The organism is Rhizobium favelukesii, assembly GCF_000577275.2.
Taxonomy (GTDB): Bacteria; Pseudomonadota; Alphaproteobacteria; order Rhizobiales; family Rhizobiaceae; genus Rhizobium; species Rhizobium favelukesii.
Map to the genome: position 1 here is coordinate 1740188 of NZ_HG916852.1, position 55411 is coordinate 1795598.

Here is a 55411-nt window from a genome sequence, read left to right on the forward strand (position 1 = left end):
TGGATGGTCCAGAAGTACGCGGTAAAGTATCTCAAGGATCCGAAGGGCATCTTCCCGCCACCGCAAGGCTACTACTGGGTCGGCCAGAAAGGCTTCTCCGAAGAGAACCCGCATGCTCGTGAGGTCATGGCAAGCGTCTACGTTCCGATCGCCGACATCACCGCCATCAATGGCGAGGTGAAGGATGGCAAGACTATGGACCAGGCCGTCCAGGGCTGGGTCGGCGCCCATGCCGACCTGATCAAGCGCTGGGAAAACATCAAGAAGAACTGATCGCTTCGGCCGTCCGATGCTGTCGGGCGGCCACCTTCAAGCCCAACAAGAGAAGCCAGCACCAATTGGCTCGAGGGGATCGCTATGAAAACCGCAAATGCCGATACCAATGAAGTCCTGATTGACTGCCAATCGCTCTGGAAGGTCTTCGGAGACAAGTCCGCCGCCGCGATGAAATCCATCAACGCGCGGGGACTTGGGAAGAAACAAGTGCTGAAGGAGTACAACTGCGTCGTCGGCGTGGCGAACGCCAGCCTGCAGGTCCGGCGCGGCGAGATATTCTGCATCATGGGCCTGTCGGGTAGCGGAAAGTCGACGCTTATCCGCCTTCTCAACAAGCTGATTACACCGAGTTCCGGAAAGGTGCTCGTAAAGGGCAGGGACATTGCGGCGCTGTCGCCGGTCGAGCTCAGGCAAATGCGCGCCATGAACATCGGCATGGTGTTTCAAAGCGTTGCCTTGCTTCCGCATCGCACCGTGCTCGAGAACGCTGCCTTCGGACTGGAGGTTCAGGGCATCTCCAAGCTTGAGCGAAACAAAACCGCCAAGGCAGCTCTGGAAACGGTAGGCTTGGCGGACTGGGTCGACCGGTACCCGAACGAATTGTCGGGCGGCATGCAGCAACGCGTCGGTCTCGCTCGTGCCCTTGCGTCCGATCCGGAAATCATCCTGATGGACGAGCCGTTCAGTGCGCTCGATCCGCTCATACGCCGCCAGCTTCAGGACGAGTTCCGGCAGCTCACGAAGTCGCTGGGCAAGTCCGCCGTCTTCATCACGCACGATCTCGACGAGGCGATCCGGATCGGCGATCGCATCGCCATCATGAAGGATGGCGCCATCATCCAGACGGGCACGGCCGAGGAGATCATTCTCAATCCGGCGGACGACTATGTCGCCGAGTTCGTGGCGGGCATATCGCGGCTCCATCTGATCAAGGCCCATTCCGTAATGCATAGCGTCACCGAGTTTCAACGCAGTGAGCCCAACTCCGATATCTCTTCGCTGGTGCGCACCACGCCCGACGCTGACATTGACGAACTGATCACCCTCACCATGCAGTCGGACCGCGACGCGATCGCCGTCGTCGACAACGACCAGGTCGTCGGCGTGGTCACGCCCCGCGGCCTCCTCATGGGCGTCAAGGGAACTTCCAACAACGATCGTGCGGCCGCCTGACCGCTGAACGGGAGCTGAGTGACATGGACATTTCAAGCTTCACCGACACCTTCGACGAATGGACCGACGCAGCGCTTGAATGGGTAGGCGACAACGGCGAATCCCTTTTCGACTATGTCAGATGGGTTCTCGAGGGGCTTTACGATGGAATTCTCTGGCTTCTTGAACTCCCGCCGTTCTATGTCGTTGCGATCGTCGTGGCACTGCTTGGATGGCGAGTCGTCAATGCTTGGTTCGCTATCTTGAGCGGCGTCGCACTGATGCTCTGCTTCTCGATGGGCCTCTGGTCAGAGACGATGAGCACCCTCGCGCTTGTCCTAACGGCGACGGTGCTGGCGCTGGCGATCGGTATCCCGATCGGGATCGCGGCAGGTTTCTTCACGGCGCTGGATCGCTTCATGGAACCGGGCCTCGATCTGATCCAGACGCTTCCGCCTTACATCTACCTTCTACCGGCGATCGCCTTGCTCGGATATGGCCCCGCAACTGCCTTGATTGCCACCGTCGTGGTTGCAATGCCGCCGGCGATCCGGTTGACGTCGCTTGGCATTCGCATGACGCCGAAGGCGTTCATCGAATTGGGAGAAGCGAGCGGTATCACGCCAGGCCAGATGTTCTTCAAGATCCGCCTGCCGTTTGCCCTTCCCAGCATCATGGCTGGCATCAACCAGAGCCTGATGATGGCGTTCGGAATGGTTGTCATTGCCGGGATTGTTGGATCAGGCGGTCTTGGAGAGACGATCTATGGCGCGATCCGGACGCTCGACATCGCGACGTCTATCAACGGGGCGATCGCAATCGTCGTCCTGACAATGGTGCTCGACCGCATAACGCAGAGCGCGGCCCGGCTTGGAACAGGGAGGCAGTCATGAATCCTTCGATCTTGCAGTTTTCGCCAGGTGCTCTTCTTGCTCCGGCGGTTGATTGGTTGAACACGAACCTGCATCCACTGTTCTCTGCGATCAGCTATGTAGTGGAGGCCGTCCTGTCGGCGATCGAGGCCGCGCTACTTTCAGTGCCGCCCTATGCCCTTATTGCGATCGTCGTCCTTGCGGCCTTCTTTGCGGTGAATCTTCGAGCGGCAATCCTCGCGGGCCTCTGCCTGGGATTTTGCCTGATCGTCGGGTTGTGGACGGCGTCGATGCAGACGATTGCGCTCGTGACCGTTGGCGTTTTGATCTCCGTCCTGATCGCGTTTCCCATCGGTGTCCTCTGCTCGCGCCACAAGACGCTTGAAGCCGTTGTGCGACCAGTCCTCGACGTTATGCAGACTGTGCCGCCGTGGGTCTACCTGATCCCCGCGGTGATGATCTTCAGCCTCGGGCGCGTCCCGGCGATCATCGCCACGATCGTCTACGGCATTCCCCCGATGCTGCGACTGACAACATTGGCGTTCAACCAGGTGCCGCGCGAGTTCATCGAGCTTGGCAACGCGATCGGCGCCCATCCTCGTTCGGTGCTTTGGAAGATAGAAATCCCGCTGGCCAAGCAAACGCTGATGGTCGGCCTCAATCAATGCATTCTGCTTTCGCTGGCCATGGTCGTTCTGGCAGGTCTGGTAGGGGCGGGTGGACTTGGTGCCGAGGTGACACGTGGTCTGACCCGTATGGAAATGGGCTTGGGCTTGCGCGCGGGGCTCGCAATCGTCGCAGTCGCGCTCCTGCTCGACCGGCTGAGCCGCGGTCTTCTCAATCGCGACGGGGCGCTTCGGACGGCCTGACTTGAGGAGACGTATATGAGAAACAGCTTTTTCTGCATCGACGCGCGCACCTGTGGAAACCCGGTGCGTCTCGTTGCCGGCGGGGCGCCGTTGCTACCGCATGCTCCCATGGGCGAGAGGCGCGAATTTTTTGTCCGCGACCACGACTGGGTCCGAAGGGCCTTGATGTTCGAGCCCAGAGGACATGACATCATGTCGGGAGCAATCATCTACCCTGCCTATCGGGATGACTGCGACTTCGCAGTCCTCTTCGTCGAGGTGAGCGGCTGCCTTCCGATGTGCGGTGCTGGAACGATCGGCGTCGTGACGGCCGCGATCGAGGAGGGCCTGGTGAAGCCCCGCACATCGGGGCGTGTTCCCATCGAAACCCCCGCAGGACGAGTCGATGTGAGCGGGTATGTGGACTCGGTGCGCCTCTATAATGTGCCCAGTTACCTGTACGAAGCGGATGTCGACGTGGATGTGCCTGGAATGGGGCGCGGAGGCAACTACTACGTCGTCGTGGAGCCTCAGGAGAACTGGAGCGGCCTCGACGGTATGACCGCGGCCGAGATTGTCGGCTTCAGCGGGAGGCTCCGGGACGCGCTCGCGGACATCTGCGACCCGGTTCATCCCGACGACGAAAGGATTGGCGGCGTCCATCACGCCATTTGGTGTGATCAACCCGTCAATGGGCGCTCCGATGGACGTTGCGCGGTGTTCTATGGAGACAAGGCGATCGACCGGTCGCCTAGTGGAACCGGCACCTCGGCACGTATGGCCCAACTTCATGGAAAGGGGCGGCTTGCGGTCGGCGCAAGCTACCGGCATGAAAGCCTGATTGGCACGGTCTTCGAAGGTAGGGTCGAAGCGGATGCCGACGTAGGTTCCGATAATGGAATCCTTCCGAGCATTGGCGGCTGGGCGCGAGTCATCGGCCACAACGCGATCTTCGTCGATGACCGGGATCCGCTTGCCCACGGCTTCCAGATCCAAGTGAATATCACGCTCCACCAGACAGGAGACCATCAAGATGAGACCTGAGGATTTTCGATCCGGAGAGGCTGCTGCGACCCCTAAGCAGCTCAGAGTCGGATTCGTCCTGGCACGGTCGTTCACTCTTTCGGCCTTTGCGCTGTTCGTTGACACCCTGCGTCTCGCAAGCGACGAGTTCGATCGATCCGGGCGTGTGCTCGCCGACTGGCAGGTACTCGGCAGCACGCGCCACCTCATCGCATCGAGTTGCGGCGTCCAGGTGGCGCCAACTTCTGACTTCGTTGATCCATCCCGGTTCGACTACATCGTGGTTGTCGGTGGTTTGCTGACGGTTGAACGGCCGGTGGACCTGGAGACGGTCGTGTTCTTGAAACGTGCTTCGTCACAGGGCGTGCCGTTGATCGGAATTTGCACTGGAACCTTTATTCTTGCCGACGCCGGATTGATGGCAAGCCACCAGACCTGCGTGAGCTGGCTTCACGCAAAGGCCTACAAGGAGCGATTTCCCGGCCTTCCGGTGCGATCGGACCGGTTGTTCAATCTCGATCGGCGGCGTGGATCCTGCGCGGGCGGAAGCAGCGCGGCGGACATGGCAGCGCTGCTCGTGCGGCGCTACATCAGCCGGGAGGCCGAGCGTAATGCATTGGAAGTCCTGCAGATTGAAAAGGCTCGGTCGCCCGGAGACGTGCAGCCCCGCAGGCCGCTCCACGAGAATTACGACGACGACCGCGTAAGAGCCGTCATGATCACCATGGAACAAAACATGGAAGACGGCATATCCATACCGGCTCTTGCATCGTCCGTTGGGCTCTCACGGCGGCAGCTCGAACGGGTTTTCTTGGAGAAGGCCGGGATGTCACCGGCTCAAGCCTATAAACGTGTGCGAATGGAGAGAGCGAAAGTCTTGCTTGCCCGCTCGAAGCTTCCGATGATCGAGATCGCCCTCGATGTCGGCTTCGAGAACGCCTCCCACTTCGCGCGCGCCTTCAAGCGGATCTTCGGGGCGACACCCTCGCAGGTGCGCGCGACCTCGGCGCGAGCTCATTAGACATGCGATCGGTAGGAGTGATCAGAGAGCTCTGGCGCTATCCAGTCAGCTCACTAACCGGCGAAATGGTCGACGCAGTCAAGGTGTCCGGTGACGGAATGGACGGCGACCGGCGATATGCACTCGTCGACGTTTCGACGGGCGTCGTTGCCCATCCCGAGCGCGACAAGCGTTGGCAAAAGTCCGTTTATGTGAAGTCACGGACGGCGACGGACGGCACCGTCGAGATACAAGTGCCCGGTCATCAATGGCTCCCCGTCGATGAACCACAGCTCGCGGGCGGCCTAACGGCGTTCTTCGAGTTCGACGTGGCCGTGAGGCCTTATGAGCGCTCTGCGCACGAGAGCGCCGAGACGATCTTCGCGGTCGATAGGTACGAGGTGTCTCCTCTTCACCTGCTGACGAGCGCGTCGGTCGACCATCTGCAGTCGCTTCATCCGGCCGGTAGTCCCGACCGGCGGAGATTTCGCCCGAACATCTTTATGGAAGCGAAGGCCGGTATCAGCGGCTTTGCTGAACTAAGCTGGATCGGCGCGCCGATCCAGCTTGGCGAAATAACCGGAAAAGTGATCGCGCCGACGAAGCGATGCGGGTTCACCATCATTGCTCAGGAAGGACTGGAGAGCGATCCGGAAATCCTTCGAAGTGTGATGAAGTTCGGCAATCGAAACATGGGTGTCTACTGCCGCCCGAGCCAAGAGGGGTTGCTCCGGGTAGGAGATGTCGTGTCGCTCTCAGCGTGACGTCGTCGCAACTGGTTCGATGCCGGCTTCCTTCAAGGCTGCAAGCAGCGCCACAGGCACCTCGATCTCGCCAAGTTGATCGTCGTCGACGTCTTGTCTGGGAACGGTGACACCGGGCAGACCCCGGCGATATTGGGAACCCTTCTATCTCGACCGTGATCAACTGTGCGATTGCCTATGCCGACGCTTAACCGCAAAGCATCGAGGCGAGATCAATCAGGGAGACCACGGAGCGGTGGTCAAGCTTCTTCGTGCCGCGCTTGGCAACGAGCTGCCGAACCGTCAGGAAGCGAATCTCAAGGCGCTTCTGGAGCAGAAGGACGAGCTGCAATACGAATCGCGGGACGATGCCGAGCGTGCTCTCGAGCGGCTGGAGGAGTTCGTCGCCTGGGCTGAAACTCAGCTTCTGAAATAATGTCCGCTGCCCATCGAATAGCGGAAATCTACCAATTAGAGAGGTTGCGGTCAGCTCTCCGAGGGCGACGCAAACCGGAATCGGGTTTGCAGGTTGGGTGAGCGCTCTGCGGGACGCGAGACGCACGGATGCGTCCATATTCCCTGCTTCGATGGACCACAGCATTTACTTCGGTTCTCCCATCTGGCTCTACAGCCCCGCTCCTCCAATTTGGGAATTCATCAAAAGCAACGATCTTTCAGGGAAGAAAGTTGTCCTGTTCAATTTGATGAACAGCAAGTTCGACCAGAAATATATAGACGAACCTGCGGAATTGGTGAGGCAGAAGGGCGGTTCGTCGATCGTGAAGAACTCGCTATCAGACATTGAGCTGCGGTATCGATCGGCTCTGGGACGTGGAGATTAGTGCGGCTACCAGACACAAAAGCTGCCTGAACCATCGCAGCAGGAGGGAAAAGTTGTATCCGGCTGCGGCCAGAACGGCATTGACGGCATCCCCCTGTTCGCCAGCGAGATAATTGCGGTCCATTCTGTGTTCGCTCTTGAGGTGTCCAATGACGGGTTCGACCGCCGATCGTCGTCGCATCTGGCGCTTGATGGCGGGCGTGAGGCGGCGCTTCTGGCCGCTGGTGAAGACCCTCAGCTTGTGACTTTCGGGAGCATTGTGGCCGCGGTATCCAGCGTCGGCCAGAATGCGGGTGACCTCGTTGCCGATCATCTTTTCCATATCCGGAACGACGGTCGCGAGCGTGTGGCCGTCGTACGGATTGCCGGGCAGCGCCGCCGCGTGCAGGGCGAACTGCCCGCCCTTTGAACGGTTCAGTGTTGTGGCCACGGACACCTTCACGCCGAACTCGTAAGGCTTGTGCGCCTTGCCTTTGCCAATGCACTCGACCTCGTCGGCGTGCAGGCTATAGATCTTGCGGCCACGCTGACGTTGCCGCTGCTCGATGACCGTTTTTGCCTGATAGAGCGACCATTTGAAGATCGCGTCGAGTTGTTCGTCACCGGCGATCTGACGCTCGATGTCGCGAACGATCCGGCCGAGATAGGTCTTCAACTTGCGCAGTGCCTTGCCGGCCCGTTTGAATTGCTTCGCATGAGCGTAGCGTTGGTATTGGATCAGGGCGAATTTACCGACCCGAAGATAGGTCTGGCGCAGATCCAGCCCCATTTTCTTCGCCAGCCGCACCAACCGTTCGCGCGCCCGGTGAATAAGCTTGGCATCCGTCGGGAACATGACGTTCTTCGGTTGAACGGTCGTGTCCACGATCACCTGCCGCGTATCCTGCGGCTTCATCGCGCCTGTCTTGACAGCCACGGCCAGGCTCTCTTGCAAGAGCGCGGCGATCCGCTCCTCGCCCATGCGCTGCCGCCAGCGCGTCATCGAGGAGCGGTCGAACGATAGGTCGTGCCGAAAGAACTCCTCGCCGCACAGGTACTGGAAATAGGGGTTCTCCACCCAGCGCTCGCACAGGGCCTCGTCCGACAGGCTGAACGTGTGCTTAAGAATGGCCAGCCCCGCCATCAGCCGCGTCGGCAATGGCGGCATGCCCGCTCCGTCCGAATACACCGTCCCAAAGCGGGCTTCCAACACAGGCCAGTCGATCGCCTGCGCCAGGCGCACCAGTTCGTGCTTCATGTTGATGATCTGGTCCAGCCGGGATCGGAACAAATCCTGTTCACCCGTTTCGCGCCGTTCGCGTGGTTTACCCATTCCTGGCTCTCCGATTCATCGCGATAACCCAGTGAATCACGCTTCGCCAACCAGGGAAACCTCAAACTGATTTTGCAAGGAAACAGCCTGTTCGGCGGCCGTTTCCTGCAATTAGAAAATCTGCAGACCCCTCGATTCTTAGATCAAATCAACGGCTTGCGAGTTCTTCACGGCCGACCGGTTCGCTCGAAGGCCACGATCCGCTCTACGAACTGGTTCTTGTACTTGCCTAGCCTCAACCATCTCCGGATGATCACTATTTGTTCCTGAATGACTTTCCGGGCGTTTTTCACGCCCGGAATTCTTTCGAATAGCTGTTGGCCAGTTTTGGCTTCGAAAATGGCCGGTTTTAGAGGTGTTTGGCCAGACCTAAGTTGGGTTTCTCAGAAAGACGCCGCCACAAGTCAGACGAGCAATCAAGAGCAGCCGCTTGTGCTTCCGCACGTGTCGCACTTCTCGCACGTTCCATTCCGCACCATCGTGAAGTTCTGGCACTCGGAGCACATGTTGCCGGTGTAACCCTGCATGATCGAGCGGGCGCGGCGTTCAGCCTCGACCTTCTTGGCTTCCGTCTTGGCCGAAGCGGCGTCGGCGGCAGCCTTGTCGGAGAAGAGGGCGGTTGCCTGCTGCTGGGTTTCGGTGGCGACCTCTTCGATCACTTCCTCGGCGATCTCTTCGGCCAATTCCCGAGCGCGCTCCTCGTAGTCGCGCTTGAAGGCGACGATTTCGGAGGTGGAGATGCCAACGGTCGGCTCGATCTTGCGGGCGGCTGCACCCGCAAAGGACGTGACCGTGGCACCGGAGGAGGCGCGCGCAGGAGCTGCGGTGGCGGAGCCCTTCGGCTCGCCAGATGTCTGACGCTCGTTGCCGGAGACGAGCGTCGGCTTGTAGCCGCGGGTCCAGCCCGTCGAAACGAGATTGGTCTTACCTTCCTGGATGCCCTTGCCGAGCGCCGTGTTCGAGAAGTCGGATGTGTCGACATGCGCCAGATCGTGACGGCCGAGGTAGGAAACGGCGAGTTCGCGGAACACGTAGTCGAGGATCGACGTGGCGTTCTTGATCGCATCGTTGCCGATGACCACGCCTGCCGGTTCGAATTTGGTGAAGGTGAATGCCTCCACATATTCTTCGAGCGGCACGCCGTACTGCAGGCCAAGCGAGATGGCGATGGCGAAGTTGTTCATCATTGCGCGGAAGGCGGCACCTTCCTTGTGCATGTCGATGAATATCTCGCCGATGCGGCCGTCGCCGAATTCGCCGGTGCGCAGATACACCTTGTGTCCGCCGACGGCAGCCTTCTGGGTATAGCCCTGGCGGCGGTTCGGCAGCTTTTCACGCTCGCGGGTAACGCGCTCGACCACACGCTCGATGATCTTCTCGGTGATGGTGACGGCCTGGGCTGCGACCGGCTGCTGCAGCAGATCCTCCATCGCATCGTCGTCGTTCTCATCTTCGATCAGCGAAGCGTTCAGCGGCTGCGACAGCTTGGACCCGTCGCGATAGAGCGCGTTTGCCTTGAGGCCGAGCTTCCAGGAGAGCATGTAGGCGCTCTTGCAATCGTCGACCGTCGCGTCGTTCGGCATGTTGATCGTCTTGGAGATCGCACCCGAGATGAAAGGTTGCGCGGCAGCCATCATGCGGATGTGACTGTCGACCGAGAGATAACGCTTGCCGATCTTGCCGCACGGATTGGCGCAGTCGAACACGGCGAGGTGCTCGTTCTTGAGGAACGGTGCGCCTTCGAGCGTCATCGCACCGCAAACGTGGATGTTCGCAGCCTCGATGTCCTTCTTCGAGAAGCCGAGGTGGTCGAGCAGGTTGAAGCTCACGTCGGCGAGCTGCTCGTCCGAAACCTTCAGGATGGCCTTCAGGAAATCTGTGCCGAGCGTCCACTGGTTGAAGACGAACTTGATGTCGAAGGCCGACTTCAGCGCGGCGTTGACGGCATCGACCTTCTCGTCGGTGAAGCCCTTGGCCTTCAGCGTCGAGGGGTTGATGGCTGGCGCCTGGTTCAGGTTGCCGTGGCCGACAGCGTAAGCTTCGATCTCGGCGATCTGGCTCTCCGAGTAACCGAGAGTGCGCAGCGCTTCCGGAACGGCGCGGTTGATGATCTTGAAGTAGCCGCCGCCGGCGAGCTTCTTGAACTTCACGAGCGCGAAGTCGGGCTCGATGCCGGTCGTGTCGCAATCCATGACAAGGCCGATCGTGCCAGTCGGCGCAATGACAGTTGCCTGGGCGTTGCGGTAACCGTGCTTTTCGCCGAGTTCAAGCGCCTTGTCCCAGGCGCTCTTGGCATGCGCAGCGAGATCCTGGTCCGGGTTTTCCGGATGGATGAGCGCAACCGGGTTGATCGACAAGCCCTCATAGCCTGATGCCTCGCCGTAAGCGGCGCGGCGATGGTTGCGGATGACGCGCAGCATGTTCTCGCGGTTCGGCTTGAACATCGGGAACGGGCCGAGCTCGGAGGCGATTTCCGCCGAGGTGGCATAGGAAATGCCGGTCATGATCGCCGTCAGCGAGCCTGCGATGGCGCGGGCTTCGTCGCTGTCATAGGGGATGCCCGAGGACATCAGCAGGCCGCCGATGTTGGCGTAGCCGAGGCCGATCGTGCGGTACTCGTAGGAGAGTTCGGCAATGCGGCGCGACGGGAACTGCGCCATCATCACGGAGATTTCGAGCACGACACTCCAGAGACGCACGGCATGCTCGTAGTCTGATATGTTGATGCGCTTGGTGGCCGCATCCTTGAACTGCATGAGGTTAAGCGAGGCAAGGTTGCATGCCGTATCGTCCAGGAACATGTATTCCGAGCACGGGTTGGATGCGCGGATCGGGCCGGCAGCCGGGCTGGTGTGCCAGTCGTTCATCGTCGTGTTGAAGTGCAGGCCCGGGTCAGCCGATGCCCAGGCGGCGTAGGAGATCGACTCCCAGAGATCGCGGGCCTTCAGCGTCTTCATGACCTTGCCGTCCTTGCGGGCGGTCAGGTTCCAGTCGCCATCGTCTTCGACTGCGCGCAGGAAATCGTCCTTGATCGAGACCGAGTTGTTGGAGTTCTGGCCGGATACGGTGAGGTAGGCTTCCGAATCCCAGTCGGTGTCGTAGGTCTTGAACTCGAGGTCCTTGTAGCCCTGGCGAGCGAACTGGATGACGCGGCCGATGTAATTCTCAGGAACCTGGTCCTTCTTGGCAGCGCGGATTTCGCGCTTCAGGGCAGGGTTCTTGTTTGGCTCGAAGCAATCGCCGTCATCGCCGCCGTCGCAGTTGACGCAGGCCTTCATGATCGCCTTGAGATGCTTGGCGACGACCTTGGAACCGGTGACGAGGGCAGCAACCTTCTGCTCTTCCTTCACCTTCCAGTTGATATATTCCTCAATATCCGGATGGTCGATGTCGACCACGACCATCTTGGCCGCACGGCGCGTCGTGCCGCCCGACTTGATGGCGCCCGCTGCACGGTCGCCGATCTTCAGGAAGCTCATCAGGCCGGAGGAACGACCGCCGCCGGAAAGTTTTTCGCCTTCGCCGCGCAGATAGGAGAAGTTGGAGCCGGTACCGGAGCCGTACTTGAACAGACGGGCTTCGCGAACCCAAAGGTCCATGATGCCGCCTTCATTGACGAGATCGTCTTCAACGGACTGAATGAAGCAGGCATGTGGCTGCGGGTGCTCATAAGCGGACTTCGACTTCGTCAGCTTGGCGGTGAACGGATCGACATAGAAGTGGCCTTGGCCGGGGCCGTCGATGCCGTAGGCCCAATGCATGCCGGTGTTGAACCACTGCGGCGAGTTCGGGGCGACGCGCTGCGTGGCGAGCATGTAGGCAAGCTCATCCCGGAAAGCAGAGGCATCTTCCTCGGACGAGAAATAGCCGCCCTTCCAGCCCCAGTAGGTCCAGGTACCGGCAAGGCGGTCGAAGACCTGGCGGGCGTCTGTTTCGGAACCGTATTGCTGATCCTTCGGAACGTCCTTCAGAGCCGCTTCATCGGCAACCGAACGCCACAGGAAGGAAGGAACGTCGTTTTCCTCGACCTTCTTGAGCTTGGCGGGAACGCCAGCCTTGCGGAAATACTTCTGCGCCAGGATGTCGGCAGCCACTTGGGAGAACTGCGCCGGAACATCGATATTCTCGAGGCGGAAAACGATCGAACCGTCCGGGTTCTTGATCTCGCTCGTCGCCTTGCGGAATTCGATATCCGCGTAAGCGCTCTGTCCTGCCTTCGTGAAACGGCGTTCTATGCGCATTTGCCTAACCTCTAGCTTGCGCGCCCCGTCCCCGTTTGACCAAGGCGCAAGTTTCCACCTCCGGCGGCGCCGTGAGGAGCGCAGCCAGTTCTCATTTCCGTATCGTCACAGGAGTGTCATCGGAGATGTCTTTCCTGTATCTTGTGGTGATGGTGGCTGCAAACACTAAATATAGTATTAACAGCTTATTATCGCCAGCCCCCGATGTCACTTTTTGGAAGATAAAAATCGCGCACAAAGCCCCTCTTGGCGGTCGACCTTCATGGACGCAACACCCTGATTCTACGCTCGATTTTTGAAGAGAACCGGCCTCGTTAATTCCGGTCCAACTGCCGCAGCAACATCGGGACCCATTAAGTTGGAAACGCGCGATTCCGTCAAGGGGTTGTTTTTAACGAACCGTTCACCACAAGATGTTGTGGATCGGGCTGTGGAGAACGGGGAAAAGAAAGTCGTATAAGGAATTCAATAGGTTGCACCCGCTTATCCCCAGAGAGCGAAAAAAATCTAAGAAAAGTTGCGACCGTGTTGATTTGGTTGCAGCATTTGGCGCGCAAATGGGCATGGCGATTCGTTGAGGCCAATTTCGATCACAATGCGTCGATCGCGATCGTCACCGTTGCGACACCTATCGGCTTTCCGTTTTCATCCTTGATGACGAAACTAGCCTGCGTTTCCAGTACTTGTGTCTGCTCATCGCGCTCGGCACGGTCGATGAATATCTCGTCGGACTGTCTCGCGAATGTTATCAGGAACTTGTCTTCGTCGCCTTGCCAATAGTCGGTGGTCATCGTGCCCTGGCCGACGTTGAGCCCGTGACGATCGGTTACGAAAAATTCGATGATGGCGCCCTGCGAATCATCCTGCTTGGATTTGAGGTATCGCGACACCGGCTTGGCGAGCAGATGTCTGACCATCTGCCAGCCGCCGGCCTGGATTTCGGAGCGGTAGGTATTGTCCAGCACCTGGATGTCCATGTCGCTGACATTGCCGAACTTGGTGTTCTGCTCCTCGATCGCCTTGCGCACGATCGCGGCATTCACCATCGGCTTGACGACTGTCTCGACGTATTCCCGTACGACGGACACATAGGCCGGTTCCGCCGAAGCGGCCAAAGGCGAGAGACAGAGGCTCAGCCCGAAAGCCACCACCGTCCCGACGTAGCCCCAACGCATCATATTCGTTCCAACGTCGCGCCCTGCGACTATGCCTCTAACGCCAGTCCGCAACGCAACGCCGTTGCCGCGTTGGACTGTGCTTAGAAGAATAAGGTCTGCGTGCGCAGCGCGATAGCGGAATCCGATGTGTTAGTTAAACAAAGATTTGTGCAAATTGAGGTTGCAACCGGTCCGTCGGGTTGCGCGGCGAGGCGCTCTCAGCCGCGGCCAGCCTTGGAGATCGGTTCCTGATAGGTGAACCCCATATCCCAGGGGAAGTAAATCCAGGTGTCCTGACTGACTTCCGTGACAAACGTATCGATCGTCGGCACGCCCTGCGGCTTCGCATAGACACACGCGAAGTGTGCCTTGGGCAGGATCGTGCGAACTTCCGAAGCTGTCTTGCCGGTATCGGTCAGGTCGTCGATGACTAGGACGGATACGCCTTCGTCAGCGGTCAGTTCCGGCGCGATGCCCTTAAGGAGTACCATTTCCCCCTGGTTCACATAGTCGTGGTAGGAGGCGACGCAAACCGTTTCGATCAGCCGGATGTTGAGTTCGCGCGAGATGATTGCCGCCGGCACGAGACCGCCGCGCGTAATGCAGACGATCGCCTTGAAATCGCGCTTGAGGCCGGCGAGACGCCAGGCGAGTGCGCGCGCGTCTCTGTGGAACTGATCCCAGGAAACGGGAAAGGCTTTATCGGGAAGGGACATGGTTTGCTCCGCGGCATGAATGATGAGACGCCGTTTGCCGGCGGCCGGACGAGGCATTCCGCGATCGGCCAAACGCAAATCGCGCAGCCGAGACTGCGCGATAGGAGGACCGAAGCCGGAGCTCGTCATCGGTCGCCGCAATTAACGGATTCCGGAGGCAAAACGCAAGCCCCTCGTGATTCTTATCGCGACAGCAGGGTCAATGCCGTCATCGACTGCAGCAGGCTCTTTGTGGTGCCACCGAAGATCATCTGCCAGAGGCGGGAATGGGTGTAAGCGCCCATGACGAGCAGGTCGATGCTGCTGTCGGAGAGACGGTTTTCGATCACGGCTGACGCCGACTTGTCAGCGCTTTGCGCCGTTGCCAGGGTCACCTTTACACCGTGACGCGCCAGAGTGGCTGCAATCTCCGCGCCGGCCACAGCCGCAGATTGGACCGCGTTGTCGACGGGATCGACCGAGAAAACCTCGACTTCGTCGGCGGCCTGCAGGATCGGCAAGGCATCAAACGCGGCGCGCGCCGCCTCCTTCGAGCCGTTCCAGGCAATGAGGACGCGCTTGATCGGCTTCGGCTGGCGCAGCACAAAGGGGATCATCAAGACCGGACGACCACTTTCAAAGAGGAAGTTGTCGACGTCCACGTGACTGTCCGATGGCTTGGAGGGATCCGCCTGTGAGGCGATCAGCAGGTCAGCGCTACGGGCGCTTTCGATCAGCGGCGCCGTGCCATAACCGGTGGAGGAAGCGAAACGGCGCCATTCAAAGGAGACGCCTTCCACCTCGGCCTTCCTGCGGAAGATGCGCTCGATTTCGATAGTCTCGGAATGCGCCATGTCCTGCAGCGCCTGGACGGCGACCGGATCCGGTATCTCCATCGGCGCGACAAGGGGCACGACAGCGACGGTTTCCGCATGAAGGCCGATAACATGGGCATTGGTCTGTGCGGCAATGGCGAAAGCAAAATCGGCCACGGCGGTGGCGTTGTCGACGGTATCGAGAATGGCAAGTATGGTTTTGTAAGACATAATCACTTCTCCTTACGCAGATGAAATCAGCTTGCCTGGAACGAGAATGCGTCGGGAAGGACGTCGGTTCCTTGATGCAGATCAATGAGCAGACGGCATCGCCTCGTGCTACGCCTCCGCCGAACGGTTTTCAGCAATCTCCTTTGTCTGGCGGATGGTCTCGATCATGGCGCGAACGTCAACTCCTACGGCGTCGACCGCGTCCTCGGAACGGCCCCGCACGACGATTTCGGTGGAGAACGCCTGCCCGATATAGCGGGGATACGAGCCGATGCTCGTCTCGGAATGGGCTTTCTGGATGGCGGCAAGCGGCGTGCCGATGTCGCCTTCGCCATAGGGGCAGGAGATACCGAGCGAGAGCATGCGCATGCCGGTGCGCAATGTCGGGACAACCGCATCGACCATGGCCTGGAAGACCTGCGGGACACCCGCCATGACGTGAACATTGCCGATGACGAAACCCGGCGCGGTCGAGACGGGGTTGGGGATATGGCGTGCACCGCTTGGCATCCGAGCCATCCTCTTTCTGGCGTCGGTGAATTCGAGACCGCGGCGCGCATACATCTCGCCGAGCAGGGTCATTGCGTCAGCATCGTATTCGCAAGGCAGCCCGAACGCCGCAGACACGGCATCGGCCGTAATGTCGTCATGGGTCGGCCCGATGCCTCCCGACGTGAAGATGTAATCGTATTTTGCGCGCAGTGCATTCAGGGCCTCGACGATCGCATCCTCCTCATCGCCGACGATGCGGACCTCTTTGAGATCGATGCCGCAAAGCGTCAGAATATCGGCCAAGTGGCCGATATTCTTGTCTTTGGTGCGGCCGGATAAGAGTTCGTCGCCAATGGCAAGCATGGCGCTGGTGACAATTGTCTCATTGGTCATTGGAAATTTCCGAACATTTGGGTCCCAACATAGGTAGCGCCCTTCGCCGGTCTTGCAAATCGTATCGCTGCCGCTAGCCCACGCAAATGGTTCAAGTATTTTTTCGTCTATGGCCATTGAACAGTGCGTTCTGCCGCGTGGGGCTATGTTCGTTGCGGCGCGCTGCTAAGTTTCCAACCGTTTACGAAATTCAAACGCAAATTCCTTGATGGAGATAAATAAATGGCGAAGGTACTCGTGCTCTACTATTCGGCCTACGGCCACATCGAAACCATGGCATATGCCGTCGCCGAAGGCGCAAAGTCGACTGGCGCCGAGGTTGTTGTCAAGCGCGTTCCGGAACTGGTTCCGGACGAGGTTGCCAAGGCGTCCTACTACAAGATGGACCAGGCTGCGCCGATTGCCACTGTCGATGAACTTGCTGATTATGACGCAATCATCGTTGGTGCCGGTACACGTTTTGGAACGGTTGCCTCGCAGATGCGCAATTTCTGGGATCAGACGGGCGGCCTCTGGTTCGCAGGCAAGCTCGTTGGCAAGGTCGGTTCGGCTTTCACATCCTCGGCGACGCAGCATGGCGGTCAGGAGACCACCATCCTCGGCTTCATCCCCACCTTCCTGCACCAGGGGATGATCGTTGCCGGCCTCCCCTATGCTTTCCAGGGCCAAATGGGCGTTGATGAAATCAAGGGCGGTTCGCCCTATGGTGCATCCACCATCACGGACGGCGACGGATCCCGCCAGCCCTCTGCAATCGAGTTGGAGGCAGCCAAATACCAGGGCGCTCACGTCGCCAAGATCGCTGCCAAGCTGGGCTGATCGGCTCCCTTCACCGGCAGGGGCGGCCATTGGGTCGCGCCTGCTTACAGTGTGCAGAGAAAGTCGCCGACTGTGCGTCAGCCGTAGAGGTCGTGCAGCTTCACTGCGTAGAAAAGAAGCGGTATTCCGAGAACCGCAATCGCGATCATTAATGCCGTTCCCGCCCTGAACAATTTGAGACGTCGCGTCCTCGTGCCATCCCAATCGTAAACCATCGCCTTACTCCCACAAGACAAGCTTACAACTATGCGCAGCCCCAACCGCGGTCCTTCTGGCGCGCGCATACAAGCACATTCGCAAGCGATGATAAAGGGTCGTGGCCGGCTGCCGTGGATGCTGGTGCAGTCTGGCCCGATGGTGCGGACGACGGGGTCGAACCCGTACAGCCTGAGGCCGAGGGATTTTAAGTCTACCGAGGGGAGTTGGTGCGGACGACGGGGCTCGAACCCGTAAGTCATTGAAGACGAGAGATTTTAAGTCTCTTGTGTATACCAGTTCCACCACGTCCGCTTTCCTACATTCGGTGGTGAAACAGTCGGTTTCCTACTTGGTCTCCGACACGCTTTCCTACACGCCTCCTACTCAGTGGCGTTTGTAGGAGAGCCGTTGATTAGCATCAGTTTTGACGCTGCGCCACCCTCCAGAGCCCTCAAATTATCCATGAGGTGATCCGTGGCGAGGTGGGCGTAACCGAGCGTCGTTTGGTAGGATCGATGGCCCATCTCATGACGCGCGTGAGGTCGATGCCCTTGATGACCTGGCAAGAGGCGCATGTGTGACGAGCCGTGTAGACGACCGTGTCTTCAAGCGCGGAGAGGTGCGACCGGATGCTGCGCCAGATGTCGACCATGGCCACTCGGTGATGTCAGCCCACGGGCCTTCAAGGTTCTCCTTGCGCTGCCGCTCGACGGCTTCCCATGCGCGGTTGCCAGCGGGAGCGTCCGGTCGTACATCATCTCGATCATGCCCATAAGGCAACAAAAAGGGGCGCCTTAACGACGCTCCAATAGGTGAAAGGCCAGGGTGATTTACGGGCCTATTCCTTGCCCGTTCCCCGCTGCAGTATTGCCATAACCGAGGTAGTACGCGACCGCGACCGCCACCCCGGCTGTTAAGAGATATAGAACGTCAAGCCAGTTGACGCCTTGGAGAGTGGATTGCCAGAGCCCGCGCTTTGCCTCGCTCGCGTCTTTTGTCGTGCGCGTCATCCGGCGTTAGGTGCTTTGGTCGCTTCAAGGTTTACAGGTGCAGCCGGTCCGACTGGTCTTGAGAGACCGTCGACCGGATTGTGAACGCCATAACCGAAGTAGAGAGCGCTAAAGGCCAAGAGGATAACCACTGCATAGGCCATAACCCCTTGTGTTCGGTCACTATTGAAAAGGCCCTTCATTCAACAACCCCACTGATTTGCTCCCATTACAGGGATAAGCATTAGGGAATGACGATGGAAGCCCTACACGTTCCTTCTATGGTGCATCGCAACGAGAATAGAAGGCGTGTGCCCTATGGGTCACATTATGGGCGTTAAGTAACTAATCAGTCGCCGGGTCATTTTGTGAACATTATATCAGCTAGTGGTTTGATCGAGACAAAAGAGTCCGATTTAGGATTCCAATTTTTGCGCGCATATGCGACGATCTGGCATGCGCACAGGTATCACATTTGAGGTTTCCGCTGACGACCGGGTTCGTCTCAACGCAATCGTTTCGGCGGGCAGTTCGCCGCAAAAGCATGTGTGGCGGGCGAAGTTTATTTTGATGAGCGACGCGGGTCTCGGAACCGTCGCGATCATGGAGGCGACGGGCAAGTCGAAGACCTGCGTCTGGCGTTGGCAGGAGCGCTTTATGACGGAAGGCGTAGACGGCCTTTTGCGCGACAAGAGCCGGCCGCCCGGCACTGCGCCGCTTGAGCTTGACCTTGTCGACCGGGTTGTGGCCCTGACGCAGGAGCCGCCCACGCAGGAAGCCACACACTGGACTGTTCGTGCGATGGCAAAGGCTGTGGGGATTGCGGCATCCTCAGTCGTCAAGATCTGGCACGAGCATGGTCTCGCACCGCATCGGTGGCGCAGCTTCAAACTATCGAACGACAAGGCTTTCGCCGAGAAGCTTCACGATGTGGTCGGTCTCTACGTCTCGCCGCCGGCCCATGCGATTGTCCTTTCCGTCGATGAGAAAAGTCAGATCCAGGCGCTGGATAGGACGCAGCCGGGTCTTCCCATGAAGAAGGGTCGTGCCGGCACGATGACCCATGATTACAAGCGCCACGGCACCACGACACTTTTCGCTGCCCTGAATGTTCTCGACGGCTCCGTCATCGGCCGCAACATGCAGCGCCACCGGCATCAGGAGTTCATCCGCTTCCTCAACACGATTGAGGCTCAGTTGCCGAAGGACAAGGCGGTTCACGTCATCCTGGACAACTACGCCACACACAAACAGCCCAAAGTCCGGGCCTGGTTGGCGCGGCACCCACGCTGGACCTTCCACTTCGTTCCGACATCCTGTTCCTGGTTGAACGCCGTCGAGGGGTTCTTCGCTAAGCTCACCCGGCGACGACTGAAAAACGGTGTCTTCCATTCCGTTGTTGATCTTCAGGCAGCCATCAACCGCTTTATCAAAGAGCACAACGAACAGCCCAAGCCGTTCATCTGGAAGGCAGACCCTGACGACATCATCGCAGCCGTCAGACGAGGGCACCAAGTGTTGGAATCAATCGACTAGAGGGCTCCAATAGGTATCCCTTAGCTGTCCCTATGGTGCGCGTTTAGTTGTCCCTAGCGTCGGACCTATCGCCGGATAGACCAAAAGACACTGATTGAGAGTAAGCGCGATTTTCGATGCGTATTGACGCCTGTTCCACACCGAACGGCGGATAGCATCGGTCGCGGTATCCGGCTCTATTCGGTCGTGGAGGTCTTGGAGAAGTTGAACGGGAGCAGGTCGCCGATGTCGGCATTCTCTTCGCGCTGTGGCAACTCGGTGAGTACGTGGCGCAGCCAGATCAGAGGGTCGACGCCACAGGCGCGGCATGTCAGCATCAGACTGTAAATCACAGCACTGGCCTTGGCTCCGTCAGCAGTGTCGCTGAACAGCCACGATTTTCTTCCGGTCGCAAAAACCCTGATGTCGCGTTCCAGGATGTTGTTATCGATCGGCATCCTGCCGTCGCTGGTGTAGCGCGTCAGATAATCCCATTGGTTCAGGGTGTAGGACACAGCATCGCCGAGCTTGGTATCCGGCACGACCTTCGGCGCGATGTTATCGAGCCACGTCTTGAGGGCGTTCAGGACAGGCAAACTGTGCTGTTGCCGGAAGCGGCGAATGCAGGCGGCCTGCGTTTCACCGGCGTCGGGCTTTATCTCTCGCGCCTGCCTCTCGATCCGGTAGAGCTGCTCGAAGAACCTGAGCGCTTGCTCCGGCGGGCCGCCGCCATTCTTTCTTGCCTTGAGGGCTTCGACGAAGCGCCGCCTGGAGTGAGCCATGCATCCGACATGGGTTGCGCCATGCAATGTGCGCCAGGCTGTGTAGCCATCGCTCACCAATATGCCGCGGTAGTCACCAAGGAAGGTCTGCGGGTGGATCTGGCCGCGCCCGGGCTGATAATCGAGCAGTACGATTGGCTGGTCACTGTCCTCGCCGCTGCGATAGGCCCACATGTACGATGTGCTGGTGGCCTCCTTGTCCTTTTCCTTGAGGACTTGAACCGTCGTCTCATCGCCATGAATGAGAGGCTGCGATCGCAACCGCAGTTTCAGCGCATCATAGATGCGGTGCAGATGCTTCTCGCTTGAGCCGATGACCCAGTGAGCGAGAGCGCCGCGGCTGATCGGAACACCAGCACGCTCGAATGTCTGAGCCACGCGGTAAAGCGGTGTGCCGTCGACGTATTTGTGGACGAGCGCGAAGGCTAACGTCGAGGCGGTAGCGATGCTGCCCGGCAGGGGCTGCGTCGGCATCGGTGCGATCACGACGGGTGTGTTGATCCCGGTGCGGTCGCAATGGCGGCAAGCGTACTTGAACCGCACATTCTGTAGGACCTTTGCCTTGACCTCGATATGGAGCTGCTCGGTAACAGCCTCGCCCATGCGATGCATCTGACCCTGGCAGCAGGGACAAGACTTCTGATCGTCGGGGAGGTCATATTCGACGCGCTCGCGTGGCAGGTCTTCTGGCAGAGGTCTGCGTCCACGCTTCTTTCCCGTTTGACCTTCTACCGCTGGCAGGCCGGTGTCCGGAAGCTCGACAACATCGCCTGCTTCGCTGCCATCCTCGACCGCAGCCTCTTCGGCCTCGTTGAAGAGACGATCAATGTGCTTTTCACTGCGGGGGGCAAAGCGATGGAGTTTTGCCAGTGCAAGCTCTTCTTCCAGCTTGACGACCCGCTGCGAGAGCGCTTCCTTCTCGGCTTTGAGCGCAGCGATTTCGGCAGCATTGGCTGCCAATTGCGCCATCAGTTCTGCAATGCTCGGTTCGCCGGTGCGAGTCATCAGATTCTTGAATCTGAACCGCCCAGCCGCGTCAACTGCTCAATTCGACATCCGTCAGCCGGCAATCTGATATTGCCGCACCGGATGGCGCACCATTGCGTCGATATCGATGCCATCGAGGATCCAGTGAAGCTGTTCTGTCGTCAGCATGACCACCGGCACCTCGCAACGGGGCCATCTGAACCTGTCCTCGGTCAACCGCTTCAGGACCATCACAAAACCGGAACGATCAAAAAACAGCAGCTTCATTCGGTCACGCCGGCGATTGCAGAAGGCAAAAACCGCAGGCGCAAACGGATCCAGCGCCATCGTCTCCTGGACCAGGACCGCCAGGCTGTTGATGCCCGCGCGGAAGTCGATCGGTTCGCGATGCAGGTAAACCTTGAGATCACCGCCCAGTCTGAACATGACCCAGCGCTCCTATGATTGCTTCCAGCACTTCCACACCGGCGCACTCGACGGTCAGGCTGACCCCGTTCGGCAGGAGTGCGCTCACCTTGGATGCGGGAAGGCACTGGCTCAATGGCTTGGTCTTCTTCAGATCGCCAGCAGAACCCGAGTGCATATCCGGAGCAATCTGAACCGGAACGAACGCCGAGGCCAAAGGCAATTGACGCTCCGCTCTGGACTTCTTCATCCACTTCCGGACGAGATTCGCATTGACGCCGTGCTCCAGCGCCAGCCGCGAGACCGAAACGCCGGGTTCTAAGCACGCCGCGACAAGCTGATCTCTCGACGCAGGGTCATATCGACGGCGGCCGTCGCGACCAACAAGCCGTACCTGCAGTTTAGGAGCATCTTCATCCATGATTTGGTGTCCACCTATTTTTTGGTGGACGCTTCATGCCTCACAGCACTCCGCTACAGAAGGCGCACAGAAATTAGCGCTTATGATTGAGAGGGACATGAATGAACATTCCCGCCCTTCATTTCCCATTGGAGCGCCTTTAGCGCCCCTACCCGTGGCCCCGTGCAGCGCCCACATCGGTCAGATAGAGAACTCCATGGAGCATCTTAACGACAGCCCACGAGGTTTCGTCCTTACAACGACCGGAGGGGTCCACGTACATGGCCGTGCCTTCGTAGTCGAGGAAGTCCTTGTCGTGGAAGATCGGGCGATGCCAGCCAGCGGTCACCCGCAAGGCCAACCAATCGGCAGCTTCTCGATGACCTGATCGGGACCGGAGCCCCGGACGATTTCACGAGGAGCCTTCTTCGGGTTCAGGCCCATCACGATCAGATCGCTGAGCTTGAGCGGGAACCTGTCTTTGTCCGACAGGCTGGTGTCCAGCATGAACTGGAGCGAGAAGCGATCGATCGGATCAACCTTGAGCCGCGCAGCGATCTTGTCATGGATTGCTTCATGGCTGGCCTTCGTCCACAGGCGGATGGTCTTGAGGGCGTCCCAGTCGTTCTCCCCGAGCAAGGTCCCGTAGTCCATCCAAGCGTTGTGCATGGGATGTCGCGGTCGCCGCATACGCGACCGGCAGGCCATGCAGGGTGCAGCCTTCCCGTATCAGACCTTCACGCTTGAGTTTGGTCAGGTAATCGTTTCGCCAGGTGAGGACCGCGCACGTCTGTCCTCGCGTAACTGCAGATGTCTGTTAAATTGCTCTGTCGATTACCAATTATGGGCAGTTTACCGCCATATATTGAAATGCTGCTGCATGTACTCGATGCACCGGCGATTGGCCTCAGCACGGTTCGCACCCTCGATGGTGGCGAGGTATAGTGAGGCGACATCGTGTGCAGCGGTCGTCCGTGGTTCTTCCAGCCCGGCAGGAAGCCAGATCGGGATACCTTTCAGCGCGAGCATGCCGGACAACCAAACATCGTCGACTGCCCATATGACATCAGGAATGTCATATGCGATATCATCGAAAAACTCGGGACGCACGACGGCACCACCGAGCCCCTGAAGTACGTCCACATAGCCGCCTTCCGCAACCAAGCTTGGCATCGGTTTCGGCCGATCCAAACGCAACACTATGGAAGCGAACTTATGTCGTATTCGGCGGACGCGGAGCGAAAGATCTATTTTCCGCCTACGCATTGCTTTCGGCACAAAGGCGGAAGGTCTCGCGATATTGGTTGGCACGTCCTTGCCGATCAAGGCTACGCACTCCGCCGGTCGCTCATCCTGTGCCGCGAACAACTGAGCGGCCCAATTAGGCGAGAACACCTTGTCGTCGTCACAAAATAGGATCTGCGCTTTTTTCCCACGCAGATCGCGCGCAGCAAACAGCACCTTAGACGCAGGCCCCATATCTTCTTCGGGCCGAACTATCGTGATCCCGGCGGGTACAGATGGAAGAGACCCGTCGTAGTCGGGAAATCGTCGATATCGTTTGGGAACGTAGAGCCGGATTTCATCCACTGCACCGTTCTGCTTTATGAGGCTGTTAAGCGTCGGCGCAAGCTTAGCGAAACGCGGAGGGATCGTGGAGAGCGAGATGATGCGCAATGTCGTGGGCTCGGCGGAACTATAAAGCATTGACGGGAGGTTGTGCGGCACTGTGCCATTCCGAGTTGAGTTAAGTCAACCAAGACCGAACCAATGAGCGTGAATGGGCGGCAGGCATGCAGCCCACTCCATCTACGACTGCGGCCATTCAGTCAAGAGCAGGCGGCTGTGTCATATCTGCGAGATGCTCGCTGCAGATTTTGCGAACCGGACTTTATTCAGCACGCAGCCTACCAAAACTCCCACGGATGCACCAAGGATTTTGACGAGCGCGTCGTGCAGGCGCGCGTGGCGCGTCGGGGATAAATATTGCAGGTACTCAATTGCCAATGCGCCGAGGAACAAGAGAATGGCGACCGCGAGCCAATGCCGCGGATAGGCGACCGCGAACATGAAGCCGACCAACGAATAGGCCAGCGCGCGGTCGAGATTGACCGAGGTCACGGTATGCGGCCGCAGCCCGATCGGCGACAGCGTGGCGAAAATAATGGCCGCGAGAAGCAGCCAGGCACCTGGCCTTGCAAATTTACTTGAGATCATCGGGGCGATGTAGCTCCGTCGCGAGCGAATTGATAGCGCACAATTGCGTTATCACACCAGCTTTGGAAGCTGGCGGATATGGGCTTTCTCGCTCCGCCCACTTGTGCGATAGCGAAGGTGAAACAGGAATGGACGAACGACCGTGACCAGACAGGATGTCGAGAGCGCCGAGGCGGCCATGCGCAGCCTCTTTCCAGCAACGCCACTGCAGCTGAACGAGCACCTGTCGGCGCGTTATGGCGCCGACATCTGGCTGAAGCGCGAAGATCTTTCGCCCGTGCGCTCCTACAAGATTCGCGGCGCCTTCAATTTCTTCCGCAAGGCGATCGCCGAGGGTGCCGGCGGCAAGACCTTCGTCTGTGCCTCGGCCGGCAATCATGCCCAGGGCTTTGCCTTTGTCTGCCGCTATTTCGGTGTGCCTGGTGTTGTCTTCATGCCGGTGACGACGCCGCAGCAGAAGATCGACAAGACTCGCATTTTCGGTGCGGAGTTCATCACCATCAAGCTGACGGGCGACTTCTTCGATCAATGTTACCAGGCCGCGCGCGATCACGTCGAGGCGATCGACGGTGTGATGGTGCCGCCTTTCGACCATGCGGATATCATCGAAGGCCAGGCGACGGTTGCTGCCGAAATCCTGCAGCAGCTGCCCGAGGGAACGGTACCTGATATGGTCGTCATGCCGGTGGGAGGCGGCGGCCTCGCGGCTGGCATCACCGGCTATCTCGATGGCGTTGTGCCGACGTCCGGGTTCATCTTCACGGAACCGGCCGGAGCGCCGAGCCTGAAGCGAAGCATCGAGGCAGGGCGCCTGGTGACGCTCACCAAGGTTGACAATTTCGTCGACGGCGCGGCCGTGGCGAGGATCGGGGAGCTGAACTTCGCCGCCTTGGAAACATTCCCGACCGAGCAGGTCATGCTGATGCCGGAAAACGCGATTTGCGTGACTATCGGCGAGATGCTGAACGTGGAGGGAGTCGTCCTTGAGCCGGCAGGGGCATTGTCGCTGACCGCGATCGCCGCGATGGATCCGGAAGTGCTGAGAGGCAAGACTGTCATAGCAGTCGTTTCTGGAGGCAACTTCGATTTCGAACGCCTTCCAGACGTCAAGGAGCGCGCCATGCGCTATGCCGGCTTGAAGAAGTACTTCATCCTGCGGATGCCGCAGCGACCGGGGGCTTTGCGCGACTTTCTGAACCTGCTTGGCCCGGACGACGATATCGCACGTTTCGAGTATCTGAAGAAGACGGCTCGCAATTTCGGCTCGGTGCTGATCGGCATCGAATCCAAGGCACCTGAAAATTTCGCGCAACTCGTCGCGAATTTCGAGAATGCTGCCATCGGCTTCGAGGACATCACCGAAAACGAGATCCTCGCAAACCTCATCATTTAACTTTTCCGGTACGAGTTGCCATGATAAAGGCGGAGTATGGCTTCGATCTTCTCCAGCATTTTTTCAATGTTTTCAGGCGTCGGCAAATCTGCTGACGCTCCGGCAGGCGTCTCCTCCGAGCCCCAGCTCTACGGCGACTGCACAATCTACGCCGAGCCGCAGAAGGAAGGTGGCCAATATCGTCTCGCCGGCCGGATCGAGAAGACTGTTGATGGCGAAGTCCTCGTACGCAACTTCATCCGCGCCGATATGTTCGGGTCTTCCGATGATGCGATCGAGTGCACGGTACGCAAGGCGCAGCAGATTATCGATCAGAACGGTCCGTCACTGTTCAGCGATGGCGCAAGAGTTCGTCAGGTCTGATCCGCTTCCGACGCGGTTTTTCGGCATCTGCCGGGGCAACGTTTCTGCTCACGCAATCTTAAAGGATTGCGAAGAATCTTGGTGTCCGAAGTCTTACAGAACAGCCACGTTCCCTGCGCCACACAAAACCGACCGTCATGTTCACCGCCGTTGGTTGTTGGCGTGGACGCAGCGCTCTGGTGTTTACGCGCTGGCTGATGACAGGGGCGCCTGATGCAAGCCATTAACCTGCTGCTCTTTGCCATTGAGGCGGTTGGCTATCTCACCCTGGTGTTTACGACCGCACCCGGATGGAGATGGACGCGCCGGTCATGGTTCGTGAGGCGCTGCGGCAAGGGCACTTCGCCACTGTGATTATCCTGGATGCGGACCATTTCAAGGACGACAACGACCGCTTCGGACGTCTGCAGGGGGATGAGGTGTTGAAGGCGATCACGCTTCGCCTCGGCACCATTCTGCGATCGGCCGATCGTGTTTTCCGCTTCGGCGGTGAAGAATTTGTCGCGGTCTGCCCGGCAACCGGCCATGCTGAGGGAATGCGTCTTGCCGAACGCTTGCGCTGGACGATCGCAAGCAGCGTCAAGACGCCGGACGGAAAGCCGGTTACCGTCAGCATCGGCGTGGCGACAGCCGATACCGACGGCGTGAGCTTCACAACCGTCCTTTCGGCTGCCGACGAGAGGCTCTATCAGGCAAAGAAAGGCGGCCGCCACTGCGTCGTTGGCAAGCCTGGGCTTGTGAAGACTGGCTAGCGATTAACCGGCGCGGAATATCTTGGCGCCGGAGGGCGCGCTTGTCGCGCCGCCGTCGACCACGATCTCGATCCCTGTGACGTTAGCCGAATCGCTTGAGGCGAAATAGAGCGCAGCCTTGGCAATTTCCTCCGCTTCGCTCATTCGTCCGAGCGGACTCATTCCGCCCAGCCGGGCTTCGAGCGCGGACATTGCATCGGCGGTGGACGCCATCGGTTGCCAGATCGGTGTTTTGGTGCCGCCGGGCGTGACCTGATTGACGCGGATGCCGCGCGGCGCAAGCTCGGACGCCATATTTCGGGTCATGGCGCGTACCGCACCCTTCGTGGCGGCATAGGCAGACCAGCCAGGCGCACCAAGCACCGCATGCACGGATCCGTTGAGGATGACAGAGCCGCCATCGTTGAGATGCGGCAGTGCCGACTGGACCGTAAAGAACACGGCGGTGAGGTTCGTGCTGATGATGGCGTTAAATTGCTCCAGCGACGTCCCTCCAAGTGGGGTAGCACCGCCAATGCCGGCATTGGCGAAGAGCACGTCAAATTTGCCGAACTTGGCAGCTGCTTCCGCGAATGCCCGTTCCGTGGCCGCTACATCGGTGACGTCGAGTTTCAGCGTGAGCACGTTGCTACCGAGAGCTTTTTCGGCGGCCGCGAGGGTCTCGGGATTCCGACCGGTAATGATCACCTTGGCCCCTTCATCGAGGAAGATCTTGGCGGTCGCAAGACCGATGCCGCTGTTTCCGCCCGTAATCAGGGCGACCTTGTTCTGCAGACGCATTGCATGACTCCTCTTGGAAATTTGCTCGATCTGGATTACGATCGACATCCATAAGGATTATGAGTATAATCTTTATGAGTCAACCGATCCCCGGAGAGAATTTTCATGGGCCACTCACAGCAGGATAAGCGCAAGACGCACGAGAGGATTGTCGAAATCGCCTCGAAGCGTTTACGCGAGAAGGGGCTGGAAGGCGTAGGCGTCGCGGATCTGATGAAGGAGGCGGGGCTGACGGTCGGCGGCTTCTACAAGCATTTCGCCTCGCGTGACGAACTGGTGGTCGAGGCGATGCAAGCAGCTTTTGGCGCCTGGACCACGAAGGTACGGTCGGAAGGGCGGGCTCCGGAGGATATTCCGTTGCAGGAGTATGCGGCGACCTACCTGAGCGGGGAACACCGGGACGATACCGCTGGGGGATGCCCGTTCGCAGCCCTCACGGCTGATATAGCGCGCGCCGGCGAGAGGTGCCGGTCGCTCGCGACCGATCAGATGAAGATGAACTTACACATCATGCAGGCGCGCATCAACACGACCGATGAAACACAGGCACGCCGCAAGGCGATAATCACGTCCTGTCTCATGACCGGCGCACTTGGTCTCGCACGGATCGCGAAGGATGAAAGCCTCGCCAGCGAGATACTCGATACCGTGAAGGCTTTCGTGAACGAGGTCGGCACAAAATGAAAACGGCCGGTGAGGACCGGCCGTTCCAATATCGGTCTGAACACCGATTAGGCGGCGAGGGCGATTTCCTCGGCGCGAGCCTTGGCAGCGCCAATTGCCTTCTCGGCAGCTTCTGGGCCAAAGGCGAGGCCTTCGACGTAAATCGTTTCGATGTCGGTGATGCCGAGGAAGCCGAGGACCGACTTCAGATACGGAACGGCATGGTTCATGCCGGCTGCTGGGCCCTGCGAGTACACGCCGCCGGAGGCGAGAACGACGTAGACCTTCTTGCCGGTGGCAAGGCCGACCGGGCCGCTTTCGGTATACTTGAAGGTGAGGCCGGCGCGGGCGACGTTGTCGATCCAGGTCTTCAGCGACGAATAGATGTTGAAGTTGATGAGACCGGTGCCGATGACGATCGTATCGGCGGCAAGCAGTTCAGCGGCGAGCTCGTCGGACGTCTTCACAGCCGCGGCTTCGTCAGCGGTGCGGGCATCAGCTGGCTTGCGGATCGCGGCGGTGAAGAGATCGTCGATGTGCGGAAGCGGGTTGGCAGAGAGGTCGCGGCGAACGACAACGCTGCCCGGCTGCTGAGTCTTGATCTTTTCAACGAGGTCAGCCGCGATCGTGGTGGAAAGCGAGTCTACGCGCGGGCTGGAAGTCAGAAGCAGGATGGACGACATGATTGAATTTCCTCTAGAATTGGGTTCCGCGGCTCGTCTTGGGAGCCTCGAGCCGCTTGTTCGGGAAGAAAATAGGACTGGCCGGCTATCGAAAAAACTGTGATAATGTCGATCAAAATCATCGATAGATTGGATGGCAAATGCTTCCGAACCCGACATTGGACCAGCTGCAAGTATTTCTCACTGTTGCGGAGACGGGCAGCTTTTCGGCAGCTTCCCGCACGCTCAACCGCGCTCAGTCGGTCATCAGCTACACGATCGCCAACCTCGAGGCTCAACTGGAAGTGCCGCTCTTCGAGCGTTCCGGCGCGAGGCAGCCGAAGCTGACGGAGGCGGGCAAGGCGCTTCTTGAGGATGCGCGGCGGCTTGTCTCCGATCTCGAGGTGATGCGCGCCCGCGTAAAGGGGCTGAAGGAAGGACTGGAGGCCGAGGTCTCCGCGGCGATCAGCGTCATGGTGCCGTCGCATGCGGTCGTCGACGTGCTACGCGGGTTCCGTGACAAATTCCCGTCCGTGGCGCTCAGTTTGACGGTAGGGGAACTCGGTGTGGTGATGGATCTCGTTTTGAGCGGCAAGGCAACGATAGGCATCGGCGGCGCTCTGCTGAAGCAACACGATGCGCTTGTTGCAGAACAAATCGGACACTCCTTCATGATGCCCGTTGCCGCGCATGATCATCCGCTGGCGAAGATCGGCAGACCGCTGACCCTGGCGGATGTCCGTGAGGAGACGCAGTTGGTGGTGACGGACGCGTCGGGTTTGACAAAAGGCCGGGATTTCAATGTACTTTCCTACAAGACATGGCGGGTCAGTGACATTGCGACGAAACACTCCCTCATTCGCGGTGGGCTTGGTTGGGGCGGCTTGCCCGCCTCGCTTATTCGCAACGATCTGAGAAGCGGCGCTTTGGTCCATCTCGACTTGCCGGCCTTCGAGCAGGGAGAATATCCGATCTACGCCATGAGACGGATCGCCAGCCCGCCAGGTCCGGCGGCAAGCTGGATGATCGATGCGTTTCGGGTGAGGCTCGAGCAATGCCCTAGGCACGCCGATTTTACGGCTCAACTGGCCGAGCTGGCGCCGCCCGATTTTCCGATTGCGGCCGAGTAAGAGGACGCGGGTACCTCGCGCCTCCCATTCCGCTCTGAGCGGACAACCTTCTGAAAGCTCACATCTACAGTATCAACCTGAACTTCGAGAAGCCTTCGGCGCCGTCGCCTGCTTCCTCGATCTTGACGCTTTCCACGTTAGCCAGGAACTGTTTTGCCTTCGGGCTGCTCTGGAAGACTGCCGTTGTTCCCGAGAGTGGCTTGAAGGTCCAGTTGCCGTCGGCCGACGGATTGATCGTGCCCTCTTCGTGGACGAAGCGGACGATGACGTCGCGGTTCGTGTCCGGCGCCTGGAAGATGACCTTGTCGGCGGCAATTTCCGGAAACTTTCCACCGCCGCCGGCGCGGTAATTGTTGGTGACGACCACGAATTTCCGCTTGAGGTCAATAGGTTTGCCATCAAACTGCAGGTTCTGAATGCGGTTTGCGTCGGCATTGATCAGCTTGCCGTCATCATCGAACCTGCGCGGCTGCGACAGGTCGATCTGGTAGGTCACGCCGTCGATCACATCGAAGTTGTAGGATGGGAACGCGTTGTTCAGCAGGTCTGCATCCTTCGATCCGGGTTTGACCTCATTGAACATCGCCGCTGACATCTCCAGCCAGTTCTTCACCTGCTCGCCGCTGATGGCGACCGCCTGAACCGTGTTGGGGTACAGGTAGAGGTCTGCCACGTTCTTGATCGCGATGGCGCCGGCCGGCACATCCGTATAGTAGTCCGCGCCGCCGCGTCCCCCGGCCTTGAAGGGTGCGGCTGCCGAAAGCACCGGCAGGTCCTTGTATTCGGTGTCGGCCAGCATTTGCTTGATATACCAGGTCTGGGCCTGGCTGACGATCTGAACGGACGGGTCGTCGGCAACCAGCGCGAAATAGGAGTAGAGCGGCGCCGAGGTCTTGCCGACGGGGGTACGCACATAAGCGAGCGTCGCCTGGTGCTCGGCCTTCGCAGCCTCAATGACGTCCTTCTGATCGGCCACATCGGCGATAATCTTCTTTTTGTCATCGCGGTGGTAGATCGGCCGCGCTTCCGATGTGAAGTCGACGATCCGCCAGCCTTTGCCATCCTTTTCCAGCAGGAGATCAATCAGGCCAAGATGCGAGCCCCAGAAGCCGGCCATCACCGCGGGTTTGCCGTGCAACGCACCTTTCACTGGATCGGCATTCTGAATGCCGTCCCAAGTCTTCGGACCGGGAAAGACGAGGTGCTGATGCCCGGTGAAGATCGCGTCGATCCCATCGACCGCGGCAAGATGCAGGGATGCATTCTCCATCTTCTCGGATGGGGCCGCACCGTCGATGCCGGAGTGCGAGAGCGCGATGACGATATCCGCGCCTTCCTGCTTCATGACCGGCACCCAGGCTTTGGCAGCTTCAACGATGTCGCGCGTCTGCGCCTTGCCTTCGAGGTTCTTGATGTCCCACAGCATGATCTGCGGCGGTACGAAGCCGATGAAGCCGATCTTGACGGGGCTCTCGTTGCCGGCGCCGTCCTTGATGGCTTTCTCGACGATGACGTACGGCTTGAGGAACAGCTCGTCCTTTGTCGGGTCGGACGCAAGTTGGCCCTTCGTCAGGTTGGCGCAGACGAACGGGAAGTTTGCTCCGCCCAGCACCTTGAACATGAAGTCGAGACCGTAGTTGAATTCATGGTTGCCGAGTGTGCCGACGGTGTACCCCAGCGTGTTCATTGCCTTGATGACGGGATGCACATCGCCGTCCTTCATGCCGAGCTGATAGGCCATGTAGTCACCCATGGGATTGCCCTGCAAGACGTCGCCGTTATCGATCAGCAGAGAATTGGCAGCTTCCGCCCGGATGTTGTCGATGATCGTCGCGGTGCGCGCCAGGCCCATCGTGTCGTTCGGTTTGTCGGCATAGTAGTCGTAGGGGAAGACGTTGACGTGAATATCCGTCGTTTCCATCAGGCGCAGATGAGCCTGATTGGCGCCCGCGCGCGCACTAAAGGGATGAAGCAGGATGAGTGCAGACGTGGCAGCAATGCCACCAAGCAATGAGCGGCGGGTCATTGGCGGCAGATCGAGAATGGAAGACATGAAAACTCCTTCGAAAATCACGCGTCGCCCGGCCCGCAGGCGAGACTAGGGTGATTTGCGAAGGAGTAAACCCTGAAAATGACAGGGCAATTATCGCGTCAGGACCGGTTTCACTTCCTTGTGGAAGAACCGGAAATACGACGACACCTGCGCGCGGGCATTGGAGTTCGGATCGAACTGAATTCCAAGGCGGCCATTGTGGGTCCAGCGGATGATGCCATGAAGGGTGCCGAGATCATCGGCAAGGATCTGCACACGGCTGCCAGATGCCGCATGAATCGGCGCCCGGATTTCGACGGCCATGCCGGTAACCGACATGTCAAGGATGCGCACATCCACTTCCTTGGTGAGATAGCGGACCTTACCGAATATGCGGCAATGTTTGCGCTCGGCCTTGCGAGTGATGATATTCAGATTGTTCTGCATGTTACGCTCCACCAGAAACATGTGGATGAAATCTACTGGGTGAACATTGAGAATGCTTTAATAGCTCGATCTAAAATTACGGAGATGTCGGTTGTGGATGGGATCTGCGTGCAACGACGTGTTCCCGCCATACGGTGAAAATTCCTGCCGCAACGACAATGACAGAGCCGATGATCATACTGAGGCTCAGCCTCTCGTTGTAGATCACGACGCCGATTATCGATGCATAGACAAGCTGCAGATATGTCAGCGGCTGCACGGCGGCGGCATCCAGCATGTCGTACGCACGGATGAGAAAATAATGGCTCGATATGCTGGTCATGCAGACAAGCGCCATCCATCCCCAATCCCACCCCGACATCCATGTCCAATAGAAAGGGCCGACCAGCGTCATGCCGATGCCGCCGACGACGCCCGTGTAGAAAAAACTCGTCATGGCCGAGTCGTCCCGGCTGACAAGCCGCGTCGCGATGACATAGAAGGCAAACAGGAAGCACGAGAAGACGGCAAGCAGCAGCTTGAAGTCGAAGAATCCGCCATCCGGCTTCAGAATCAACAAGACCCCGACCAGACCCGCGGCGATCGCCGTCCAGCGACGCCAGCCGACCCGTTCGCCAAGGATAGGCATTGAAAGCAGCGCAATGAGAATCGGTGTTGCCGAGAAGATCGCTTGCGAGTGGGCAAGACCGATCAGGGCAAAGCAGTTGATGACGACAACCACCTGCGCGGCCAGCAAAAGGCCCCTGATCGCCTGTAGGAACGGCCTCTTTGTCCTGGCCGTCTGTTTCAGGCCACCCCTCATCTTGCAGGCCAGCGCAACGGTGAAGGCGGCAAACGCCCAGTAGCGGATCATGGTGACGAAGACGGGCGGGTAGGCGGATGCCAGATGCTTCGAGATGCCGTCCTGCAGCGAAAAGATGGTGATCGCCAACAGGACGAAAATATAGCCTTGGGTCTTGGATTTCATGCGTGTGTCTTACAGCGGGGGATCAGGCAGGGGATAGCGAGGCGGCAGCTCCGCGCCGGGGACTGTCTGCCGGTTTTGGGGCTCTGTCAAAGCCCGACATTTGGCCTATCGATGACTTCTCGGAGCGCAAAGCTGGAATTGATCTTCACGACGTGCGGAAGCGCCGAGAGCCAGTCGCGATGGATGCGCTCGTAGTCCTCCAGGTCACGGGCGGCGACACGGAGAATGTAGTCATATTCGCCGGACATCAGATAGCACACGAGGACGTTCGGACAGCGCTTAACGGCAGCCTCGAATTCGGAGAGCGTCTTCGCAAACTGGCCCGACAGAGAAATGTGCACCACCGCGATCATCCTGTAGTCGAGCGCCTTGTGCGAGACGTGGGCGTGATAGCCGCTGATGACGCCGCTCTTCTCCAATATGTCGAGCCGCCGCGAACAGGCCGATGCCGACAATCCGACCTTGGCGGCAAGATCGGCATTGGTGATGCGGGCATTGGACTGAAGCGTCTTCAGAATCGCAAGATCGATGGCGTCAAGTTCGGACATTCGAAGAACTTTCGATTATTTGCTCGAATTCGCAATGATCTTCGAAAATCAGCATCAGAGCAAACCTTCTTTGCAAGGACATTTCGCGGCTGTGGTGGTTGGATTTCCCCGTCAAAGACATTCCGCCAAGCGGACATAAAAGAGAGGAACGCCAATGCGTGTCGGTTGCCCGAAGGAAATCAAGAATCATGAATATCGTGTCGGCCTGACACCTGCGTCCGTTCGTGAGTACGTTGCCCATGGCCATGAGGTCCGGGTCGAAACCAAGGCAGGCGCCGGCATTGGCGCCGATGATGCCGCCTATGTGGCCGCTGGCGCAAAGATTGCCGCCTCGGCCAAGGAGATCTTCGAGAAGTGCGACATGATCGTAAAGGTCAAGGAGCCGCAGCCCTCCGAGTGGGCGCAGCTTCGCGATGGCCAGATTCTCTATACCTATCTTCACCTCGCGCCCGATCCGGAACAGACCAAGGGCCTGCTTGCCTCCGGCGTCACCGCTGTTGCCTATGAGACTGTGACGGATGATCGCGGCGGCCTGCCGCTCCTTGCTCCGATGTCCGAGGTCGCCGGACGTCTGTCGATCCAGGCGGGGGCGACCGCATTGCAGAAGGCCAATGGCGGCCTTGGCATCTTGCTCGGAGGCGTGCCTGGCGTGTTGCCGGCCAAGGTCACGGTGATCGGCGGCGGTGTGGTCGGCTTGCACGCGGCCAGGATGGCGGCAGGCCTCGGTGCCGACGTCAGCATCCTCGACAAGTCTCTACCGCGCCTGCGCCAGCTCGATGATATCTTCGGCGGTCGTGTCCATACGCGCTATTCCAGCATTCAGGCCTTGGAAGAGGAGGTATTCTCGGCCGACCTCGTCATCGGCGCTGTGCTCATTCCGGGCGCTGCCGCACCGAAGCTTGTCACCCGTGAAATGCTGTCGGGCATGAAGCGAGGCTCTGTCATCGTCGACGTCGCCATCGACCAAGGTGGCTGCTTTGAGACGTCGCATGCAACGACGCATTCCGAGCCGACCTACGTTGTCGATGACGTGGTGCATTATTGCGTTGCCAACATGCCTGGCGCTGTGCCGGTCACTTCGGCGCATGCCCTGAACAATGCGACGCTCGTTTATGGCCTGGCGCTTGCAGACCGCGGACTGCGCGCGATCGCGGAAGATCGCCACCTGAGGAACGGCCTCAACGTCCATAAGGGCCGCGTCACCAACAAGCCGGTGGCCGAAGCGCTGGGCTATGAATCCTACACTCCGGAAAGCGTACTGAACGTTGCGTAAATTGCTTCACGTTAGGTGATGCAGGCCGGCCGCAGTCTCCTGCGACCGGCGTTCTTGTCATCTGTCGATACGGCACTGATAGCAATTGTTGCGCGCCGAGCGCACATGCACGTAGGCAATCTCCGGCCGCTCGAGGAGTTCGGCGGCATAGGAGCGGATATGGGGTGTCGGCGTCACCGCGCCGGTGCCGTAGACGATGCGGTTTTCGGCATTGTAGCCGCGCACGATGAAATCCGGGCTGGTCAGGACCGGCGGTACGACTTCTTCGGCGGCGTAGCGCTCGCAGCGTTCCTTGTGGAGGAAGACAGGACCGGTTTCGGCATAGGGCTGAAGCTCGGGAAACGACCTATAGGCGAAGACCAGCAGTTCCTCGCCCGCATCGATATTCTTCAGGCAATGGCGGCAGGGATGGCCTGGGCCGTCAGAGACCATCGTCTCGGGCAAGAAACCGTAGGCATCTGTACCGCCGTTCCAGAGATTTTCGGCGTCGGCAGTGGGCATGGCGGAAAAGCGGATGTCGGTCATGGCAGATCTCCTAGCTGATGGCCATGAGATGCGCCTTTGCCGGCACACATACCACCCGATTCCTGCAGGTGCTCTTCGGACTGGTTTGCCTCTGCCGGCTCACCAGTCCCTTTTACTCAACTCCAGAAGTTCCTTGTCGCTGAGAGGCCGGACGATGCCCGAGCCGGTGGAGACCGGGGAAAAACCGAACATCTGGTAGAGCTGCAAGGCGCGCGGGTGATCGAGGTTGTTGGTCGTGGTCGTCACCCGCTTCGGATTGAGCGTCCAGATTGCATAGAGCGCCTGCAGCAGGAACCACTTTCCGATCCCCAGCCCAAGCGCATGCTCGAACAGTCCGAAGTGGCAGAGCTCGATCGTGTCCTCATCCTCGATGAAATATTCATAGAAACCGGCGGGTGCGCCGTTCACGTAGAGCACGCTGATACTGTTGCGCTTGTCGTGCAGCGCCCTGGCCAGATCCTCGTCAACCATCCGCAAACGGTCCACCCACTGCCATCTGGCCCCGACTTGGCGGTAGAGATAGCGGTAGAACGGCAACGGAATGTCGGGAGCCCGCATGATCGCCGTCTGGATGTTGATCGGCACCGGCAGGCTTGCCTTCGGCGGTGACGTCATTTCCAGGCGCGTAATATGGGCTTTCATGGACGAGGGGGCCTTCACCATCGTGTCAGGCTTTGACCGGTTCTGGCGGGCCAGTGACGACGGGCGTGTCGTCCCGGCCACCCCATTCGCTCCAGGAGCCGTCGTAGAGCTTGTTGTCGGTATGGCCGAGCGATTCGAGCGCCAGCGTGACGATCGCAGCTGTGATGCCGGAGCCGCAGGATGTCACCACGGGCTTCGACAGGTCTATGCCCGCGTCCTCGATCGTCTGCTGGAGTTCCGGCAGCGACTTGAAGCGGCCCTGGTTGGCGAAGACGCCCGATGGCAGGTTTCGCGCCCCGGGCATGTGACCGGATCGCATACCAGCGCGCGGCTCGGGCTCGAGCGCTGTAAATCGGCCGGCGCTTCGGGCATCGGCTATCTGCAGGGCGCCGCTCGCAACGATGTCCCGCATTGTGTCGAGATTGACGACCCGCGAGGCGTCATAGGTCGGCCTAAAGACCTTGGGCTCATAGTGCGGCACGTTTGTCTCTAGCGGGCGGCCCTCGGATTTCCATCCGTCCAGGCCGCCGTCGAGCACGTACACATTCCGCGCGCCCATCACGCGAAACAGCCACCAAACACGCGGAGAGGCGAACATCCCGATGCCGTCATAGACGACGATGCGGTCCTTTTCCTCGATACCGAGCTTACCGACCTCGATTGCGAAAAGGTCTGGCGAAGGAATGGTGTGCGGCAGCGGCACGGAGTGATCGGCGATCTTGTCCTGATCGAAACGGATCGCGCCGGGGATATGGCCGGCGGCGTATTCCGCGTCAGCATCGCGTTGCTGCGCCGGCAGATAGAAGGACGCATCCAGGAGCCGCAAATCCGGCTTGCCGAGTTCCGCCTGCAGCCAATCGGCCGAAACGACGAAACGGCTCTTCTTTTCGCTCATTTTGCTCTCCCTAGACCGTCAAGCTTCGTCGCCGGGAGCGCCGAAGCGAATTCGGAAGCGCCGGTTTTCTTTGCCCTTCTTCTCGATCTTGGCAATGTGAATCTGGCCGACTTCCTGAGTTTCGGACACATGTGTGCCGCCGCAAGGTTGGCTGTCAATCGCAGAGTTTTCGCCGATGCAGACAAGGCTGACCCGGCCAAGGCCGATCGGCGGGCGAACATTCTTGGATTTGACGATACCGGGATTGGCCGCAAGTTCCTCGTCGGTAATCCACTGCAGGTAAACCGGATAGTTCTGCCGCACCAGCTCCATGAGTTTTTCGGTCACGTCGTCCTTGTCGATCGTCTCGCTCATGTCGAAGTCAACACGGCTCTCGTCTTCGCCGACGGCGGCACCGGTGATCGGATAGGAGCAGACGACGGAAAGCAGATGGCAGGCCGTGTGCATTCGCATCAGCTTGTAGCGACGCGGCCAGTCGACATGCAGCACCAGCTTTTCGCCAACAGCTGGCTTGGCTTCGCCTTCGAGGGGCACATGCACGACGATGTCTTTTGTCGCTCCATGTTTCGTCTGCCCGAGCGTGATCTTGCTGCCGTCCGTGCGCTCGAGAAAGCCGGTGTCGCCCGGCTGGCCTCCCGATGTCGCATAAAAGCAGGTCTGGTCCAGCTCAATGCCCCCGTCATCGTGAACGGCGGTCACCACCGCCTCGCATGTCGAAAGATAGAAATCGTCACGATAGAGGGCATTGACGGGCATGGGGTCTCACGCTGCTGGTTCGTATGGGATCTGTATGGTTTGCGTCTTGGCGAGCCATGCGGGAACGGGAAGGCCCTTCGACGTCAGGAAGTCCGAATTGAAGAGCTTGGACTGGTAGCGGTTGCCGTAGTCGGCGAGGATCGTCACGACTGTATGGCCGGGACCGAGCTCCCTGGCAAGGCGCACCGCGCCGGCGATGTTGATCGCCGTCGATCCACCCAGGCACAGGCCTTCATGCTCGACGAGATCGAAAAGGTAGGGCAGGGCTTCCGCATCCGAAATGTTGTAGGCGAAATCGGGCGTGAAACCGTCCAGATTTGCCGTGATCCGGCCTTGACCGATTCCTTCGGTGATCGAGGAGCCAGCGGATTTAAGTTCGCCGTTCTTGTAGAATTCGTAGAGCGCGGCTCCGTCGGGATCGGCAAGGCCTATCTTGATGTCCTTGCTGAAGGCTTTGAGGCCGGCTGCGACACCCGCAAGCGTCCCCCCCGAGCCAACGGAGCAGATAAAGCCGTCCACTTTGCCGTTCGTATCGTTCCAGATTTCGCGGGCTGTCGTTTCAATGTGGGCCTGCCGGTTGGCGACGTTGTCGAACTGGTTTGCCCAGATCGCGCCGTTCGGGTCCGTCTTTGCCAGCTGTTCGGCAAGCCTTCCGGACACCTTCACATAGTTGTTCGGGTTCTTGTAGGGAACGGCAGGCACCTCAACGAGTTCTGCGCCGAGCAACCTCAGTGCGTCCTTCTTTTCCTCGCTCTGAGTCTCCGGGATGACGATGACCGTTCGGTAGCCAAGCGCCTTCGCAACGACGGTCAAGCCGATGCCGGTATTGCCGGCCGTCCCCTCGACGATAACGCCGCCCGGCCTCAGCAGGCCCTTCTTCTCTGCATCGCGAATGATGTAGAGCGCAGCGCGATCCTTGACCGACTGGCCGGGATTGAGGAATTCCGCTTTGCCAAGAATCGTGCAGCCGGTCGCTTCCGACGCGCCCTTGAGCTTGATCAGGGGGGTGTTGCCGATTGCTTCCAGAACGGAGGGATAGACGGTCATGGACTCTGCCTCATTTGAACGCTTAGTTTAGGAACGGTCTTTTCCCTTCACAAGGCTAGGTTGGCAAGAAATGCTATTCCATCCCTTTGAGCGCAACGATAAAATTAGACTTCGATGCGTCCAGAGTGGTCGAGACTGAGCGTTCGCCGCCTTAGTGATCCGGAGATTGACTTTCAACGTACGGATGACGACAAAGCAATCTCTAAAAGCGGAAACGACCGAAACCGTCATGGTTCCCGATCATATCGACACGGTCGATGCACTGATGGCGCATTACGTCGCCGGATCCCTTCCTGAGCCGGCGCGCGTGCTGGTGGAATCGCATCTTGAAATGAAGCCGGATCATCGCTTGCTGGTGAGCGATCTCGAATCCATGGCTGGCGAGGCTCTCGAGCAGATACCGGAGGCTGCGATCAGCGATCGCAAGGCGCAGCTCGCTGCCGTCTTCGGCTCCGCGCCGCCGGCCGAAGATCAGGCGCCAGCCGATCTGCAGGCACACGGCGGCTTCTTCCCGAAAGCGATACGCAATCTGGTCGGCTATGATGTGGATACAGTGCCTTGGAAGACGAAGCTTCCAGGCTTCAAGGAATACTCCACCAACATCGATGGCTGTGAAGTCAGCCTGATGTGGATCAAGGCCGGCCGCGCGCTGCCGGCGCACACCCATAAGGGAATGGAACTGACCTTGATCCTGGACGGCGCGTTCAACGATGCTCGCGGTCGTTTCGGACCTGGCGATATCTCGGTAGCAGATGAGAGCGTTGACCACCGGCCGATCGCCGAAAAGGACCGTCCCTGCATCGCGTTTTCGGTTCTCGATGCGCCGGTCAAGCTGACTGGATCTTTCCGTCAGCTCATAGGTGACCTGATCGGCTGAAAGCAGCCACAATGGTGTGATACAGGCCTAAATCCGGGAGATGGCGAGGAACACCCGGACTTTTTTGACGTTCAGAAAGGCGGCCCGGAGGAGATGTACCATGCAAGATTTCTTTGCTCGTCCCGAACATGGGATAGCCTGGATTTCCGGCGCGAGTTCCGGAATTGGGCGAGCGCTGGCACTCAAACTCGCGGGAGATGGATACAAGGTCGCCGTCACCGCCCGCGACCATGAGAAGCTCGCCGAACTGCAGGCCGAGGCCTCCGACCTGTCCGGCAGCATTATCGTGCTCGACGGCGATGTCACGAACGCCGAAGACATGGAGCACGTGCTTGCTTCAATCGAATATGAACATGGTGCGCTCGCACTGGCGATCTTCAACGCCGGCGTCTATCTGCCTGTCCACGCGGAGGAGTTGAAGCTTGCTGATTTCGAGCAGAGTTTCGCGGTCAATCTGCAGGGTGTTGTAAATTGCCTGGTCCCGGCCGTACGGCACATGAAGGCGAAGGGGCACGGACAAATCGCCATCGTTTCGTCCGTTTCGGGCTATGGCGGCCTGCCGACCAGTGCGGCCTACGGCGCCACAAAAGCCGCCTTGATCAACATGGCGGAAAGTCTGAAATTCGATCTAGACAAGATGGGCATCCGCATTCAGCTCATCAATCCGGGCTTCGTCGATACTCCTGGAACGAAGAGGAACGAATTTCCCATGCCCTCTCTGGTCTCGTTCGAGGAGGCAGCCGAGCAGATTTCGGCGGGCCTCAAGTCTCGGCGTTTCGAGATTATCTTCCCGAAGCGTTTCACCTACATGATGAAGCTCGTCAATCTCCTGCCTTATAGTCTCTATTTCTGGTTAGTGAATCGCTCGACCGGCTGGCGGGAGCGGCCGCTTGAAAAGCATGCACGACCGGGTATGGCGCATCCTGCAGAGTAGTGTTCGGCGTCCAAGGCACGGACGAGGCGGATGGCGGCCGGACAGGAGGTCATCTCCCGGATTGGCCGCCATCCGCTCTCGTCAATTCCGCGCAAAGACGACCTGGCGGACGTCTATTTTTCTAGCGCGGAAGCCTGCTTCGCAATACAAAAAATAGAATTCCCAGAGCCGCTCGAAGCGCTCGTCAAAGCCCAATGGGCCAACAAGCTCCCATACCGACCAAAAACGCTCACGCCATTCGGCAAGCGTACGGGCGTAGTCTAACCCGAAAGCAAAGTCCCTGACCAGTGACAAATTCACCTTGCGGCCAAGTTCGGCCAGGTGGTCGCGTGCCGGCAACATGCCGCCGGGGACGACGTAGCGCTGGATGGAATCGGGGTTCGTCCGATATTGGGAAAACGCCTCGGGGCGAATGGCGATGATCTGAAGGCCGGCTTTGCCCCTCGGCTTCAGGCATTGGCGTAATTTGGAGAAGCTGTCATGCGCACGAATGTGTAGGGTCCTTGGCCTCTGCCGCTTTATAAGACCCTACACATCGGACTACAAGAAGGCCATACGCTTTCGCTCTGGCCTTTGCCTATCTGAACAAATGCAAGCTCGCCGTACGCGACTAACTGTTGAGTAGTTGACGGAGATGCATTCAGCGCCGACGCGACTTCCTTAAGCGACAACAACCGCGGCCCTGGGAAAGCTTCCATTCCGGCCAAGAACGCTCGTTGCACGTCCTCGCGCTGCGCTGAACGGCGTGGGGCGACGGCTGATTCTTGAAGATCGGATTTATTCCCACCAAAGACATCAGAGGCATTGCCGCCGGCACGAATCCCGAAGGCATTTCGATGTCTCCTCCGGTATGGTGGTGTCCGCTGTCCTTGGACGGCGAATTTGCAGCTTGGTGGGCCGCGATGAAAAAAGCGAGGCGAGCCGCGTGAGGGCGGTCAAGGAGCTATCAGGGGCGGTCACGTGATCTCGTGACAGCGGCGTGACGTCAATCTGCCACCCGACCCCATTCTTAAGTTAATGGCAGTCGCGCCCGGTCGCAGGGTCTAGCTGATCTTGTCGCAAAGGGCAAAGGCGTCATTCGTCGACTTCCATGAAACCGGAGCAATCGTCATTCTCCGTCAGCGAAGCGCAATGGGTAGAGAAATCTACGGAATAAACCTCCCTAGCGATCACGAACGTCCAAACCGAACCGTTCGAGGCGACGCGCTCGAGCACACTCATTGGCCACGCGGAACCACGCAGTGAGGATCAAGCAGGCAGGACTCCGCGCAACGCTCAGGCGCAAGCAGCGAAACCTCTGCTGCTGCTGCTGCGGGGTGCGGATGGTCCTGACGAACCCTAACAGCAGGATGCCTAACGTGGAAACGCTCGAGCATCTTGATCGGCGATCGGATGGCGGCAGCAACAGGCGGTCGCGCCTGGCGTTGGCGTGTTTCGACTGCAACTTCGGCCGAGGTTCCATGGACTGGCTGATCTACAAGACAATCAAGAGCGGTGAGCTCTTCGACATAATCATGAACAAGTTTTAGACGCGATACTTGCGCGCCGGCCCGCCTCCCTGGCGTGGCCTCTTGTATATACCAATGGCCGGCGCGGTCACCACCTGCGCCTCCACCAGCAGCGCGCCGACCGGTCTACCCCAATAGAATCAGTTGCCTCCGCCCGTTTTCTCATCTCTATTAGGTTAACCTAATGGAGGATTCGCGCATGGAAAGACTGCCGCCAGTTCGATCCGACGAAGTCAGCGCCTACGACAACTACGCTCGCCGCTTGATCGCCCATATGCGCGAGAGTCGCCGTCTGCTGGACTCGTTCACGCTACGGGATGATGGAGCCGGATCAGGGTCTGACGGAAAAATCGGCGGGAAGCATTAAGCACTCAAAATGAAGACCCGGCGCTGGGAGCTTCCGGGCCTTCTTGTGCTGGCGCCTTGAGGGACTGCGGGGGCCAGCGCGCGCAACTACCTGTCAGAGTGATTGCGTTGATAAAACCCGCAAACCTGCGAATGGTTCCGTTGCGCTCTGCTAACGCCCACCAGAAAAAGCGAAAGCCCGACAGGCTAGGGGGCGGCGCTGGCGCTCGCGGCTCAGACATGCTGCGGCGCAAGTTATCCGCAGCCAGCCGCTCGTGGTCGATTTCAAAAGTGGGGAGGGAAAGTGGAGAAGTAAACGCCTGCTTCGGACAACAAAAGCAGGCGCTTACTTTCAAAACTGGCTCCCCGGGCCGGATTCGAACCGGCGACCTGTCGATTAACAGTCGAATGCTCTACCGCTGAGCTACCAGGGATCACCGCTCGCCGCGGTGTGAGTGGCCTAATACAAACGCTTGCCCGATTTGCCAAGCGGTTTTTTCAAAAAAATGACATCCGCTTGTATTCGACCTGCATAACCCCATTTCCTGTGGATGACTGAAGCACATGATACCACTGGAAAATCAAGCGCCAAGCGATTTGGCATCGACCACACCACGGGCCATCTCATTCTGGGTTCCGTAAGCATCCCGCTCCCGCGGTCGCGCTTTGCCCGGATGACAATCGGCGTGCTGCTGATCTTCGGCGGCGTTTTCGGTTTTCTGCCGGTTCTCGGCTTCTGGATGCTTCCGCTGGGGTTCATCCTGTTGTCGCACGATTTGCATCTCGTCCGTCGGATGCGGCGGCGATTCTCCGTCTGGTGGGTGAAGAGGCGTAAATCCAACCCTTGAATCGGTGATCATCCGGCAGCCCAAGCGAAAATGCCGAACGGTGCGCGGCCCGGAACCTCGCACCTAGCTAAGCGTTAATGAGATATGCGCGTAAGTGTACAAGCATGCAGGAAATAAGAAGGTGCTGGAATGAAGAAACTTGCGGTATTGGTGTTGGCAATCGCCACAAGCCTGGCCGGCGTCGGTCCGTCTTTTGCCGAAAATTCAGGCGATGAGCATTCGGCTCAGAGCCGCGGTGGGTTCGGAGATTCCGGTGCGAGAAATAGTCGCGGCTTCGACCGCTGCAGTATTTACCGTTGCGGCGGCTACCGCCATGGCCGTTACGGAGATCGTTACTACGGAAATCATTCCGGAAATCGCTATTATCGCGACGGCTACTACCGCGGCCATAACAGCGATGCGGGTGCGCTGCTCGGCGGTCTTGCAGCCGGCGCCATCATCGGCGGCCTGATTGCTTCGCAGCCGGTGGCTCGACCGGTGGGCAATTCGCACGTCGATTGGTGTTACAGCCGCTACCGGTCGTATCGGGCGTATGACAACACCTACCAGCCTTATTACGGTCCGCGGCGGCAGTGCTACTCTCCCTACTAGTGGTTGACCACAGAAACCGGTGGGATGACGACCTGAAATCCTATCGGTTTTTCAACAACCCCTTGCACTCGATTTCTATTCATTCTAAATGCCCGCCAACGCTTCGGTCATGAAGCGTCGTGAGGCCTCGTGGCGGAGTGGTGACGCAGAGGACTGCAAATCCACAGCATTTCCAATAAAATCAATGCCCGTTCTGAATAAGCGCCCCTACTTCAGGCGTTTTCTTCGTTTTACGACCATTGTTTTCATTCAGTTTTTTCGGCTGTTCAGAATGGCCAAAACGCTTCTTCGTGGCTTCCAAGACGCGCTTTTCCGTCTCCTTCGCATAGCCACGATAGGCCGCCGCAGTCTTGTGCTTTGACAGCACCCGACCCTGTCCTCCGGTGAGCCCGCTTTCTTCCAGTTCCGTCATGCCGCCGTGCCTGCACTTGTCCAGGCTGAAGGATGGCGCGTCGAGCTTTCCTTCGTCTCGGAGCTTGTCCGCCCTCTCGCGAACCTCATGCGCGAGGAACGTGCCGTCTCCGAATAGCTGGCCGTTCTTCTTGCAGACGATCGACGTGCCGTAACGAGGCGTCTTGTTTACGATCTCCTCCGCCTTCTCGTAGAGCTTCACCAGCGAGCCATCCTCGTCGGCGTACTCCAGCGGGTGGAGCGCGAGCTTGTCCGTCTTGCGGCTTCAGGCGGATCTTGTCGGGATGGTCGGAAGCACGGTCCATGGCGCATAGCCGGCACCGATCGAGGAAGCCACGATTTGCACTGGGGGGCATGGTATATCTGATGCTGCGGCAGGTTTACGGGCAGCCCGAGCTAGTGGAGATCTGAGAATGACGCATGACGAAATAGCCGAGCTGTTCATCCACGCTGCGGAAGTGGATCGGCGGCTGCCAAACACGGCGCGGCCAGCAAGGCTGAACGCGCAGGCTCTGCCATACGTTCACGACCATGTCGACCAAGCGGGATGGGCCGGCCAGCGATACGAGGAAGAGCGTCAGGCATTCTGGGATGCTCGGTCTATCCGCCTTCAGGTGAAGGATGTCACCGACTGGGAAAGGGCTAACGACCTGATCGTCCACGTTCAGCGCGAGCGGGATCGCCGCTGCCTCTGGTCATGGGCGAAGTCAAAAGCCGGCGGCATGTCCTTTAGCAAGTGGTGCCGGAGTGTCGAGCACATCCATCGGAATTACGGAAAAGAGTGCTGCGACCGTGCCCCGAAATCGAGCATATTCAGGTCAACATAGACGAACCGCGACACTTCGCCTGGATGGTAGCAGCCGCTGACATCGAGGCCCGGGACTTCTCATGGGGCCGCCGAGCAGAACGAACGTCGCAAGCAGAGAGAAGCTCGCCGAAATCGGCGGCATAGGAATTGAAGGAGTGGCCGGGTCTAGCGGCCACTCCTTCACTGCGTTACATGGCTATGAAGTGCAGAGCTTTGAGTATTAGCATGATGAGCACGGGCGGGATCACGAGCTTGATGGTGAGTTCCCGGTATTCGAGTGTAAGTTTCATCTGATCTCCTTCTGTAGCGAAGGGTCACGACGCCCTTCGACAACATTTAGGCGAAACGGCACTTAAACCAAAGTGCCGGTTGGAATTATTCCATGTAGTGGGGATGGCCCGGACTGATACCTTCAGCATCCCGGCGATCCGAAAGTATTCTCAGCTTTCGTCGCGCATCGTCCATTGCAGAGCCTCAAATTATAGCGCCAGAGAGCCCGTCGCCGGTTTGTCACCCGGTCGGCGGGCGGACACCTCGATACAGCTTGGCATTCCGAGGCGTTCACTCTCCGCGGCAGCCACACGGGTTGCGTCTGAGGCGGTCGGATAAGGTCCGAGCAAAGCTAAACCCCATCTTCTCGGATGGCGACCCAATGGCCCCGTCTGGTCCAGCCAGTCGATACAAAATTGCAATTCCAAAGTTTGCCTTTCATGTTCATCGCGATTGATCTCGCGAATCGAACATGCGGCCTGAATGGTTGTTTTCACCAATCGCCCGCCACCTTCACCGGTCGGCGGGCTTTTCCATGGATCTTATCTCGCTCTGCGGCGTTAGTCGCGGAAAGGAGAAGAATCCCAATGGTAGATGCAGGGCAGATCAAGGAACACGCCGAAGTTATCGGAGCCGATGGTGTCCATGTCGGCACAGTCGACCACGTCGAAGGCCATCGGATCAAGCTCACCAAAAAGGACAGTGGCGAAGGTTCGCATCGCGGACACCACCACTATATCCCTCTGGGGCTGGTGGCCGAAATTGAAGGCGACAAGGTGCGTCTGTCGGCGAATGGCGACGTCGCGGTGACATTCGAGGAGGAAGAAGGCTCGGGTCCGGCGTAATTCTTCGGAGTCAAGCGTCAGATGGCATAGAAGTTTGAGGCTCTGCCAGCTTGACCGGGGGACGCATCCTCACAGCCCGCGCGTCGGCTCGGGCACCGAATTTCAAGGCGCCGGACAAGCCGTGAACGAACAGGCACTTTGCTGCTCAACTACTGTAATTTGGGTGAGCAAACGAACTGAACACCGTCGCCAGCGGGAAGGCGCAAGTCAGGCAACGTAAGTCGCCGCGCATATTCTGAGCGCCATTTTGTAACAGCCCGTCACCACCGGGTGGCGGGTGTTTATTGATCGGGCCAAGTTGCATCCCGATGCTCGAGAACAGCCTCGGCATGCTTCCTTGCGTGCCCGAACACTTTGGACGCGTTCTCTGGCATTAGCCTGATCTGCAACTCTTGTGATCGGTCAATGCTTCCGAGCGTGTAAAAGCGCTCAACAGCATCATTGAAGTCTTCCGCCCAGACGGTCCATGGTGCAGTCCATTCCCCTTCCTCACCGCGGAAACGGGCCAAGAAGAAATGGAGCGGACGAGCTCCCTTGTGTCGTCCCTGTTGACGAATGAGCCAACCGGCATATTTGGCTGCAGCCTCATGCACTGGACGCACGGCGCTCTTGCCTGCTTCGACGTCTTGGTAGCTTCGGAAGGGCATGCCCATAGCCTCCGCCATCTCGTGCTGGGTGAGGTCCAGGCTTGCGCGGAATGCTTTGAGATCGAACATTGAAGGGCTCCTAGACCTCCCGAAGCTGGATTGCTTCGGTAAGATTGTAATGCACGAAAACCGTGTTTTCAACAACATTAAAAGCACGGAAGTCGTGTAAATAGTTGAGGCCGTCTGGAGCGATCGGGCGGCTCAACGCCCGCCACGGTGACCCGTCGGTGGGTTCTTCATTTTCGACGAGCCTCGGTCCCCGTGGTTGCCGGACTGGCGAGCGTGCAGCTTCGACGGACCGCGGCGGCAGTTCCTCTGACACCGAACCAATAGCCACTGCGGATCAGTTCGTTCACATGAGAAAATTGTGATATTATTGGTGCCTGCGAGAACGTGGTTACGACCGGGGTGGGCCATGAACTTCGAACCGCAGAAGTTTTTCATTGGGCTGGTCGACTTCTTCTCGATCATCCTGCCGGGCATGTTTGTCGCGTATCTCGGCGGGGAACTTGTTCCCCATGACTCTACCCTGTTCCCGGACACCAACGAAGTCGGGTGGGGTGTTTTCCTGTTCGTCAGCTATTTCCTCGGCCATTTCATCTTTCTGATCGGCGCGCTGCTGGACGAATGGATCTACGATCCAATGCGGGCGTGGACCGATCTCGGCCAAACGAAAAGGCTATCCAAGGGAAAAGGGCTTTCTCCGGAGCTCTTGCGCAGGCTGGCACCCTCCTACCTGCTGTTCGGCCCCAACCCTGATAGAGCAGTCACGAAGGCAGAACGACTGAAGACAGCGGGCCTGCAGCAGCTCTCTGCCGAGAACACGATCAACGCGTTTCAGTGGTGCAAGGCACGGCTGGCGCTCGAAAGTCCGGAAGGCCTGGCGCAGGTGCAGCGGTTCGAAGCCGACGCGAAGTTCTTCCGCAGCTTCGTGGTCGCGCTTGCCATCTTCGGAGTGATCTACGCTTTCAGGGAAGACTGGCTGCGCGTAGTGATCGCGGCCGTGCTTGGTGGGCTCGCCCTGTACCGCTACGTCGAACAGCGATTCAAAACAACCCAGCAGGCATACTGGCTGGTGATCACGAAAGAGGGACTGAAGAATCCGCCGGCGCCGGCGGCGGCGGCCAGGGCGGACGGATTGACCCATGCCGGGGGCATCGTCTTCAGGAAAAGCAAACAAGGCCTCGAGTATCTGCTGGTAGGGGCGAAGGACGAACCCTCGCAGCTGCTGCTCCCGAAAGGCCACATCGAAGCGGGCGAGCAGACTGAGTTTACGGCCGTCAGGGAGGTACGGGAGGAGACCGGAACGTGGGCGCGAGTGCTGAAGCCGCTCGACACGGTCGAGATGAAATCTCGGACGAGGCCCGATACGCTGGCCCGCGTCTTTCTTATGGAGGCCGTCGAGGAAGGCGACGCCACCGAGGAACGCCCTAAGAGTTGGCTAGACCTGGAGTCCGCGAAGAAGGCGGCGATGCAGGAAACCCAGACTTTGCTCGGCCAGGCCGACAAGGCTGTCAGAGAGATGCGCGATTACGAGATGACGCCGCGCTTCATTAGCTCGATATGTCATCAAGTTTGGCAATTTGGTCGGCGTAGTATTGCGGCGATCTTCTAGCGTGTTCAGAGGTCTCCTCTGGGGGCTCTTTAAGCATTTCTACCAGCCGCCGGGACAGGGGACATAGCGAGCGCTCTAGCGGAAAGCCGATAGGTAACCAAAGTTGCCGTCACAGCGAGGGCAGACATATGGCCGGCCGGATTTATCTGACTGTACGGTCAAAACAAAGCGGCCATCATCCATGCATATCGGGCAGAAAGCAGTTCCGATCGGCTGCTTTTCGGCGTCACAACGATAGCGATAGCCGCTATGCTCGACGGTTTCGTCTTTTCTCTGGAGGGACGATTTAAGAGCCGCTATCTCGGTTTCTTTCTGCCTCAGTTCTTGTTGGGCGTCGATAAGACCAAGCTTTGCTTCCGCAAAGGCGCTGCTAATTTCGGCTATCTTAAGCTTGAAGGAAGCCTCGTCGACCTTCTGGTCGATGTCGTTCAACTGCTTCACGATCGTAAGTGCGGTCGAAATGCCGGTTAGTGCGCTGGTATATCCAGGTGCATATCCTTCTCTGGTTGCAACACCATGAAGTTGGAAACTGCCGATTCCATCAAGGGGACATCGCAAGAATCGCCGATGCTCACAGGCTTTCCTGAGCGCTTTGCTCGTTGTTCGACTTCTCCACAAGTTGAGAAACGATGATCGAGAATTTCCTGATGATGGCGCTTCTGCTACTTGGCGCCCATTGGCTGTGTGATTACCCACTGCAAGGCACTGGTTTGAGATGCGACGTGAGGAAGGTCGGTGCGATTTCGCCCCGGCCTTTTTGTTGCCGATTCCGATCGCTTTAGAGGCCATGCCACTATTAACTCGCATTCGGTCGAAGGCGCCCCATATCAGGGATAGTGGTCAGCAGGACCGGAGCCGTTGGTTTTGATTGATGCTCTCCACCATATGCGTTCAGATGATGGTGAGCGTCCGGCGAACGCATTTTTTGCGTCTACGAGGCGCGGTTTAGGACTTGCGGCTTAGTTCATCTGCCATGACGCGCTCGATCATCTCGGGATCGCATTGTTCATCGACGAGGAACTGGCGGATTCCACCATCCCACGTCCGTATGTCGGCCAGGAGATCTCGAAGGTCGTCAATTCCATTTTCGGTCAGGCCTGTTGTGCCATCTTCACTGCCATCGCGGACATATACCAGTTCGCCCTCGGCGATATTGTCTGAGTTGGCGGTCACCTCCTCGATTAATTCGAGGTTCTCGCCGATCATGCCGGCGACTTCTTTCAGCGTATAGATGAACCTCGAGCGTGCCATCACGCAGCCTCGTATCGGTCTTTTGCAGGCGCCCACTGCCACGGTAGCAATTCCTGGAGCCGATCCTTTGGGTGGCTCTGTATCCGGGTCAGGACGTCTGTGAGATAGACCTCCGGATTGTGGCCATGGAGTTTGGCAGTCTCGATGATGGTCAGGATGTTGGCGATGCGCTCACCGCCCTTGTCTGACCCGGCGAAGAGCCAATTTTTTCTTCCGATTCCAAGCGGACGCATGGCTCGTTCAGCTATGTTGTTATCGATTTCGACACGGCCATCATCGATGTAAACGCTCAACGCTGCCCATCGCGAGAGGGCATATCGCATCGCTTCAGCCAGCTTCTGCTTCTGTGGCAGCGTCGAAAGCGTCTCTTCTATCCAGCTCTTGAGGTCCTCCAGAAGGGGCCTGGCGTGTTGCTGGCGCAGTGTACGCCGCTGGTCAGCCGACATGCCGCGGATACGATCTTCGATATCGTAGAGCGTACCGATGCGCGACAGCGCTTCGTCAGCGATTGGAGATGGCTTCAGCTTGATCACATCGTGGAACTTGCGGCGTACATGCGCCATGCACGCAGCCTCGATGATCTGGTTGCCGTAAAGCTTCTTATAGCCACCATAGCCATCCGCGTGCATCACGCCGCTGAAGGCAGCGAGATGGTCGGCTGGATGCGCGCCCTTGCGGTCGGGGCTATAGTAGTAGGCAATGGCTCTTGGAGTGGGATCTTGATAGCCGCTGCCATCGAAGACATAGACCCAGACCCGCCCGGTTTTTGTCTTTCCTCGCCCAGGGTCGAGAACATCCACCGGGGTATCGTCCGTATGTATTCGATCGACCGCCGCGATATGGGCTCTAATCAGCAAGATGAGAGGAGCCAGCAGAACTGACACGCGGCCGACCCAGTCGGCCATCACGGATCGGGAGATATCTATCCCCAGCCGGTCGTACATCTCGGATAGACGGTAGAGCGGGATGTGATCGTCGAATTTGGCGACCATGATATGGGCCAGCAACCCCGGTCCGGGCTTGCCGCGTTCGATCGGCAGGGTCGGCATTTCGCCTGCCACCGTCGTATCGCAGTCCCTGCAGATCATGCGCTTTTCGACGTGGCGGACAATCTTGACGGACGCCGGCACGTGCTCCATCACCTGGACCACCCTGTCAGCGGCCTTCAGGAACGATGTACCACCACAGGTCGGACAATTGCAGGGTGCCGCATAGACCAGTTCTTCGGTTGGAAGACCATCGGGCAATGGTTTGCGCTTCGGCTTGTCCGGTGCGTCGTCCAACTCCGGCAAAGGAGCTTTCCCGGAGCGAAGCTCGGCCTCGGCACGGGAGGCTTCGATCTCCTCCAGCATCAGCTCGAATTGCTCGATCTTGCGGTCGATCTTTTCCGAAGAAGCGCCATGCTGCCGATGGCGGAGCAAATCCAACTGCGCGCGCAGGAGCCCGATAATGGAGTCTCGCTTGCTGACTTCAGCTTCTTGGCTCTCAAGTTTCGCCGCCTGTTCAGCGACGAGAGCGCGCAAAACAGATAGCTCGTCCTGACTGTCCAGCGGCGTCGTTTCCATACCCGCATACGTAGCCGATTTGCGCCGGAAACGCTAGCATTATGCCTCGGATGTCATTGCAAAATATAGCTTTTAACCCGTTCGACCGGGAGCGGAAGTCCACGCAGGTCGGCGCCAGTCGATCCCCTCAACAAGCATCGACAACTGGGCTTGCGTCAGATGCGCAACCCCTTCTTTCGCCGTCGGCCAGGGAAAGTATCCGCGTTCCAAAATTTTGTAAAATAGGCAGAACCCTTGGCCATCCCACCATAAAAGTTTGATCCGATCAGCACGTTTTCCGCGGAAGCCGAAGATTGCGCCGGAACCTGGCGCCTCCTTGATAACCGTCTCAACGAGCGCCGACAGTCCATCAATGCCACGCCGCATGTCGGTCACTCCGCAGGCCAGATAAACCCGCACATTTCCCGAAGGCCCGATCATGCTGCCTCCACACAAGCGACCAGCGACGATAACACCTGGAGATCCATGTCCGCTGCAATTCTTAGCAAGCGGCCATTCCTCAGAACGATCTCAACGTCTTTACACTTCGACCGAACACCGCTCTTCTTGGTATCGTCGCTGTGGCTCGCCGATGCTCCGATAAGCGAGACCGGAATGAATGCGGTCTCCGGAGATTTCAATTCAGGTGGAAAGAACTTCTTTCGCCAGGCGTATATCTGTTGCGGAAGGACGTCGTGCCGGCGCGCTACGTCGGAAACGCTCCCATCCGCACTAAACGCTTCTTGCAAAATCGAAAGCTTCAATTCTGTGGACCATCGACGTTGTCGCTCCGTACCCGTCAGGATCTCAACCTTGGCCATTCATACCCTGTTACGTCACAAATGATTCATCTGTGTCGTAACTTGCGCCAATTCCCCGCCTGACCAAAATCCCCTCACCGGACGCTCACAGATGATGAACGCATTCCTGAATTGGAAATCCATTATGGACGTCGTTGTAAGAACTTACTCAGCTCGACTTTGTACAAAATCGGTGGTGATTTCGGGGGCATCTGAGCAGCCCTGGGTGAATCAATTCGCCGCAGGGTCCCGGCCTTGCGCCATTCGTTTGATCGGATTCGAACGAATGGATGAGCGAACAACATGATTGTAGCCGTGAGCCGGGAGACGCGGTCCCCCACATCCTTCGCAAATGGCTGTCGCCGTTTCGTTTCTGGTTTACCGCGCCAAGCTGGGAGCATCTGCTGGTCCTGGTGATGGGTGCGCTCCTTTCGCCTGGCAAGCGAACGGTGACGGCCTGCCTGCGCATCACCGGACGCGCGGAGGTAAGTAATTTTGCCGCCTATCATCAACTCCTCAACCGAGCCCGCTGGAACCCTCGCACGTTGGCGGCCCGTCTGCTGTCCATCATTGTTGCCCGGCTCGTGCCCGAGGGCCCTGTCGTGATTGGCATGGATGATACAATCGAACGGCGTTGGGGCCAACGCATCGCCGCGCGTGGAATTTATCGTGACCCGGTGCGCTCCAGCCATGGCCACTTTGTCAAAGCCAGCGGCTTGAGATGGTTGAGCTTCATGGTTCTTTCACCTGTCCCATGGGCAAAATGTATTAAAGCCCTGCCGGTGCTGACGATCCTGTGTCCCTCTGAGCGCCATGATCAGAAGAAGGGCCGAAAGCACAAGCTGCTGACTGATTGGGCAAGGCAAGGCGTCTTGCAGCTTTGCCGCTGGCTGCCGGGCCGCGAAATCATCTTTGTCGGCGATAGCAGCTTTGCCGTTCATACACTGGCTGCGGCTCTTCCCGACACGGCCACTCTCATCACGCGGTTGCGTCTGGATGCCAGTCTCTTTGCTCCACCAGATCAACGGCACGAACATACGCTCGGGCGACCGGCGCAAAAAGGCAGGCCATTGCCGAAACTGAAAACGCTCCTCAAAGACGCAAAGACCGAGTGGCAGCGCATCGTCGCATCGTCCTGGTACGGCAAGCAAACCGACAAAACCCTTGATGTCACATCAGGAACCGGCCTCTGGTATCGGCGTGGAACGCCCCCAAGACCAATTCGCTGGGTTCTCGTTCGCGATCCATCAGGCCGTCGTGAACCCCAGGCGTTCATGAGCACCAACGTCAACCTTGAGCCCGCTCAGATCATTGCCTATTTCGTTCGGCGCTGGCAGATCGAGGTCACCTTCGCCGAAACGCGAGCGCATCTTGGCGTGGAAACCCAACGGCAGTGGAACGACAAAGCCATCATGCGCACGACCCCGTCGCTGCTGGCGCTCTACAGCCTCGTCACACTCTGGGCATGCGATCTGCTCGGTCATGGCGTCCTTCCCTATGCCGCCGCCTGGTACAAGAAAACAGAGTTCACCTTCTCCGATGCCATCGGTGCGGTTCGCATGATCCTGTGGGATCAGGATATTTATCGACAGCACCCGCCAGACCCGGACATTCCTGAAACTCAACCAAGCCGCCTCAAGCGGATGACACAAGCACTTTGCTTCGCTGCATAATGTACAAAGTCGAGCTCAGGTAAGGGCTCGAAAGAGCTGTTCTCATTGCTGGAGATGCATAAGGCAGACGTTGAAAAGCTTATGCGTTCAGTCACGGGATTTGAAAGCTACACTCTAGCACGCAGTAGTGAAAGCGACGGCGGCTTATCGATGACCGTATGCCGGGACAAGGCCGGCACTGAAGAGAGTGTTCGCCTTGCGAAGGAGTGGCTCTCAAAAAATGCAGCAAACATTAGCATGGATGCGCCAAAGGTCTCCTTGGGAACGATAATTATTCAAGCCACTAAGCACTAGTTTTCAATGGTTTCCCGGTCGAGCAACTTGCCGGCCGGGGCTCCGCTCCGCATTTATCACCTGATCGCTCACTCCGGCATACAAGCTGCAGGCGTTGCTGTGGTCACAGGTAATATTTGGCTCGGGTTCCCATTGACGATCGCGCCATCGCGAGGCCACTGGCGTTCCTGCTCAGGGTCTACCACACTGCCGACGAAGCGAGAGCCATAGGGCCGGCCGAGGGTGGTAATCTGTAGTGCGTGCCGCGATACTTTTGCAGAACCCCTGACAACGTTTGAAGCTGACTGTAAGGGACATTTGTAAGCTTCAAACCGCTCATTAGAGGCCGTCGGGCTTGGTTCATCGACATCTTTCCTATCCTACTTTCATAGAGGGTATCCGATTTATGAAGTGAATGGCCACCTCATCAACGCTGACCACGTGCATTTCAATGGCTACGGTTCGCTCTTTGTCGGTCGCCAACTCGTCGGTTGAGGCAGCGAAGCCTCCTTTAGGCGATCGCTCTACATTATCAGCAACAGGCTCGCTTCGGCCGGCCTTTTTCTTTTCCAACATCGATGAATTTGAAGGTAGCTGCGCAGGAGAACTTCGTTGCAGCTTCTGTCGGGCTGTGCCCATCACCAGGCCCCGCAGCCGTGGCTGATCTAAGGGCGGAAGATCTGGCGGCGCCCCTCCAAGACACATCGCCAGATCCTCCTTCTCGCTGCGAAGAAGGGTTCGAACGCAGCGATCCTGTGTGATTGATCCGGGAGCCCCGACAAGGAACGGGTTTGTCGGGGCTGCCCGGGCATATGCGTGATGATCACGCAATACGAATTCTACTGAAAAATCACGGCGCTAGCACGTACCCAATTCGATTTCATCATTCAACA

At 58.6% G+C, this 55411-nt stretch carries 56 protein-coding genes, 2 tRNA genes and 2 pseudogenes (1 of these 60 only partly in view); 25 read left to right on the plus strand and 35 right to left on the minus strand.

The window, feature by feature from the left end:
• From LPU83_RS47150 to LPU83_RS74050, 8 genes are all read left to right on the plus strand, one after another.
• On the plus strand, positions 1-273 hold the 3' portion of the coding sequence (locus tag LPU83_RS47150; protein WP_024317853.1) for a glycine betaine ABC transporter substrate-binding protein. It extends 579 nt beyond the left edge of the window; the window shows 273 of its 852 coding nt (coding positions 580-852); the start codon falls outside the window, past its left edge; the stop codon is at positions 271-273.
• Between the two features lie 84 nt (positions 274-357).
• Positions 358-1449, plus strand: coding sequence for a quaternary amine ABC transporter ATP-binding protein (locus LPU83_RS47155; protein ID WP_024317854.1), 1092 nt, complete (start codon positions 358-360; stop codon positions 1447-1449).
• Between the two features lie 23 nt (positions 1450-1472).
• Positions 1473-2321: an ABC transporter permease gene (locus LPU83_RS47160; protein ID WP_024317855.1), complete on the plus strand. Its 849-nt coding sequence runs from the start codon at positions 1473-1475 to the stop codon at positions 2319-2321.
• On the plus strand, positions 2318-3169 hold the full coding sequence (locus LPU83_RS47165; RefSeq protein WP_024317856.1) for an ABC transporter permease: 852 nt from the start codon (positions 2318-2320) through the stop codon (positions 3167-3169). Before LPU83_RS47160 ends, LPU83_RS47165 begins: the two co-directional genes overlap by 4 nt.
• A gap of 15 nt (positions 3170-3184) precedes the next feature.
• Positions 3185-4192, plus strand: a complete 1008-nt coding sequence (locus LPU83_RS47170; protein ID WP_024317857.1) for a 4-hydroxyproline epimerase — start codon at positions 3185-3187, stop codon at positions 4190-4192.
• Positions 4182-5192, plus strand: coding sequence for a GlxA family transcriptional regulator (locus LPU83_RS47175; protein ID WP_024317858.1), 1011 nt, complete (start codon positions 4182-4184; stop codon positions 5190-5192). The genes LPU83_RS47170 and LPU83_RS47175 overlap by 11 nt, the downstream gene beginning before the upstream one ends.
• 17 nt (positions 5193-5209) lie before the next feature.
• Complete coding sequence (locus tag LPU83_RS47180) at positions 5210-5935, plus strand: MOSC domain-containing protein (RefSeq protein ID WP_162392077.1); 726 nt, start codon at positions 5210-5212, stop codon at positions 5933-5935.
• A 235-nt stretch (positions 5936-6170) separates the two neighbouring features.
• A complete protein-coding gene (locus LPU83_RS74050; RefSeq protein ID WP_225039630.1) occupies positions 6171-6350 on the plus strand; it encodes a hypothetical protein in 180 nt (59 codons plus the stop codon).
• Between the two features lie 358 nt (positions 6351-6708).
• Here LPU83_RS74050 and LPU83_RS47190 read toward each other — a convergent pair whose 3' ends face one another.
• The 6 genes from LPU83_RS47190 to LPU83_RS47215 form a co-directional block, all read right to left on the minus strand.
• Positions 6709-8067, minus strand: coding sequence for an IS5 family transposase (locus tag LPU83_RS47190; protein WP_037068906.1), 1359 nt, complete (start codon positions 8065-8067; stop codon positions 6709-6711).
• Between the two features lie 416 nt (positions 8068-8483).
• Positions 8484-12308, minus strand: coding sequence for a vitamin B12-dependent ribonucleotide reductase (locus LPU83_RS47195; protein ID WP_024317861.1), 3825 nt, complete (start codon positions 12306-12308; stop codon positions 8484-8486).
• A gap of 590 nt (positions 12309-12898) precedes the next feature.
• A complete protein-coding gene (locus LPU83_RS47200; RefSeq protein ID WP_024317862.1) occupies positions 12899-13486 on the minus strand; it encodes a PDC sensor domain-containing protein in 588 nt (195 codons plus the stop codon).
• 197 nt (positions 13487-13683) lie between these two features.
• Positions 13684-14181 (minus strand): xanthine phosphoribosyltransferase, encoded by a 498-nt coding sequence (gene gpt / locus LPU83_RS47205; protein ID WP_024317863.1) that lies wholly within the window; start codon positions 14179-14181, stop codon positions 13684-13686.
• Between the two features lie 182 nt (positions 14182-14363).
• Entirely contained in the window at positions 14364-15206 is an 843-nt protein-coding gene (locus LPU83_RS47210) for a universal stress protein (protein ID WP_037069539.1), read from the minus strand.
• Positions 15207-15314: 108 nt separating this feature from the next.
• A complete protein-coding gene (locus LPU83_RS47215; protein WP_024317865.1) occupies positions 15315-16091 on the minus strand; it encodes a competence/damage-inducible protein A in 777 nt (258 codons plus the stop codon).
• Between the two features lie 222 nt (positions 16092-16313).
• Here LPU83_RS47215 and wrbA point away from each other — a divergent pair, with 222 nt between their 5' ends.
• Positions 16314-16910: an NAD(P)H:quinone oxidoreductase type IV gene (gene wrbA / locus LPU83_RS47220; RefSeq protein WP_024317866.1), complete on the plus strand. Its 597-nt coding sequence runs from the start codon at positions 16314-16316 to the stop codon at positions 16908-16910.
• A gap of 77 nt (positions 16911-16987) precedes the next feature.
• Here the strand turns inward: wrbA and LPU83_RS73030 are convergent, their stop codons facing one another.
• Positions 16988-17125: a hypothetical protein gene (locus tag LPU83_RS73030; protein WP_167546205.1), complete on the minus strand. Its 138-nt coding sequence runs from the start codon at positions 17123-17125 to the stop codon at positions 16988-16990.
• A 208-nt stretch (positions 17126-17333) separates the two neighbouring features.
• A tRNA-Leu gene (locus LPU83_RS47225) sits at positions 17334-17420 on the minus strand.
• Between the two features lie 1133 nt (positions 17421-18553).
• Between LPU83_RS47225 and LPU83_RS47230 the strand changes: the two genes are divergently transcribed.
• On the plus strand, positions 18554-19633 hold the full coding sequence (locus LPU83_RS47230; protein WP_037069542.1) for an IS630 family transposase: 1080 nt from the start codon (positions 18554-18556) through the stop codon (positions 19631-19633).
• 176 nt (positions 19634-19809) lie between these two features.
• On the opposite strand, the gene tnpC (LPU83_RS47235) is transcribed toward LPU83_RS47230, so the two are convergent.
• The 7 genes from tnpC (LPU83_RS47235) to LPU83_RS47260 all read right to left on the minus strand — a co-directional run bounded on the left by tnpC (LPU83_RS47235) (position 19810) and on the right by LPU83_RS47260 (position 24403).
• Positions 19810-21399 (minus strand): IS66 family transposase, encoded by a 1590-nt coding sequence (tnpC, locus tag LPU83_RS47235; protein ID WP_037069545.1) that lies wholly within the window; start codon positions 21397-21399, stop codon positions 19810-19812.
• A 54-nt stretch (positions 21400-21453) separates the two neighbouring features.
• Positions 21454-21807, minus strand: a complete 354-nt coding sequence (gene tnpB, locus LPU83_RS47240; protein WP_037069548.1) for an IS66 family insertion sequence element accessory protein TnpB — start codon at positions 21805-21807, stop codon at positions 21454-21456.
• Positions 21788-22207 (minus strand): IS66-like element accessory protein TnpA, encoded by a 420-nt coding sequence (tnpA, locus tag LPU83_RS47245; protein WP_037069550.1) that lies wholly within the window; start codon positions 22205-22207, stop codon positions 21788-21790. Before tnpA (LPU83_RS47245) ends, tnpB (LPU83_RS47240) begins: the two co-directional genes overlap by 20 nt.
• Before the next feature lie 148 nt (positions 22208-22355).
• Positions 22356-22469, minus strand: coding sequence for a hypothetical protein (locus tag LPU83_RS75785; RefSeq protein WP_375679385.1), 114 nt, complete (start codon positions 22467-22469; stop codon positions 22356-22358).
• Between the two features lie 62 nt (positions 22470-22531).
• Positions 22532-22855: a hypothetical protein gene (locus LPU83_RS47250; RefSeq protein ID WP_024318101.1), complete on the minus strand. Its 324-nt coding sequence runs from the start codon at positions 22853-22855 to the stop codon at positions 22532-22534.
• Positions 22856-23038: 183 nt separating this feature from the next.
• Positions 23039-23914, minus strand: coding sequence for a glycosyltransferase family A protein (locus LPU83_RS47255; RefSeq protein WP_231052173.1), 876 nt, complete (start codon positions 23912-23914; stop codon positions 23039-23041).
• 120 nt (positions 23915-24034) lie between these two features.
• A complete protein-coding gene (locus LPU83_RS47260; RefSeq protein WP_024318099.1) occupies positions 24035-24403 on the minus strand; it encodes a VanZ family protein in 369 nt (122 codons plus the stop codon).
• Between the two features lie 142 nt (positions 24404-24545).
• Here LPU83_RS47260 and ilvA point away from each other — a divergent pair, with 142 nt between their 5' ends.
• The 3 genes and pseudogenes from ilvA to LPU83_RS47275 form a co-directional block, all read left to right on the plus strand.
• The gene (gene ilvA, locus LPU83_RS47265; RefSeq protein ID WP_024318098.1) at positions 24546-25796 is read left to right on the plus strand and encodes a threonine ammonia-lyase; all 1251 of its coding nucleotides are present in this window, start codon (positions 24546-24548) and stop codon (positions 25794-25796) included.
• Between the two features lie 36 nt (positions 25797-25832).
• A complete protein-coding gene (locus tag LPU83_RS47270; protein WP_024318097.1) occupies positions 25833-26159 on the plus strand; it encodes an HlyU family transcriptional regulator in 327 nt (108 codons plus the stop codon).
• 269 nt (positions 26160-26428) lie between these two features.
• Positions 26429-26911 (plus strand): annotated as a pseudogene (locus LPU83_RS47275) (GGDEF domain-containing protein); the annotation flags it as partial.
• 3 nt (positions 26912-26914) lie between these two features.
• Here LPU83_RS47275 and LPU83_RS47280 read toward each other — a convergent pair.
• Positions 26915-27691, minus strand: a complete 777-nt coding sequence (locus LPU83_RS47280) for an SDR family NAD(P)-dependent oxidoreductase (protein ID WP_024318095.1) — start codon at positions 27689-27691, stop codon at positions 26915-26917.
• Positions 27692-27796: 105 nt separating this feature from the next.
• Between LPU83_RS47280 and LPU83_RS47285 the strand changes: the two genes are divergently transcribed.
• Positions 27797-28375, plus strand: coding sequence for a TetR/AcrR family transcriptional regulator (locus LPU83_RS47285; RefSeq protein WP_037069554.1), 579 nt, complete (start codon positions 27797-27799; stop codon positions 28373-28375).
• Positions 28376-28422: 47 nt separating this feature from the next.
• Here the strand turns inward: LPU83_RS47285 and LPU83_RS47290 are convergent, their stop codons facing one another.
• Complete coding sequence (locus LPU83_RS47290; protein ID WP_024318093.1) at positions 28423-29037, minus strand: FMN-dependent NADH-azoreductase; 615 nt, start codon at positions 29035-29037, stop codon at positions 28423-28425.
• A 140-nt stretch (positions 29038-29177) separates the two neighbouring features.
• Here LPU83_RS47290 and LPU83_RS47295 point away from each other — a divergent pair, with 140 nt between their 5' ends.
• Positions 29178-30146, plus strand: coding sequence for a LysR family transcriptional regulator (locus tag LPU83_RS47295; RefSeq protein WP_024318092.1), 969 nt, complete (start codon positions 29178-29180; stop codon positions 30144-30146).
• Between the two features lie 64 nt (positions 30147-30210).
• Here LPU83_RS47295 and LPU83_RS47300 read toward each other — a convergent pair whose 3' ends face one another.
• The 4 genes from LPU83_RS47300 to LPU83_RS47315 form a co-directional block, all read right to left on the minus strand.
• A complete protein-coding gene (locus LPU83_RS47300; protein WP_024318091.1) occupies positions 30211-32199 on the minus strand; it encodes a bifunctional 2',3'-cyclic-nucleotide 2'-phosphodiesterase/3'-nucleotidase in 1989 nt (662 codons plus the stop codon).
• A gap of 90 nt (positions 32200-32289) precedes the next feature.
• Positions 32290-32625: a PilZ domain-containing protein gene (locus tag LPU83_RS47305; RefSeq protein ID WP_024318090.1), complete on the minus strand. Its 336-nt coding sequence runs from the start codon at positions 32623-32625 to the stop codon at positions 32290-32292.
• A 76-nt stretch (positions 32626-32701) separates the two neighbouring features.
• Positions 32702-33592, minus strand: a complete 891-nt coding sequence (locus LPU83_RS47310; RefSeq protein WP_024318089.1) for a DMT family transporter — start codon at positions 33590-33592, stop codon at positions 32702-32704.
• Positions 33593-33678: 86 nt separating this feature from the next.
• Entirely contained in the window at positions 33679-34140 is a 462-nt protein-coding gene (locus tag LPU83_RS47315; protein ID WP_024318088.1) for an Lrp/AsnC family transcriptional regulator, read from the minus strand.
• A 154-nt stretch (positions 34141-34294) separates the two neighbouring features.
• On the opposite strand from LPU83_RS47315, the gene ald reads away from it, so the two are divergent.
• A complete protein-coding gene (gene ald / locus LPU83_RS47320) occupies positions 34295-35413 on the plus strand; it encodes an alanine dehydrogenase (RefSeq protein WP_024318087.1) in 1119 nt (372 codons plus the stop codon).
• Positions 35414-35470: 57 nt separating this feature from the next.
• Here ald and LPU83_RS47325 read toward each other — a convergent pair whose 3' ends face one another.
• From LPU83_RS47325 to LPU83_RS47345, 5 genes are all read right to left on the minus strand, one after another.
• The gene (locus tag LPU83_RS47325) at positions 35471-35938 is read right to left on the minus strand and encodes a DUF1203 domain-containing protein (RefSeq protein ID WP_024318086.1); all 468 of its coding nucleotides are present in this window, start codon (positions 35936-35938) and stop codon (positions 35471-35473) included.
• A gap of 99 nt (positions 35939-36037) precedes the next feature.
• Positions 36038-36601 carry a GNAT family N-acetyltransferase gene (locus LPU83_RS47330; RefSeq protein ID WP_024318085.1) on the minus strand — a complete coding sequence of 188 codons (564 nt, stop codon included), beginning with the start codon at positions 36599-36601 and terminating at the stop codon, positions 36038-36040.
• Between the two features lie 4 nt (positions 36602-36605).
• Positions 36606-37475, minus strand: coding sequence for a 3-mercaptopyruvate sulfurtransferase (gene sseA / locus LPU83_RS47335; protein ID WP_024318084.1), 870 nt, complete (start codon positions 37473-37475; stop codon positions 36606-36608).
• An 18-nt stretch (positions 37476-37493) separates the two neighbouring features.
• On the minus strand, positions 37494-38231 hold the full coding sequence (locus LPU83_RS47340; RefSeq protein WP_024318083.1) for an alanyl-tRNA editing protein: 738 nt from the start codon (positions 38229-38231) through the stop codon (positions 37494-37496).
• A 6-nt stretch (positions 38232-38237) separates the two neighbouring features.
• Positions 38238-39278 (minus strand): cysteine synthase A, encoded by a 1041-nt coding sequence (locus LPU83_RS47345; RefSeq protein WP_024318082.1) that lies wholly within the window; start codon positions 39276-39278, stop codon positions 38238-38240.
• Positions 39279-39462: 184 nt separating this feature from the next.
• Between LPU83_RS47345 and LPU83_RS47350 the strand changes: the two genes are divergently transcribed.
• Together LPU83_RS47350 and LPU83_RS47355 are read left to right on the plus strand one after the other, a co-directional pair.
• Positions 39463-40155: a ChrR family anti-sigma-E factor gene (locus LPU83_RS47350; protein WP_374046216.1), complete on the plus strand. Its 693-nt coding sequence runs from the start codon at positions 39463-39465 to the stop codon at positions 40153-40155.
• A 100-nt stretch (positions 40156-40255) separates the two neighbouring features.
• The gene (locus tag LPU83_RS47355) at positions 40256-41089 is read left to right on the plus strand and encodes an SDR family NAD(P)-dependent oxidoreductase (RefSeq protein ID WP_024318080.1); all 834 of its coding nucleotides are present in this window, start codon (positions 40256-40258) and stop codon (positions 41087-41089) included.
• Between the two features lie 81 nt (positions 41090-41170).
• Here LPU83_RS47355 and LPU83_RS47360 read toward each other — a convergent pair.
• Positions 41171-41563: pseudogene (locus LPU83_RS47360) on the minus strand (class I SAM-dependent methyltransferase); the annotation flags it as partial.
• A gap of 884 nt (positions 41564-42447) precedes the next feature.
• On the opposite strand from LPU83_RS47360, the gene LPU83_RS47365 reads away from it, so the two are divergent.
• Complete coding sequence (locus LPU83_RS47365; RefSeq protein ID WP_157997339.1) at positions 42448-42618, plus strand: hypothetical protein; 171 nt, start codon at positions 42448-42450, stop codon at positions 42616-42618.
• Between the two features lie 683 nt (positions 42619-43301).
• Here the strand turns inward: LPU83_RS47365 and LPU83_RS47370 are convergent.
• A tRNA-Asn gene (locus tag LPU83_RS47370) sits at positions 43302-43376 on the minus strand.
• Between the two features lie 117 nt (positions 43377-43493).
• On the opposite strand from LPU83_RS47370, the gene LPU83_RS47375 reads away from it, so the two are divergent.
• Entirely contained in the window at positions 43494-43790 is a 297-nt protein-coding gene (locus LPU83_RS47375) for a membrane protein (protein ID WP_024318078.1), read from the plus strand.
• A gap of 129 nt (positions 43791-43919) precedes the next feature.
• On the plus strand, positions 43920-44381 hold the full coding sequence (locus LPU83_RS47380; RefSeq protein WP_024318077.1) for a BA14K family protein: 462 nt from the start codon (positions 43920-43922) through the stop codon (positions 44379-44381).
• Between the two features lie 181 nt (positions 44382-44562).
• Here the strand turns inward: LPU83_RS47380 and LPU83_RS47385 are convergent, their stop codons facing one another.
• A complete protein-coding gene (locus LPU83_RS47385) occupies positions 44563-44994 on the minus strand; it encodes a hypothetical protein (RefSeq protein ID WP_024318076.1) in 432 nt (143 codons plus the stop codon).
• Between the two features lie 211 nt (positions 44995-45205).
• On the opposite strand from LPU83_RS47385, the gene LPU83_RS47390 reads away from it, so the two are divergent.
• Positions 45206-45619 (plus strand): hypothetical protein, encoded by a 414-nt coding sequence (locus LPU83_RS47390; protein WP_024318075.1) that lies wholly within the window; start codon positions 45206-45208, stop codon positions 45617-45619.
• A gap of 838 nt (positions 45620-46457) precedes the next feature.
• Positions 46458-46715 carry a DUF2171 domain-containing protein gene (locus LPU83_RS47395; protein ID WP_024318074.1) on the plus strand — a complete coding sequence of 86 codons (258 nt, stop codon included), beginning with the start codon at positions 46458-46460 and terminating at the stop codon, positions 46713-46715.
• A 281-nt stretch (positions 46716-46996) separates the two neighbouring features.
• Here the strand turns inward: LPU83_RS47395 and LPU83_RS47400 are convergent, their stop codons facing one another.
• The gene (locus tag LPU83_RS47400) at positions 46997-47431 is read right to left on the minus strand and encodes a helix-turn-helix domain-containing protein (protein WP_024318073.1); all 435 of its coding nucleotides are present in this window, start codon (positions 47429-47431) and stop codon (positions 46997-46999) included.
• 346 nt (positions 47432-47777) lie between these two features.
• On the opposite strand from LPU83_RS47400, the gene LPU83_RS47405 reads away from it, so the two are divergent.
• On the plus strand, positions 47778-48977 hold the full coding sequence (locus LPU83_RS47405; RefSeq protein ID WP_024318072.1) for an NUDIX domain-containing protein: 1200 nt from the start codon (positions 47778-47780) through the stop codon (positions 48975-48977).
• Between the two features lie 75 nt (positions 48978-49052).
• Here the strand turns inward: LPU83_RS47405 and LPU83_RS47410 are convergent, their stop codons facing one another.
• From LPU83_RS47410 to tnpA (LPU83_RS47430), 5 genes are all read right to left on the minus strand, one after another.
• Positions 49053-49409, minus strand: coding sequence for a hypothetical protein (locus LPU83_RS47410; protein ID WP_141652603.1), 357 nt, complete (start codon positions 49407-49409; stop codon positions 49053-49055).
• Between the two features lie 513 nt (positions 49410-49922).
• Positions 49923-50228 carry a hypothetical protein gene (locus tag LPU83_RS47415; protein ID WP_037069005.1) on the minus strand — a complete coding sequence of 102 codons (306 nt, stop codon included), beginning with the start codon at positions 50226-50228 and terminating at the stop codon, positions 49923-49925.
• A complete protein-coding gene (gene tnpC / locus LPU83_RS47420; RefSeq protein WP_037069003.1) occupies positions 50228-51793 on the minus strand; it encodes an IS66 family transposase in 1566 nt (521 codons plus the stop codon). Before tnpC (LPU83_RS47420) ends, LPU83_RS47415 begins: the two co-directional genes overlap by 1 nt.
• A 72-nt stretch (positions 51794-51865) precedes the next feature.
• The gene (tnpB, locus tag LPU83_RS47425; protein ID WP_037069001.1) at positions 51866-52213 is read right to left on the minus strand and encodes an IS66 family insertion sequence element accessory protein TnpB; all 348 of its coding nucleotides are present in this window, start codon (positions 52211-52213) and stop codon (positions 51866-51868) included.
• The gene (gene tnpA, locus LPU83_RS47430) at positions 52210-52593 is read right to left on the minus strand and encodes an IS66-like element accessory protein TnpA (protein WP_037068998.1); all 384 of its coding nucleotides are present in this window, start codon (positions 52591-52593) and stop codon (positions 52210-52212) included. Before tnpA (LPU83_RS47430) ends, tnpB (LPU83_RS47425) begins: the two co-directional genes overlap by 4 nt.
• 269 nt (positions 52594-52862) lie before the next feature.
• Here tnpA (LPU83_RS47430) and LPU83_RS47435 point away from each other — a divergent pair, with 269 nt between their 5' ends.
• On the plus strand, positions 52863-54245 hold the full coding sequence (locus tag LPU83_RS47435; RefSeq protein ID WP_037068948.1) for an IS701 family transposase: 1383 nt from the start codon (positions 52863-52865) through the stop codon (positions 54243-54245).
• Positions 54246-55411 lie beyond the last annotated feature (1166 nt).

Bases quoted from the DNA above. Each gene is read 5' to 3' on its own strand.
- LPU83_RS47155 (WP_024317854.1), top strand. From the start codon at position 358: ATGAAAACCGCAAATGCCGATACCAATGAAGTCCTGATTGACTGCCAA.
- LPU83_RS47160 (WP_024317855.1), top strand. From the start codon at position 1,473: ATGGACATTTCAAGCTTCACCGACACCTTCGACGAATGGACCGACGCA.
- LPU83_RS47165 (WP_024317856.1), top strand. From the start codon at position 2,318: ATGAATCCTTCGATCTTGCAGTTTTCGCCAGGTGCTCTTCTTGCTCCG.
- LPU83_RS47170 (WP_024317857.1), top strand. From the start codon at position 3,185: ATGAGAAACAGCTTTTTCTGCATCGACGCGCGCACCTGTGGAAACCCG.
- LPU83_RS47175 (WP_024317858.1), top strand. From the start codon at position 4,182: ATGAGACCTGAGGATTTTCGATCCGGAGAGGCTGCTGCGACCCCTAAG.
- LPU83_RS47190 (WP_037068906.1), bottom strand. From the start codon at position 8,067: ATGGGTAAACCACGCGAACGGCGCGAAACGGGTGAACAGGATTTGTTC.
- LPU83_RS47195 (WP_024317861.1), bottom strand. From the start codon at position 12,308: ATGCGCATAGAACGCCGTTTCACGAAGGCAGGACAGAGCGCTTACGCG.
- LPU83_RS47200 (WP_024317862.1), bottom strand. From the start codon at position 13,486: ATGATGCGTTGGGGCTACGTCGGGACGGTGGTGGCTTTCGGGCTGAGC.
- gpt (WP_024317863.1), bottom strand. From the start codon at position 14,181: ATGTCCCTTCCCGATAAAGCCTTTCCCGTTTCCTGGGATCAGTTCCAC.
- LPU83_RS47210 (WP_037069539.1), bottom strand. From the start codon at position 15,206: ATGTCTTACAAAACCATACTTGCCATTCTCGATACCGTCGACAACGCC.
- LPU83_RS47215 (WP_024317865.1), bottom strand. From the start codon at position 16,091: ATGACCAATGAGACAATTGTCACCAGCGCCATGCTTGCCATTGGCGAC.
- wrbA (WP_024317866.1), top strand. From the start codon at position 16,314: ATGGCGAAGGTACTCGTGCTCTACTATTCGGCCTACGGCCACATCGAA.
- LPU83_RS73030 (WP_167546205.1), bottom strand. From the start codon at position 17,125: ATGGTTTACGATTGGGATGGCACGAGGACGCGACGTCTCAAATTGTTC.
- LPU83_RS47230 (WP_037069542.1), top strand. From the start codon at position 18,554: ATGCGCACAGGTATCACATTTGAGGTTTCCGCTGACGACCGGGTTCGT.
- tnpC (WP_037069545.1), bottom strand. From the start codon at position 21,399: ATGACTCGCACCGGCGAACCGAGCATTGCAGAACTGATGGCGCAATTG.
- tnpB (WP_037069548.1), bottom strand. From the start codon at position 21,807: ATGTTCAGACTGGGCGGTGATCTCAAGGTTTACCTGCATCGCGAACCG.
- tnpA (WP_037069550.1), bottom strand. From the start codon at position 22,207: ATGGATGAAGATGCTCCTAAACTGCAGGTACGGCTTGTTGGTCGCGAC.
- LPU83_RS75785 (WP_375679385.1), bottom strand. From the start codon at position 22,469: ATGTACGTGGACCCCTCCGGTCGTTGTAAGGACGAAACCTCGTGGGCT.
- LPU83_RS47250 (WP_024318101.1), bottom strand. From the start codon at position 22,855: ATGCACAACGCTTGGATGGACTACGGGACCTTGCTCGGGGAGAACGAC.
- LPU83_RS47260 (WP_024318099.1), bottom strand. From the start codon at position 24,403: ATGATCTCAAGTAAATTTGCAAGGCCAGGTGCCTGGCTGCTTCTCGCG.
- LPU83_RS47270 (WP_024318097.1), top strand. From the start codon at position 25,833: ATGGCTTCGATCTTCTCCAGCATTTTTTCAATGTTTTCAGGCGTCGGC.
- LPU83_RS47280 (WP_024318095.1), bottom strand. From the start codon at position 27,691: ATGCGTCTGCAGAACAAGGTCGCCCTGATTACGGGCGGAAACAGCGGC.
- LPU83_RS47285 (WP_037069554.1), top strand. From the start codon at position 27,797: ATGGGCCACTCACAGCAGGATAAGCGCAAGACGCACGAGAGGATTGTC.
- LPU83_RS47290 (WP_024318093.1), bottom strand. From the start codon at position 29,037: ATGTCGTCCATCCTGCTTCTGACTTCCAGCCCGCGCGTAGACTCGCTT.
- LPU83_RS47295 (WP_024318092.1), top strand. From the start codon at position 29,178: ATGCTTCCGAACCCGACATTGGACCAGCTGCAAGTATTTCTCACTGTT.
- LPU83_RS47300 (WP_024318091.1), bottom strand. From the start codon at position 32,199: ATGTCTTCCATTCTCGATCTGCCGCCAATGACCCGCCGCTCATTGCTT.
- LPU83_RS47305 (WP_024318090.1), bottom strand. From the start codon at position 32,625: ATGCAGAACAATCTGAATATCATCACTCGCAAGGCCGAGCGCAAACAT.
- LPU83_RS47310 (WP_024318089.1), bottom strand. From the start codon at position 33,592: ATGAAATCCAAGACCCAAGGCTATATTTTCGTCCTGTTGGCGATCACC.
- LPU83_RS47315 (WP_024318088.1), bottom strand. From the start codon at position 34,140: ATGTCCGAACTTGACGCCATCGATCTTGCGATTCTGAAGACGCTTCAG.
- ald (WP_024318087.1), top strand. From the start codon at position 34,295: ATGCGTGTCGGTTGCCCGAAGGAAATCAAGAATCATGAATATCGTGTC.
- LPU83_RS47325 (WP_024318086.1), bottom strand. From the start codon at position 35,938: ATGACCGACATCCGCTTTTCCGCCATGCCCACTGCCGACGCCGAAAAT.
- LPU83_RS47330 (WP_024318085.1), bottom strand. From the start codon at position 36,601: ATGGTGAAGGCCCCCTCGTCCATGAAAGCCCATATTACGCGCCTGGAA.
- sseA (WP_024318084.1), bottom strand. From the start codon at position 37,475: ATGAGCGAAAAGAAGAGCCGTTTCGTCGTTTCGGCCGATTGGCTGCAG.
- LPU83_RS47340 (WP_024318083.1), bottom strand. From the start codon at position 38,231: ATGCCCGTCAATGCCCTCTATCGTGACGATTTCTATCTTTCGACATGC.
- LPU83_RS47345 (WP_024318082.1), bottom strand. From the start codon at position 39,278: ATGACCGTCTATCCCTCCGTTCTGGAAGCAATCGGCAACACCCCCCTG.
- LPU83_RS47350 (WP_374046216.1), top strand. From the start codon at position 39,463: ATGACGACAAAGCAATCTCTAAAAGCGGAAACGACCGAAACCGTCATG.
- LPU83_RS47355 (WP_024318080.1), top strand. From the start codon at position 40,256: ATGCAAGATTTCTTTGCTCGTCCCGAACATGGGATAGCCTGGATTTCC.
- LPU83_RS47375 (WP_024318078.1), top strand. From the start codon at position 43,494: ATGACTGAAGCACATGATACCACTGGAAAATCAAGCGCCAAGCGATTT.
- LPU83_RS47380 (WP_024318077.1), top strand. From the start codon at position 43,920: ATGAAGAAACTTGCGGTATTGGTGTTGGCAATCGCCACAAGCCTGGCC.
- LPU83_RS47390 (WP_024318075.1), top strand. From the start codon at position 45,206: ATGACGCATGACGAAATAGCCGAGCTGTTCATCCACGCTGCGGAAGTG.
- LPU83_RS47395 (WP_024318074.1), top strand. From the start codon at position 46,458: ATGGTAGATGCAGGGCAGATCAAGGAACACGCCGAAGTTATCGGAGCC.
- LPU83_RS47400 (WP_024318073.1), bottom strand. From the start codon at position 47,431: ATGTTCGATCTCAAAGCATTCCGCGCAAGCCTGGACCTCACCCAGCAC.
- LPU83_RS47405 (WP_024318072.1), top strand. From the start codon at position 47,778: ATGAACTTCGAACCGCAGAAGTTTTTCATTGGGCTGGTCGACTTCTTC.
- LPU83_RS47415 (WP_037069005.1), bottom strand. From the start codon at position 50,228: ATGGCACGCTCGAGGTTCATCTATACGCTGAAAGAAGTCGCCGGCATG.
- tnpC (WP_037069003.1), bottom strand. From the start codon at position 51,793: ATGGAAACGACGCCGCTGGACAGTCAGGACGAGCTATCTGTTTTGCGC.
- tnpB (WP_037069001.1), bottom strand. From the start codon at position 52,213: ATGATCGGGCCTTCGGGAAATGTGCGGGTTTATCTGGCCTGCGGAGTG.
- tnpA (WP_037068998.1), bottom strand. From the start codon at position 52,593: ATGGCCAAGGTTGAGATCCTGACGGGTACGGAGCGACAACGTCGATGG.
- LPU83_RS47435 (WP_037068948.1), top strand. From the start codon at position 52,863: ATGAGCGAACAACATGATTGTAGCCGTGAGCCGGGAGACGCGGTCCCC.